The sequence below is a fragment of the Janthinobacterium lividum genome (genome assembly GCF_011601275.1).
Taxonomy (GTDB): Bacteria; Pseudomonadota; Gammaproteobacteria; order Burkholderiales; family Burkholderiaceae_D; genus Janthinobacterium; species Janthinobacterium lividum_E.
This window is the reverse complement of record NZ_JAAOLY010000002.1, coordinates 1-56,448: the sequence shown is the minus strand read 5'-3', so window position 1 is coordinate 56,448 and position 56,448 is coordinate 1. Positions and strand designations below refer to the sequence as shown.

Here is a 56,448-nt window from a genome sequence, read left to right as displayed (position 1 = left end):
GCCACTTTGGCGGGCCGCATGTGTCGGACTTGTTTACGGGCCGGGTAGATTATAATGCCGATCCTTCTTTCGCCGACCTGCGTGGCTTGCAGGTGTCGGCGCACTTTTTTGTGCGGCGCGATGGTGCGTTGTTGCAATATGTTTCTACTGATCAACGTGCCTGGCATGCGGGTGCGTCCATGTTCGAAGGACGCCCGCAGTGCAATGGCTACTCCATCGGTATCGAAATGGAAGGCGCGGACGACGTGCCCTTCCAGCAGCGGCAATACCATGTGCTGGCGGCAGTGACGGCGGCGCTGGTTGCGCGCTACGGGCTGTCCCAGGTGCGCGGGCACGAGCATATCGCGCCGGGGAGGAAGACGGATCCGGGGCCATTTTTCGACTGGCATTTTTACCAAGTATGCTGGCTGGAAACCCTGCGCCGGCAGCCTGCGTTAGCGCTTACTTCGCGGGGATTGGGCTTTCCATCCATGCCCTGAAAAGTCAACCGAAATCGTATATGAAAATACAAAAAATTACGCCAACGGATGCCGGAAAACTATTGCATCACCCTCCGATGGGTACTACAATTAGTGCAGAAGTTGGACGTAAAGACTATATGTAGTGCCATCACAGACGTTTTCAGAATTATTGTCAAAGCTACCCGGATTGCTGATAAAGCACTGGAACTGGCGGTTTATCACCCTTGATCGTGTTTCGCGCCAGCCGGGCAGTGCGGTGTGGCGAGATGGATTCTGACACTGTTTTATGCATTATTAATTTACTATTTAGCAACAAATATCTGAAGAAACCCTGACCATCGGGCGTTCTATTCAACAACACACGCGGCAGCAAAACTGCAGGCTGACTTTAGCTGACAACGGGAGCTTCAATGCAATCACCACAAGATATTTCCATCCATCCAACGCCAGTATCGCCAGCGCCAGGCGCGGCCAACAGCGTGGCGAGCACGGGCGCGGCATTGGGCGACTATCGCATCATCCGCCGCAACGGCGCGGTGGTGGCATTTGAGCCTTCGAAGATCGCCATCGCCATGACCAAGGCGTTTTTGGCCGTTAACGGCGGCCAGGGCGCAGCCTCGGCACGCATCCGCGAACTGGTGGAGCAACTGACGGACGGCGTCGTCGCCGCGCTGGTGCGCCGCCATCCGGGCGGCGGCACCTTCCATATCGAAGATGTGCAAGACCAGGTGGAACTGTCGCTGATGCGTTCGGGCGAGCACGACGTGGCGCGTGCCTACGTGCTGTACCGCGCCAAGCATATGGAAGAGCGCCGCTTGCAGAAGGAAGCGCAAGGCGCGTCCGCGCAAGTTTCCGCACCGCAACTGAACGTGCTGGACAACGGCGTGCGCCGCCTGCTGGACATGCAGGAAGTGCGCGACCTGATCAACGCCGCCTGCGCCGGCCTGGAAAAGCACGTCGATGCCGACGCCATCCTGGCTGAAACGGTGAAAAACCTGTACGACGGCGTGCCTGTCGAAGAGCTGCACAAGTCGGCCATCCTGGCGGCGCGCGCGCTGATGGAAAAAGACCCGGCCTACAGCCAGGTCACGGCCCGCATCCTGCTGCACACGGTGCGCAAGGAAGTGTTCGGCAAGGAAGTGCCGCAAGCGGCCGCTGCCGCCGAATACCTGACGTATTTCCCGCAATACATTGCCAAGGGTATCGCCGCCGAGCTGCTGAACCCGGTACTTGCCAGCTTCGACCTGGAGCGCCTGGCGAAAGCCATCGTCGCTGACCGCGACTTGCAGTTCGGCTACATCGGCCTGCAAACCCTGTACGACCGTTACTTCCTGCACATCCAGGACGTGCGCATCGAAATGCCGCAAGCCTTCTATATGCGCGTGGCCATGGGCCTGGCGCTGAACGAAGCGGACCGCGAAGCGCGCGCCATCGAGTTCTACAGCCTGCTGTCCTCGTTCGACTTCATGAGCTCGACGCCGACCCTGTTCAATTCGGGCACCCTGCGCTCGCAGCTGTCGTCGTGCTACCTGAGCACCGTCTCCGATGACCTGGAAGGCATCTACGACGCCATCAAGGACAATGCGCTGCTGGCCAAGTTCGCCGGCGGCCTGGGCAACGACTGGACGCCAGTGCGCGCCCTGGGCGCCCACATCAAGGGCACCAACGGCAAGTCGCAAGGCGTGGTGCCGTTCCTGAAAGTGGTCAACGACACGGCCGTGGCAGTCAACCAGGGCGGCAAGCGCAAGGGCGCCGTCTGCGCCTACCTGGAAACCTGGCACATGGACATCGAGGAATTCCTCGACCTGCGCAAGAACACGGGCGACGACCGCCGCCGCACGCACGACATGAACACGGCGAACTGGATTCCCGACATGTTCATGAAGCGCGTCATGGAAAAAGGCGATTGGACCCTGTTCTCGCCATCGGACACACCAGACCTGCACGACAAGGTCGGCAAGGCTTTTGAACAGGCTTACCTGGGCTACGAAGCCAAGGCCGCCGCCGGCGAAATCCGCGTCTTCAAGAAGATCGCCGCGCTGGACCTGTGGCGCAAGATGCTGTCGATGCTGTTTGAAACGGGCCACCCATGGATCACGTTCAAGGATCCTTGCAACATCCGCAGCCCGCAGTCGCACGTCGGCGTCGTCCACAGCTCGAACCTGTGCACGGAAATCACGCTGAACACGGGCCCTGACGAAATCGCCGTTTGCAACCTCGGTTCCGTCAACATGCCGGCGCACATGAAGGAAGGCAAGCTCGATCACGTCAAGCTGGCCAAGACCATCCGCACCGCCATGCGCATGCTCGACAACGTCATCGACATCAATTACTACGCCGTCGAGAAGGCGCGCAATTCGAACATGCGCCACCGTCCGGTCGGCATGGGTGTGATGGGCTTCCAGGATTGCCTGCACATGATGCGCGTGCCGTTCGCTTCGGACGCCGCTGTGTCGTTTGCCGACACCTCGATGGAAGCCGTCTGCTACTACGCCTACCTGGCGTCGACGGAACTGGCCGAAGAGCGCGGCCGCTATGAATCGTATGCCGGTTCGCTGTGGGACCGCGGCATCCTGCCGCAAGACTCGGTCAAACTGCTGGCCGAAGAGCGCGGCGGCTACCTGGAAGTCGATTCCTCGTCGGCCATGGACTGGACGCCGGTGCGTGAACGCATCGCCAAGTTCGGCATGCGCAACTCGAACTGCGTGGCGATCGCCCCAACGGCGACGATTTCGAACATCATCGGCGTATCGGCCTGTATCGAGCCGACGTTCCAGAACCTGTACGTGAAATCGAACCTGTCGGGCGAATTCACCGAGATCAATGGCTACCTGGTGCGCGACCTGAAGGCGCGCGACCTGTGGGATGAAGTCATGATCTCGGACCTGAAGTACTTCGACGGCTCGCTGGTGAAGATCGACCGCATCCCGCAAGACCTGCGCGACATCTACGCCACGGCCTTTGAAGTGTCGCCAAGCTGGCTGGTGGAAGCGGCTTCGCGTCGCCAGAAGTGGATCGACCAGGCTCAGTCGCTGAACATCTACATGGCTGGCGCATCGGGCAAGAAACTGGACGAGACCTACAAGCTGGCATGGCTGCGTGGCCTGAAAACCACCTACTACCTGCGTACCATCGCCGCTACCCATATGGAGAAATCGACCTCCAAGACGGGCGCCCTGAACGCCGTGGCAGTCGATGGCGGCATGTCGGCCAGTGCGCAAAGCGCCCAGGCAGCGGTCGTGGCGGCAGCAGCGGTGGCCGTGGCGCCAGTGGTGGCAGCGGCAGCGGACGACGCCGATGGCGAAGCATGCTACCTGCGTCCGGGTGATGACGGCTTTGAAGAGTGCGAAGCCTGCCAGTAAGATTTTAGTTGTCAGCCCAGAGCTTCTGGGCTGATTCAATGTTGTCAATGTCCGCATTGTCCGATTCAACGGGCCTGTTGCGGATCGCCGGCTCGCCGGCATGGAAAGGAAGAAGAATATGTCGTTGTCCTGGGATGATGAAACCACGTCGGCAGCTGTGCCGCGTCCGGCGCAGCAAGCGCCATTGGGAAATACCGAATTGAACCTGCCGGCAGGTGCCGAGCCGTCCGAAGCGAACGCCGAGCAAGTGGCGCGCCGCGTGAATGCCGACGACAAGCGCATCATCAATGGCAAGACGGACGTCAACCAGCTGGTGCCGTTCAAGTACAAATGGGCATGGGACAAATACCTGGCCGGCTGCGCCAACCACTGGATGCCGCAGGAAGTGAACATGCAGCGCGATATCGAGCTGTGGAAAAACCCGAACGGCCTGACGGACGACGAGCGCCGCCTGGTCAAGCGCAACCTGGGCTTCTTCGTGACGGCCGACTCGCTGGCCGCCAACAACATCGTGCTGGGCACCTACCGCCACATCACGGCGCCCGAGTGCCGCCAGTACCTGCTGCGCCAGGCGTTCGAGGAAGCGATCCACACGCATGCCTACCAGTACATCGTCGAATCGCTGGGCCTGGACGAAGGCGAGATCTTCAACGCCTATAACGAAGTCAAGTCGATCCGCGACAAGGATGAATTCCTGATCCCGTTCATCAACACCCTGACCGACCCTGCCTTCGTCACCGGCACGGTGGAAAACGATCAGAAGCTGCTCAAATCCCTGATCGTGTTTGCCTGCCTGATGGAAGGCCTGTTCTTCTACGTCGGCTTCACGCAGATCCTGGCGCTGGGCCGCCAGAACAAGATGATGGGTGCGGCCGAGCAGTACCAGTACATCCTGCGCGACGAATCGATGCACTGCAACTTCGGCATCGACTTGATCAACACGATCAAGATGGAAAATCCGCAGCTGTGGACGGCCGCCTTCCGCGAAGAGATCAAGGATCTGTTCATGAAAGCCGTGGAACTGGAATACGCGTACGCGGAAGACACCATGCCGCGCGGCGTGCTGGGTCTGAACGCGCCGATGTTCAAGGGCTACCTGCGCTTCATCGCCAACCGCCGCGCGCAGCAGATCGGCATCGAGCCGCTGTTCGCCCAGGAAGAAAATCCATTCCCGTGGATGAGCGAAATGATCGACATGAAGAAGGAACGCAACTTCTTCGAGACGCGCGTGACGGAATACCAGACCGGTGGCGCGCTGAACTGGGAATAAGCCAGCCGATAGCGTCACAAGTCATATGACAAAGGCCTCGCGGATGCGGGGCCTTTTGCTATCTGGAGAACTTATTGCATCGGGCTCACGCGGTCGGAATGGTACCGCCGTCGATCACATACTCGGCACCGTGGATCGACGCAGCGCGGTCCGAGGCCAGAAATGCAACCAGTTCGGCCACTTCTTCCGGCGTGCCCGGGCGGCCGATGGGAATGCCGCCCAGCGTCTGCATCAGCTTCTGGCGGGCCGCCTCTTCGTCGATGCCCGCGTGGTCGGCCCAGCGCCGTATCATCGCGTGGGCCGCCGTGGTTTCAATAAAGCCCGGCGAGACGGTATTGATGCGGATGCCCTGCGGACCGTATTCCTTCGACAGCCCCTTGCTGTAGTTGCTCAGCGCAGCCTTGGCGGCCGCATACGCCAGCGTCGAGTCATACAGCGGCAGGCTGCGCTGGATAGACGAGATGTGGATGATCACGCCGTATTGGCGTGCCACCATCGCCGGCAGCAGGGCGCGGTCGAGGCGCACGGCGGCAAGCAGGTTGCCATTGAGCGCGTCTTCCCAGGCATCGTCGTCCAGGGCTAGCGCACCGCCGCCCGCGGCCGTCGAGCCGCCCACGTTATTGATCAGGATATCGACCCCGCCCAGGCTGGCCAGCACTTCCTTGATCACCGTGTCGGTTCCCGCGCGGGTACGCAGGTCGGCCGCGATGAAATGCATGCCGGCCGGCAAGCTGCTGCTGGCGGAGCGCGCCGTGGTCGCCACTTGCGCGCCCCGCTCGAGCATCAGTTTCAGCGTTGCCGCGCCCATCATGCCCTTCGTGCCGCCCGTGATCAGCACGCGCTTGTCCTTGAAATCGGTATTCATGCGCCGATCTCCAGGGTCTGGATGCGGTTGCTGGCGAGCGTGAAGGCAAAGCGCAGCGCCAGCGGGCTGCCGGGGAAACTGCCGCTGACGCTGCCGGTGACCACGCAGCGCGCGCCCTGGGTGTCGGCCGAGATGGGGCTGACGGTGGCGCCGTACTGCTTGCTGCCAGCTTCTTTCCAGGCCTGGATGGCGGCATGGCCTGCGTGGGTCCGGCCTTCGTCGTGAACGACGCCATCGGCGGCGAAGCATTGCGCCACGGCGTTGCTATCGTGATGGTTGTCGGCGCTAAAGTAATCGCCGACGATGGCCGGCATGAGGAGAGACATGGTGCTTCCTTTCGGTGGAGAGGTAGGGAGCGACCATCATATGGCGTTCAATTGCAGAGAAAAAGTAGCGTAGGGGTGATAGGTTTTACACTTCAGGTTCATTATTGGCGGCGTGATCGCGCATGAAAAATAACTCTCTCGATGGCATTCGTACCTTTCTTGCGGTCGCCGAGCGCAAAAGTTTCAGCGCCGCGGCACTGCAGCTTGGCGTGACGGTGACGGCCGTCAGCAAGGCGGTCAAGGTGATGGAGCGCCAGCATGGCGTGCTGCTTTTCAAGCGCAATACGCGCAATGTCGCCTTCACCGAAGCCGGCGCGGGCCTGTACGCCAGCCTGGCCGGCGCCACCCGGCAGATCGATGACGCCTTCGCCGCGCTGACCATGTTTCGCGACCGGCCCGCCGGCCATTTGCGGCTGACGGTGCCGCGCGCGCTGGGCGCGCTGGTGATGCGCGCATTGATACCGCGTTTTCGCAGCAGCTATCCTGACGTGACCATCGACCTGTCGCTCGACGATGGCGCCGTCGATTTGCTGGCGCACGGTTACGATGCGGGCATCCGCCTGGGACAGTCGGTGGAGCAGGAGATGGTGGCCGTGCGCCTGACGGGGGACTTGCGCTGGTCCGTGGTTGGCGCGCCCGGCTACTTCGAGCGGAAAGGGCGGCCGCTGATTCCGGAAGACCTGATGCGCCACGACACGCTGGCCTACCGCTTCCACACTTCCGGCGCCTTGCACCGCTGGCGCTTTGTGCGCGATGGCGAGGAATTTCTGGTGGAAACCGGCGCGCCCCTGGTCGTCAACGACACCACGCTGATCGCCGATTTCGCGCGCTCGGGTCTGGGCCTGGCGTATATGCCGGACGTGGAAATCGAAGCTGGCCTGGCCAGCGGCAGCTTGCTGCGGGTGCTGGAAAACTACGTTCCGACGACGAGCGGATTGTTCCTGTATTTTCCTGCCCGTACCCAGAGCCAGCCCAAACTGCGCGCCTTTATCGATACGGCGCTGGCGCTCTCCCGGCCCGCGTCTTCCGGCGACACGCGCTAGCCTGGCCTGCTTTTTCCAGCCTGGCGCCATCATCCTGAGGACCGGCTGCGGCATCGCACGCCGCGTTTTTTCGCGCTGCTTTTTCATGAGGTGCAGTGGCGCGGTGGCGCAGAAAAGTGCGGCCATTTTTTCGCCGCATCGCGCGCGCCGCGATGCATTTTTTTGATGGCGCCAATGCGCGCGGGACGGGGTGTAAATATCGTTTCCGGATACGCTGGCGGCGGCATTTGCCGCGCGATTGTGCGATAGCACGCGTATCGTGCAAAAAAGCGGGCGAAAACGTGTCGTGCCGGTTGCGCATTGACAAGGTTTTCGTGTACTTTATGAGATTGCAAATGCGAGCGTTAGAATGCGGGGTTTTTTAACCAGCGCGGTAGCGAAAAAACCTCGCAAAACAGGGATACAGATTTACACGGATATGCACAAAACCACACCGTTTTCGTCTGCCGCCGTGCCCGAATTTTTTCAGGCATGGCGGTTTTTTATTTGACGCATCGGTGTTGTGGCGAGCGCGATGCGAGGAGCGAAAAAACGCACGGCATCGAAAACGAATGACCGAATTCAGACTTTGCCACCAGCTGCGAGATAAAGCAGGGTGGCACCGACGATGGCTGAAGTGCTGCAAACGTGAGGAGTTGCAGCAGTTCAGCTGGTGCCGAATTCATTAGCGCAAACGACCGTTTGCGCCGATGAATAATTCGCCTGGCCTATCCCTGTGGTGGGTCGGACGGGTTTAAATCTTGTAGCTTAAATTTCTCATCTCAGATGAAGGAGAGACAAATGGCAACAGCCGCTAAGAAATCAGAAGTAAAGAAACCAGCCGCCAAGGCTGCTCCTGCCGCGAAGAAGCCGGCAGCCGCAGCGAAGACGGTTGCCGCTAAACCAGCTGCCAAAGCCGCAGCCAAACCAGCCGCCAAAGCCGCAGCCAAGCCTGCAGCAAAAGTGGCTGCCAAGCCAGTAGCGAAAGCCGCAGCAAAACCAGCGGCCAAGGCAGCAGCGAAACCGGCCGCCAAGCCAGCAGCGAAAGCCGCAGCGAAACCGGCCGCCAAGGCAGCAGCCAAGCCTGTCGCGAAAAAAGCCGCAGCCAAACCGGCCGCCAAGCCAGCAGCAAAAGCCGCAGCAAAACCAGCGGCCAAAGCAGCAGCCAAGCCAGCTGTGAAAAAAGCCGCAGCGAAACCTGCAGCCAAGGCAGCAGCGAAACCGGCCGCCAAAGCGGCAGCCAAGCCAGCAGCGAAAAAAGTCGTCGCCAAGGCAGCAGCCAAGCCGGCAGCAAAAGCTGCAGCGAAGCCAGCCGCCAAGGCAGCAGCGAAGCCAGCCGCAAAAGCGGCAGCCAAGCCAGCAGCCAAGGTAGCAGCCAAGGTAGCAGCCAAGGTAGCAGCCAAGCCAGCAGCCAAAGCGGCAGCCAAGCCAGCAGCAAAAGCTGCAGCGAAGCCAGCGGCCAAGGCAGCAGCGAAGCCAGCAGCAAAAGCAGCAGCGAAGCCAGCAGCAAAAGCGGCAGCCAAGCCAGCAGCGAAACCTGCCGCCAAGGTCGCAGCAAAACCTGCAGCCAAGCCTGCAGCCAAGGTAGCAGCGAAGCCAGCAGCAAAAGCTGCAGCCAAGCCAGCAGCGAAGCCGGCAGCAAAAGCAGCAGCGAAACCTGCCGCCAAGCCAGCCGCCAAGCCAGCCGCAGCGCCAGTCGTGGCAGCCGCACCAGCAGCAGCGCCGGCAGCAGCTCCAGCGGCACCAGCCGCCGTGGCCGCCAAGCCAGCCGCCAAGAAGGCCGCGCCTAAAAAGGCCGCGCCGAAGAAGGCAGCTCCTGTCGCCAAGCCATCGGCACCTATCGCACCTGTAGCAAAAACCGTGTTGGCACCGGCTGCAGCCTGGCCATTCCCAACCAGCACCCGCCCATCGTAATTTCAACGATACGGGTGCCTGGATGAGGCAACACGCCGCTGTGTGACTCAATCACACAGCGGTTTTTTTTTGGAGAATTAGTCGTGCTGATCGTTATCCTTACATTGATCGTTGATACCATCGCTACCTTGCTGGGCGGCGTGTTGCTGCTGCGCTTCTGGATGCAGGCGGTGCGCGTGCGGCCGCCCTCGTCGGTGGCGCAATTCACGTTTCAATTGTCCGACTGGCTGGTGCGCCCCCTGCGCCGCGTGGTGCCGGGCGTGGGCGGGTATGACTGGGCCAGTCTGATCGGCGCCTTCCTGATCGTGCTGCTGGCCAGCTCGGTATTGTTTATTTCCGGCTATCCCGTCGAAGTGGTGCTGCTCAAGTCGCTACAACGTTTCCTGCAATGGATACTCTACGGTTTCATGGCCTTGCTGATCATCGAAGCCATCTTCAGTTGGGTCAACCCGCATGCGCCGCTGGCGCCGTTCGTACGGGCCCTGAACGAGCCGCTGCTGCGTCCGATCCGCAAGGTCGTGCCGCTGGTCGGCAGCCTGGATTTGTCGCTGCTGGTCGCGCTGATCCTGCTGCAGATCGCGCAAGTGCTGGTGGGGATGATTATTGTGGTGCGATGATGGTGGCGTAGGTCGGGTTAGCGTAGCGTAACCCGACATCACCACTTGCCATGCCAATGATGTTGTCGGATTACGCACGGCCTCGCCGTGCACATCCGACCTGCATATTAATAGCGGTAACCGAACGCCGCTTCGAACTGGTCGGCGATGCTCTCAGGCGTAAACACGTGGTTTTGCGCGCCCTGGGTGGCGATCTTGATGGCGCCCAGCAGGCTGGCCAGGCGGCCGCTGGTTTCCCAGCCCAGGTCGTTGGTGATGCCGAACAGCAAGCCGGCACGGTAGGCGTCGCCGCAGCCGGTCGGGTCCAGCACTTCCTTGGCGGTCACGACAGGAATGTCGATGCGCTTGCCGTCCGTATAGATTTCCGACCCCTTTTCGCCACGCGTGACGATCAGCGCTTCCAGGCGGCTGGCGATGTCCGGCAGGGTCAAGCCCGTGCGTTCCATTAACATTTCCATTTCATAATCGTTGGCCGACACATACGTGGCTTTGTTGATGAAGTCGATCAACTGTTCGCCATTGAAACGTGGCAACTGCTGGCCCGGGTCGAACATGAAGGGGATGCCCAGCTCGGCCAGGTCGGCGGCGTGCTTGAGCATGCCTTGGTCGCCGTCCGGCGAAATGATGGCGACCTTGGCCGGGCCTGCATTGGCGATCGGGTTTTCATGCGCAAACGACATGGCGCCCGGGTGGAAGGCGTTGATCTGGTTATTGTCCGCGTCGGCCGTGACGAAGCACTGCGCGTTGTAGCTGTCGGCCTTGATCAGGATGTTGGCGGTGGAAATGCCCAGCTTTTGCAGGCGCTCCAGGTAGGCGGCGCTGTCTTGCCCCATGACGCCGACGATGCGCGGGTCGCCGCCCAGCATTTTCAGAGTGTAGGCGATGTTGCCCGAGCAGCCGCCGAATTCCGTGCGCATGGTGGGCACGAGGAAGGACACGTTTACCTTGTGCAACTGGTCGGCCAGCAGGGATTCGCCGAAGCGGCCGGGGAATTGCATGATGGTGTCGGTGGCAAGCGAGCCGCAGATCAGCGATGTTTTGGTCATGATAGTGTCGGTTAGGGGTAGAAGATGGCGATATGGTAGCCAGACGCCGTAAGCTGGTCTAATGCAAAATACAGTTTGATGGTTTGTTCCGAGCGCGGCGCAAAGCCCTTGCTCACGTCGATATTGGCTGGCAGGTAGTCGCGCGGCGCGATCACGCGGCGCAAGACGGGCTTGTCGTTGGCGTCGTTGAGGACCAGTTCGATGCTGGGCCAGGCCTGCACGCTGCGGCTCTGGTTGCGCAGCAGCGAGACGTAGGAAAAGGTGTGCTCCTTCAAGGTTTGCAACTCGCCTTGCTCGATGGCCAGCGCCTCGATCTGCGCCGGCAAGTCGACCTGGCATCCGCTGAGCTTGCACAGCGCCACCAGGGTCGGCTTCCACTGCGGAAATTGCGCCGCCAGCGGGTTGCGGAAGGTGGTCATTACTTGCAAGAATAATAGCAGCAGCAGTACTGCCGAGCCGGCGGCCATGGCCATGCGCAAGGCCTTGCCGCTCTGTTCGCGGCGCCGTCCCAAGGTCACAAAGGCCGGCTCGTCGTCGGCTGGCGGCAGGACAGGTTCTTCCTGCTCTTCGGCTGGGTCCGGCGCGACGGGCGCGGCGGGCAGCGCTTCGAACGGGTGGTCCGTCAGCGTCGGTTCACGGCGCGCGGGCGCGGATTTGTCCAGGCTGACTTTTTCGGTCGCGGGCAGCGCCGGTGCGGCGCCAGTTTCCAGATTCGGTTCGCGGCGGCTGTCGCGCAGATACGTGACAAAGGCGGGCGCATCATCGACCTGGCGGCGCTTGAAAGGCGCCATCGGCTGGGGCAGGGGCTGTTCGGGCAGTTCCGCCGGTGTTTCTTCAGCTTCAGGTATATCGAGCGGTATGTCGAGCGGTGCGGCGGCCGGTACCTCTTCGGGCAGTGCTACGTCGAGGTCCAGCTCGATGTGCTCGCCATCGTCTTCATCGTCCTTGAGCTGCGCCGTTTCCGGCAAGATGCCGAACGGGTCGAACGAGGTGTCGAAGTCGAGGGAATAGATGGGTTCGTCGTCCGTGGCGGCTGGCAGGCTGTTGTCGGCAGGATAACTGGCCGGCAGCGGGGCTGCAGTGCCGGGGCCGGATGTTAAAAACGGCGATGCCGCAGCTGGATCGACCAGCGCGGCATTGCCGTCAAACACTTCTCTGCACGTGCCACAGCGCACGATGCCCCCACGTAACTTCAATTGGTCAGCAGCGACCCGAAATATCGTGTTGCAATGGGGGCATTTGGTGGCGAGGGCCATTGCTGTGCTTATGCACCTTCCGCGCGGGGCGCAGGCGCTTGCGTGCTGCCCAGGCGGCCATGCAGCGCCACCCAGCCGTCTTGCTCGGCCCACACACCCAGCTCGATGAACGGCGCGTAGGCAGCGGCCACTTCTTCCGCCTGGCGTGCCAGCACGCCGGACAGGATCAGGGCGCCGCCATCGGCGACGCGGCCGGACAGCATCGGCGCCATCAGTTTCAATGGGCTCGACAGGATGTTGGCGACGACGATGTCAAACTTGGCCGTGGCGTGTGCCGAGATGGCAAACGTGTCTGGCAAGAAATATTCGATGTCGCATTGGTTGCGTTCGGCATTGTCACGCGCCGATTCGATCGCCTGCGGGTCGATGTCGACGCCGGCCACCGTTTGCGCGCCCAGCTTCTTGGCCACCATGGCCAGGATGCCGGAACCGCAACCGTAGTCGAGCACGGTCTTGCCTGGAGCAGGGTTCGCTTCCAGCCACTCCATGCACAGACGCGTGGTCGGATGGCTGCCCGTGCCGAAGGCGAGGCCAGGGTCCAGTTCCAGAATCAGGCCGTCAGGATCCGGTGCCTCGTGCCAGCTGGGCACGACCCAGATATTCTTGCCGATGTGAATCGGTGCGAATTGCGACTGCGTCAGACGCACCCAGTCCTGCTCTTCCACGGGACGCATGGTAAAGGCGGGCACTTCCTTCATGCCGACAGCCTGGGCCGCGGCGGCCACGATGGCGGCCTGGTCGGCGTCGACGTCCGTCAGCGCCACCACGCGGCTGCGTTCCCACGCCGCTTCCTTCGGTTCCATGCCGGGTTCCCCAAACAGGGGCTGCTCGGCATCCGTGCCTTCATCGGCGTCTTCCACCGACACCGACAGGGCGCCCGCTTCCATCAACGCGTCGGACATGGCCTCGGCGTTGTCACGGGCGATTTCGATGACGATTTCCGTCCAGCTCATGCGCCCGCCTTGATTTCGGACTTCTTGGCGATGCTGGGGCTGCCGCCATTCAGGTTCTTGCCCAGGTCCGGCATGTCGGCCAGTTTCTGTTCCAGATAGTGAATGTTGGTGCCGCCTTCGATGAAGCGCGCGTCGATCATCAGTTCGCGGTGCAGGGCGATATTCGTGTTGATGCCTTCGACCACCATTTCGGACAGGGCGATCTGCATGCGGCGGATCGCTTGCTCGCGCGTGGCGCCGTAAGCGATCACTTTGCCGATCATCGAGTCGTAGTGCGGCGGCACGTAGTAGCCGGCGTAGGCGTGCGAGTCGACGCGGATGCCAGGGCCGCCCGGTGCATGCCACGACACGATCTTGCCTGGCGATGGCGTGAACTTGAACGGATCTTCGGCGTTGATGCGGCACTCGATGGCGTGGCCGGACAGCAAGACGTCGCGCTGGCGGAAACGCAGTTTTTCGCCAGCGGCGATGCGGATCTGCTCTTGCACGATGTCGATGCCGGTGATCATCTCGGTCACCGGATGTTCCACTTGCACGCGGGTATTCATTTCAATGAAATAGAACTCGCCGTTTTCGTACAGGAACTCAAACGTGCCGGCGCCGCGGTAGCCGATCTTGCGGCAAGCTTCGGCGCAACGGTCGCCAATTTTCTCGATCAGTTTGCGCGGGATGCCCGGCGCTGGTGCTTCTTCGATCACTTTCTGGTGGCGGCGCTGCATGGAGCAGTCGCGCTCGCCCAGCCAGACGGCGTTCTTGTGTTCGTCGGCGAGGATCTGGATTTCCACGTGGCGCGGATTTTCCAGGTACTTCTCCATATACACTTCAGGGTTGCCGAAAGCCGTGCCGGCTTCCGTCTTGGTCATCGCCACGGCGTTGATCAGGGCCGCTTCCGTGTGCACCACGCGCATGCCGCGTCCGCCACCGCCGCCGGCGGCCTTGATGATGACCGGGTAGCCGATCTTGCGGGCAATTTGCACGATCGCTTTCGGATCGTCCGGCAACGCGCCTTCCGAGCCCGGTACGCACGGTACGCCAGCCTTGATCATGGTTTGCTTGGCCGATACTTTATCGCCCATCAAACGGATCGATTCGGAGCGGGGGCCGATGAAGACGAAGCCCGATTTCTCGACGCGTTCGGCAAAGTCGGCATTTTCCGACAGGAAGCCATAGCCTGGGTGAATCGCTTGCGCATCCGTCACTTCAGCGGCGCTGATGATGGCGGGCATGTTCAGGTAGCTCAGGGACGACTGTGCCGGGCCGATACAAACGGATTCGTCGGCCAGCTTGACGTATTTCGCGTCCTTGTCGGCTTCGGAGTGGACTACAACCGTTTTAATGCCCATTTCGCGGCAGGCGCGCTGAATACGGAGGGCAATTTCACCACGGTTGGCAATCAGGATTTTTTCAAACATGGTAGGTTCGCGTATGTCTGTGAGAGCCGGCGAGCCGGCGAAACAACAAGTGTGAGGGGCTAAAACTGCAAACGGCCGTTGCCGGCCGTGTGGACTGGGTTTTAGCCGATCACAAACAAGGGTTGACCGAATTCGACCGGTTGGCCGTTTTCGACCAGGATCTGGGTCACGACACCGGCTTTGTCGGAGTCGATTTCATTGAGCAGCTTCATCGCTTCGATGATGCACAGGGTATCACCTTCCTTGACGGTAGCGCCCACTTCAACATAGGCGGCGCTGCCAGGAGCGGACGAGCGGTAGAAGGTACCGACCATCGGCGATTTGACCACATAGCCCGTTGGCTCGGCGGCGACCACGACGGCGGCTGCCGCAGCGGGAGCGGCGGCTGGCGCGGCTGGCTGGTATTGGGCTTGCATGCCTTGCGGCTGCATCATGACCATCTGGTTTTGCGGCATGGCCGACGATTTGACGATGCGAACCTTGCTTTCGCCTTCGGTAACTTCCAGCTCTGCGATATCCGATTCGGCGACCAGGTCGATCAAGGTCTTGAGTTTTCGTAGATCCATGTAAAACCCCTAGGAATGTAGTTTGTTTTATGAGTGATGCGGTGATGTCCAAGAACCTATCGCCGCGCTAAATGCGTGCAGATCGCGTAGATTAACGTTTTTTAAGCGCAAAGTCGATGGCAAACCGATATCCATCGATACCCAGCCCGCAGATCGTCCCCTGCGCGATCGCGCTGAGAAATGAGTGATGTCGAAACGTCTCGCGTTGATAAATATTCGAGATATGGACTTCCACGAACGGGATGGCGACCCCGGCCAGCGCATCGCGCAAGGCAACGCTGGTATGGGTCAGGCCGCCCGGATTGATGACGATGGCATCGATCCCTTCCGCTCGCGCGGCATGGATGCGGTCGATCAGCGCGCCTTCGTGGTTGCTTTGAAAGCAGACCAAGTCGGCGCCGGCCGCCATGGCTTGCGCCATTGCTGCCTGCTCGATATCGGCCAAGGTGCTGGCGCCGTAGACCTCAGGCTCGCGCGTTCCCAGCAAATTCAGGTTGGGACCGTTGAGCAGAAGGAGGTTTTTTGCCATGTATGGAAGACCGTTTTAGCGAAAGTTCCGCATTTTGCCGCCAAAGATACGCATTGGCAAGAGAAAAAAGCACGCTCCGAATTTACAATTTATCCAGATCGGCGCGCAACTGATCAAATTTCAAGCGGCCCAGATAGGTCTTTTTGACTTCGCCATCGGCGCCGATCAGCACCGTAAAGGGCAAACCGCCCGTGGCATTGCCAAAATGGCGCGACAGGTCGGTACCGCTCATGCCGGAGACATACACGGGATAGGCGATCTTGAACTTGCTGGCAAAGGTGGCAATATTGCTGGCCGAATCGATGCCGATGCCGATCACCTGCAGGTTTTTCGCCGCATAGTGGCCTTGCACTTCGGATAACTCCGGCATTTCTTCCACGCAAGGCGGGCACCACGGCGCCCAGAAATTGACCAGCACATTCTTGCCTTTCCATTGCGACAGGGCTTGCGTGGCGCCGGCCGCGTCCGGCAGCGACAGCGCATACAGCTCGTTGACGGGACCCGTCGCGCCCGGCGCGATGGTGCTCGTCAGCGGACCCGCTGCTTTGGCTTTTTCCTTGCTCAAACCGACGTAAGCGCCCATGCCGCCAAACATCAGCGCCACGATGGCGCAGGCGATCCAATTCTTTTTTGTCATAACTTTATCTATATCAATGTTAGTCGGCAGCCGGCACGCCATCGGCGAGGCTGGCGGCCAGCAGGCTGCGCAGCCCGGCGATGTCGGTGCGCAGCACCTTGCCGTCCGCCTTGGCTTTCAGCGCGCCGCGCATATCGTCGAGCTCATACATGGCCGCGTGCACGCCTTCATTTTTCCACAGGAAACTGGCTGTCTCGACCGCATCATAACGCGCTCCCTTGAAATGCGGGCTTTCCGACATGTCGAGCACGACATTTTTATTCAGCAGGAAGATGTGGATTTCCTTGGCGCTCTCGGCAAACAGCTGCAAATAGATCTCGTCGTGGGGGCCGGCCGTTCCATTGAGCACGGGGCCGCTGAGCAGGGGATGAAATTGTTGCAACGCTTCCATGACCTGCAGCGCGATCGTGCGCAGCTGGAACAGCCGTGCCGGCTGGCTGTCGGCCAGGAACAGGGCATTATATTGCCGCACCTGCTCCTCGATCATGTCGTTGTCGGGAAGTATATTGGGCCGGTTCGGCGCGTCGCCGAGGACTTGCCGCGCCGCCTTGCGCTTGGCGCTGCCATAGTCGGCGCCGTCCTGCGCCACAAGGCGCGCGGCAGCGGCGGCGATTTCCAGGCGCAACTGCGCGCTATCGTCAAATGCATCGTTCGTCATGAGCGAGATGATACTCCGAAGCGGAAAAAGTCATGGCGTCAGGTAAAATCCTGCACTTGCTGTTTTTTATCTCACCGTCTTACTTACTTAAGCGTGCGCCTTTCGCACTGATCACATGCATATTCATATTCTCGGCATTTGCGGTACCTTCATGGGCGGCCTGGCTGTCCTGGCCAAGGAAGCCGGTCATAAAGTCACCGGTTGCGATGCCAACGTGTATCCGCCGATGAGCACCCAGCTGGAATCGCAGGGAATCGAACTGATCCAGGGCTTCGATCCGGAACAAACCAAGTTGAACCCGGATTTGTATGTGATTGGCAATGTGGTCTCGCGCGGCAACCCGTTGGTGGAAGAAATCCTCAACCGCAGCCTGCCGTACGTGTCCGGTCCGCAATGGATCGGCGAACACATCTTGCGCAACAAGTGGGTACTGGCCGTGGCCGGCACGCATGGCAAGACGACCACGTCGGCCATGCTGGCCTGGATACTCGAAGACGCGGGCTACGCGCCGGGCTTCCTGATCGGCGGCGTGCCGATGAACTTTGGCATTTCCGCCCGCCTCAGCGGCACAATCGACGGCAAGAGCGCCGAGTCGGACTTCTTTGTCATCGAAGCTGATGAATACGACACGGCCTTCTTCGACAAGCGCAGCAAGTTCGTGCATTACCACGCGAAGACGGCCATCATGAATAACCTGGAATATGATCACGCCGACATCTTCCCCGATCTGCACGCGATCGAGACGCAATTTCACCATCTGGTGCGCACCGTGCCCGGCATCGGCCGCCTCGTGTTCAATGGCGACGAGGCATCGCTGCAGCGCGTGCTGGCGCGCGGTTGCTGGAGTGAAAAGGAAAGTTTTGGTCAAGATGCTAACTGGCAACTGCAAGAGCAGGCCGATGGCAGCTTCGACGTGTTCTTCAATGGCAAGCAGGAAGGCCACGTGGCTTGGGCGCTCACGGGCAAGCACAACCGCAGCAATGCGCTGGCGGCCATCGCCGCCGCGCGCCACGTGGGCGTACCGATAGCCCAGGCGTGCGCCTCGCTGACCACGTTCGAGAGCGTCAAGCGCCGTATGGAAGTGCGCGGCGTCGTCAACGACATCACCGTGTACGACGATTTCGCGCACCACCCGACAGCCATAGCCACCACCGTGGGCGGCCTGCGCCAGAAGGTAGGCAGCGGCACCCGCATCTTGGCAGTGCTGGAACCGCGTTCGAACACGATGAAGCTGGGCGCCATGAAAGATGCGCTGCCGGGCAGCCTCAAGGATGCGGACCTGGTTTTCGGTTTCGGCAGCCAGCAAGCGCTGGGCTGGAGCCTGGGCGACGCGCTGGCGCCGCTAGGCAAGATTGCCAGCGCCTACGAAGACATCGATATCCTGGTGGCGGCCGTGGCGGCCAGCGCCCGTCCCGGCGACCAGATCGTGGTCATGAGCAACGGCGGCTTTGGCGGCGTGCACCAGAAATTGCTGGAGGCCCTGGGCCGATGATTCTGTACCTGCATGGATTTCGCTCGTCGCCCCTGTCGATGAAGTCGCGCCTGCTGGCCGCGCAGATGCAGGCGCTGGGCCGCGAAGCACAGTGGCTGTGCCCGCAATTGCCCGCTTCGCCCAAGCTGGCGATCGAGCTGGCTTTGTCGCTGGTCAAGGATGTGGCGCCGGCTGACCTGACGATTATCGGCTCCTCGCTGGGCGGCTATTACGCCACCTGGCTGGCGGAGCAGCTTGGTTGCCGCGCCGTATTGCTGAACCCTGCCATCGTGCCCCTGATCGACTTGGAACAGCATGTGGGCGTGACGACGGAATTCCATTCGGACAAGCCATTCGAGTTCAAGCGCGAGTACATCGACGAGCTGCGCATGTTTGCCGTAGAGAAAATTACTCAGCCGCAACGCTATTTCCTGATCGCCGCCACGGGCGATGAAGTGCTCGACTACCGCGACATGGTGGCGCATTATCAGGGGGCGCGGCAACTGGTCATCGACGGCAGCGACCATGGCATCAGCGAATTTGCCGACTACCTGGCGCCCGTGCTGGCCTTTTGCGGCATCGATGCGGACGCTGCCCAGTGAGGCCGGGTTCGCTGCGACAGGCGCAATGGCATGCGCACGTGAACGCCGTCAATGCGCCGCCGGCCTTGCGCCACTGGCTGACGGGCGGCGGTTCGCTGACGGCCAAGCTGAAAGCCCATAGCCAGGCGTTTCGCGTGCAATGTTTGCATCAGGAAACGGCACGTTGCCTGAGCGACGAAGCCGCCATCATCGGTTTGCACCGTGCGGGCCGGGTGTGGGAACGCGAAGTGCTGTTGCGTTGTGATGACAGGCCGGCCGTGTTTGGCCATACCGTCGTGCCCATGCAGGCAACGGCCACGGACTGGCCCTTGTTTTCCGCGCTGGGCGAGCGTTCGCTGGGCACGACCCTGTTTGGCGACCGCATGGTGCGCCGCGGCGAACTGGAATTTGCCCGCTTGCGCGCCGGGCACCCGCTGGTGCAGCGGGCGCAGGCGGCGCTGGCGCGGGAAGGGCGGCGCGCCGACGGGCAGGCGCTGTTTTTTGCCCGCCGCTGCCTGTATCAGCGTCACCAGGGATTGCTGCTGGTAACTGAAGTATTTTTGCCGGCGGTGCTGGAGTTGACGCCCGTCACTCGCACCGTTGCAACCGACACATTAATAAACAAAGCATAACAATGAATCTATTTTTTGAAGAATCCGGCGATTTCAAGGTCGGCACGGTCCTGTCGCAAGCGGGTGAAGCGTACCAGGTCGAAATGGCCAGCGGCAAGCGCACCAAGGTCAAGGTCAAGGACGTGCTGTTGCAGTATGAAAAGCCGGCCCCGGCCGAGCTGCTGGAACAGGCCAAGTCCGTTGCCGCCGAGATCGATCTCGACTTTCTGTGGGAAGTGGCGGGCGAAGACGAGTTCGGCTTTGCCGAGCTGGGCGCCGAGTATTTCGGCCATGCACCGTTGCCGCCGGAAGCGGCCGGCCTGATCCTGGCCCTGCATTCGGCGCCCGTGTATTTCTACAAGAAGGGCCGTGGCCGCTACAAGGCGGCGCCGGAAGCGTCCTTGAAGGCGGCCCTGGCCGGCATCGAAAAGAAAAAACAGCAGGCGCTGGTGCAGGCAGGCTATGTGGAAGAGCTGAAACAGAACCGCTTGCCCGCCTCGATGCAGCCCATGGTGCTGCAACTGCTGTTCAAGCCGGACAAGAACACCATCGAATACAAGGCGCTGGAAGCGGCGTGCACGGAGTTGCACACGACGCCGCCGCGGCTGATGCTGGCCGTCGGTGGTATTGCTTCGCCGAAAGACTTGCACCTGTCGAAGTTCCTGTTTGAAAATTTCCCGAAAGGCGCCGGTTTCCCGAGCGTGCCCGTGCCGTCCGTGACGGCCAAGCTGCCGCTGGCCGACGTGGCCGCCTTCTCGATCGACGACGTGACCACGACCGAGATCGACGATGCCTTCTCCGTGCAGCCCTTGCCCGATGGCACCGTGAAAGTGGGTATCCACATCGCCGCGCCGGGCCTGGGCATCCGTCCGGAAGACGTGATCGACAAGATGGCGCGCCAGCGCATGTCGACCGTCTACATGCCGGGCGACAAGATCACCATGCTGCCGGACGAAATCGTCAACGCGTTTACCTTGGCGGAAGGCACGACGTGCCCGGCCCTGTCGCTGTACGCGACCCTGGACCCGAAAGCCGACTGGGCCGTGGTCAGCACGCAGACGCGCGCCGAACTGGTGCCGATTGCCAGCAACTTGCGCCATAACCAGCTCGACGACCTGGTCAACGAGGAAACCCTGGCCAGCGGCGAAGGCGAGTATCCGCACAAGGCCGATTTTGCCGTGTTGTGGCAATGGGCGCAGCAGCTGGAACAGGGTCGCATGAAGAAGCGCGAAGCGTTTGGCCTGAAGCCGGAACAGAATAACCGCGTCGATTTCAACTTCTATGTGGAAAATGACATCGTCACTGTGGCGCGCCGCAAGCGTGGCGCGCCGCTCGACAAGATCGTCGCCGAACTGATGATTTTTGCCAACAGCACCTGGGGCAAGATGCTGCACGACCATGGCGTGCCGGGCATTTACCGCAGCCAGGGCGGCGGCAGCGGCAATAGCTGGGCGGCAAAGATGCAGGTGCGCATGGTGACCCATGCGGCGCCGCACCAGGGCTTGGGCGTGGACCAATATGCGTGGAGCACTTCGCCCCTGCGCCGCTATACGGACCTGGTGAACCAGTGGCAAATCATCGCCTGCGCCGAGCATGGCGTGACGGCGCCGCTGGTGGCCCCGTTCAAGCCGCGCGATGCGAATCTGTTCGCCATCGTTTCGGCGTTTGACGCCGCGTATGCCGCGTATGGCGATTTCCAGTCGAACATGGAACGCTACTGGTGCTTGCGCTGGCTGCACCAGGAAAACGCGCGCCAGGTCGACGCCGTCGTGCTGAAAGACGAGATCTTGCGCCTGGTCGACATTCCGCTGGTCATCAAGCTGCCGGGCATGCCATCGGTGGCGCGCGGCGCCCAGGTGAAACTGGACTTGCTGCGCTGGGATGAAGTTGACCTGAGCATCGAAGCACGCTTGCTGGAAATCGCCGCCGTGCCCGATGCGGCGGCCGATGCCGAGCTGGACTACGAGGAAGAGGCGGGCGACGCAGGCGCGGAAGAAGGCGACGTGGCGGCCGAGCCATCGCCGGAAGCGGCGAACCAGGTCAGCGACGCCGATGCGGAAGTGGCGGAACTGGCCAGCGAAGACGTGGTCAGCGAACCCGAGGTCAAATAAGGCCGTCGTCACGCCACAAAGGCGGTGCTGAAAACTGTTGCCGGCGCCGCCCTTTGACGTAGAATTCAGCCATCTTGTATCTTGTGCTTGTAAGGAACTAGGTTGCGCGTGAAGTCTTTCCGAGAGAATCGTTTCCTCATGATCGCCGTGGCGGTATCGCTGCTGGCGCACGGCGCCTTGCTGGCGATGCATTTTGTCGCCCCGGCGCCGCAGCGGGCCGTGGCCACCGATCCCGGCCTGGAAGTGATACTGGTCAACGCCAAGCATGCGAACAAGCCGCTGAAGGCCGATGCTCTGGCGCAAGCCAACCTCGATGGCGGTGGGCAAGCCGACAAGGGCCGCGCCAAGTCGCCCTTGCCTGACATGCGCAAGGTGGAAGAGGGCGAGAGCGTTAAGGCCAGCGCCCGCCGCATCGCCGAACTGGAGCAAAAGCAGCAGGAACTGCTGACGCAGGCGGCCAGGCCGACGCCTTACAGCGCCGCGCCCGTCACGGAAAAGGACAAGCCCAATCCCCTGGCCACCGGCTCGGACTTGATGGAAAGCAGCAAGGCCATCGCCCGCATGGCGGCCGAGATCAGCCAGACCGTGGAAGACCAGAACAAGCGTCCGCGCAAGACGTTCATTACGCCCAGCACGCAAGAGGTTGGCTATGCCATGTATTACAAGACCCTGCAAAAGCGCATCGAGGAAATCGGCACCCTGAATTTCCCGCAAAAAAATGGCCGCAAGATGTATGGCGAACTGGTCGTCTATATCCCTATCTTCCAGGACGGCACGATTTACCAGAAGGAAGGTGGCGCCCGCGTGGAAAAAAGCTCGGGTAACCCGGCACTGGATGCGGCGGCCCTGGCCATCGTGCGCCGCGCGGCGCCGTTTGGCCGTTTCCCACCGAATATGTTGTCGAGCGACAAGGATGACTTGTGGGTCGTCATCACCCGCTTCAAATTTACGCGCGAAGAAAAAATGGAAGCTAACCTGACTGGCGGCAGCAATTGAACAAACAAGTAATGAATCCTGATCAATATTGCGTCTTCGGCAATCCCATCGCCCACAGCAAGTCCCCATTGATCCATGCCGCGTTTGCCTTGCAGACGGGCGAGCCCATCGTCTACGATCGCCGGCTGGCGCCGCTCGACGGCTTTGCGCTGGCGGCCCGCACGTTTGCTGCCGAGGGCGGCAAGGGCGCAAACGTGACGGTGCCTTTCAAACTGGACGCATGCGCGCTGGCGACCGAGCTGACGCCGCGGGCTAGGGCCGCCGGCGCCGTCAATACCCTGCGTTTCGATGGCGACACCATTCTTGGCGACAATACCGATGGCGCGGGCCTGGTGGCCGACATCGTGCGCAACGCGGGCATGAGTGTCGCCGGCAAGCGCGTCCTGCTGCTGGGCGCGGGCGGCGCCGCGCGCGGCGTCGTGCTGCCCTTGCTGGAACAGGGACCGCAGGAAATCTTCATTGCCAACCGCACCGTGGCCACGGCCGAGGCGCTGGTGGCGCAATTTGCCGATGCGCTGGCGCACCCCGCTCAGCTGCGTGCCGGCGGTTTCACGCAGCCCGATGGCGTCTTCGATATCGTCATCAATGCCACCTCGGCCAGCCTGGCGGGCGACTTGCCGCCCGTGCCGCCCGGTATCTTCGGTAGCCATACCCTGGCGCTGGACATGATGTATGGCGCTCAGCCCACCGTCTTCATGGACTTTGCTGCGCAGCATGGCGCGCAGGTGCGCGACGGCCTGGGCATGCTGGTGGAGCAGGCGGCCGAAGCGTTCTACGTGTGGCGCGGCGTGCGGCCGCAGACGCAGGACTTGCTGGCGCAGCTGCGCAGTGCCCTGTGAGCGCCGGCAAGAAGGGCCAGCGCAAGACCGGCCGTGGCAGCCGCTACGGCTGGATCAAGTGGCTGTTCATCGTCCCCGTGCTGACCTTTATCGTCGTGCAACTGTACTTCTTCCTGCAAATCTGGTGGTGGGTCGACCATAACCCGTCCAGCACGGCCTTCATGCGGGAACAGTTGTCTGTCTTGCAGGACAAGAATCCTAATGCCACGATCAAGCAGACGTGGGTGCCGTACAACCGCATCTCGAACAATCTCAAACGGGCCATCATCGCCTCGGAAGACGCGAATTTTTCCGAGCACGAAGGCGTGGACTGGGAAGCCTTGCAAAAGGCGTATGAAAAAAACAGCAAGAAGCAAAAGGTCGTGGCCGGTGGCTCCACCATCACGCAGCAGCTGGCGAAGAATCTGTTCCTGTCCGGTTCGCGCAGCTATGTGCGCAAGGGCCAGGAACTGATCATCACGTATATGCTGGAAAACCTGATGGAAAAGGAGCGCATTTTCGAAATTTATCTGAACGTGGTGGAGTTTGGCACGGGCACCTTTGGCGCCGAAGCGGCAGCGCGCCACTATTACCGGGTCAGCGCGGCGGGCCTGAGCGCGGGACAGGCGGCGAAACTGGCCGTGATGCTGCCGAATCCCCGCTTTTACGACCGTCACCGCGATACGGGCTACCTGAACCGGCGCACGGGCGTCATCCTGCGCCGCATGGGGGCGGCGGAATTGCCTTGATGGCAGCGGGCTTTCTTTGCATAAAATCAAAGCTGCCTGATTGGCACTATTGCGACGCAGCATCTTAATCGACCCCGGTTGGTGCAACGCCGCACTTTTTCCGTGAAAAAGCGGTGCCGGGGGTGGTCGTGAAAAGGCCTTTGCGGGTACACTTGCGCTGTTTTCATTTTTGGCGCCAGCGCCAGCACATCACGATAACCCCACATCCGGCTGAGAGCGCGCATGATCAATGTCTTTGTATTACAGAATGGCCGGCTCAACCAGGTGCCGATCGACAGCCGCGCAGACCTCGAAAACGCCGAACCGGTATGGGTCGACCTGACCGACCCTACCGATGATGAACGGGCCTGGGTCAAGGCCATCTACAACGTCACCCTGCCGGGCGAAGACGAAGTCAAGGATATTGAAGCGTCGGCCCGCTATTACGAAGCGGAAAACGGCGACTTGCACCTGCGCACGGATTTCTTGCGCGAAGAGGACGACGGTCCGTCGCGCGTCATCACCGTGGCCTTCATCCTGGCCCGCAAGATTTTGTTTTCCATGCATACGGACGACTTGCCCGTGTTCCGCCTGGTGCGCATGCGCGCCCGTTCGCGGCCCGGCTCGATTGCCGACTACATGGACGTGCTGCTCGACCTGTACGCCACCGATGCCGAATATTCGGCCGACGTGCTTGAAGGCATCTACCAGAATCTGGAAGAAGTCAGCACGCGCGTGCTGCAAAAGGAATTTACCGACGCGCACGCGGCCGAAGCGCTGAACGCGATTGCCCACGAGGAAGATTTGAACGGCCGTATCCGCCGCAACATGATGGATACGCGCCGCGCCGTGAGCTTTCTGATGCGTGGCCGCTTGCTCAATTCCGAGCAGTTCGAGGAAGCGCGGCAGATTTTGCGCGACATCGAATCGCTGGACGGCCATACGTCCTTCCTGTTCGACAAGATCAACTTCCTGATGGATGCCACCGTCGGTTTCATCAACATCAACCAGAACAAGATCATCAAGATCTTCTCGGTGGCCAGCGTGGCCTTCCTGCCGCCGACCCTGATCGCCAGCGTGTACGGCATGAACTTCAAACTGATGCCGGAACTGGAATGGTCGTTCGGCTATCCTTGGGCCTGGGGCCTGATGATCACCAGCGCCATCGCGCCTTTCCTGTACTTCCGCCATCGCGGCTGGCTGAAATAAGCGCTTGTCGCCAGGGCGCTCGCGCGCTCCGGTTTCAGGACGAGCGCAGCAATTTCAAAAATCGGCGATAATCACTGGTATTGCGTGGTATTGAATTGGTATTGTTTAATTGCTGATTCATGCATGCCGCCTGCTGTGCAGAAAAGTATCGTCATCGAGACGTTTTCTGCGTAGTAGCGTCCGCCTGTTCCACCTATGATCGTTACGATGCCGGCCTTGGCCGGCTGGCCGCTGCATTTCCCGTCACCGTTGTCTTCTGGAGAGTCCATGCCTGATACCGCCACCACCCCACCGCGCTTTACCCATCTGATCAGCGACTGCGATGGCGTGCTGATCGACAGCGAAGCCGTGGCCCTGCAAGCGCTGCTGGAATTGCTGGGGCCGCGCCTGCAGAACCTGCCCGAGGGCGTCACCCTGCAAGGCTTGATCGAGCCGCGCCTGGGCCAGCGCCTGGTGCCGCTGATGCAGGATATCTACAAGGAACTGGGCTTGCCGCAATTGCCGGCCGACGAGATCATGGCCATCGGCAACGCCGTCGATGCAGCCTGCGATGCGCAATTGCGCGCCGTGCCCGGCGTGGCGCAGGCGCTGGCCGCCATTCCGCTGCCCAAGGCCGTGGCCTCGAACAGCGTCAGCGCGCGCGTGCTGTCGGCGCTCGAGCGGACCAGCATGGCGCCGCTGTTCGACAAGCGCGTGTTCACGCCGGACCTGGTGGGCCATGCCAAGCCGCATCCGGGCGTCTACCTGGCGGCGGCTGCCGCCTTTGGCGTGCCGCCAAGTCAGTGCCTGGTGCTGGAAGACAGCGTCACGGGCGTGACGGCCGCCGTGGCGGCGGGCATGACGGTGTTGGGATTCATCGGCGGCGGACATATCGCCGCCGGCCAGGAAGCGCGCCTGAAGGCGGCCGGCGCGCATGTCGTGTTCAACGACATGGCCAGCCTGCCGGCGCTGGTGGCCGCGGTGATGGACACCGCGACCGTATAAAACGTTTAGGCGAGGCTTGCAAACACCTTGCGCGCAGCAGCGATGGTGGCGTCGATGACGGCGTCATCGTGCTGCGCCGAGACGAAGCCCGCTTCGAAGGCGGCGGGCGCGAAGTACACGCCTTCGTCCAGCATGGCGTGGAAGAAGGCGTTGAACTTGCTGCGGTCGCCAGCCATCATTTCCGCGTAGCTGGTCGGTGGCGTTTCGCTGAAATAAATGCCGAACATGCCGCCGATGTAGTCGGCGCAGAAGACCACGCCCGCTTCCTTTGCCGCGCTTGTCAAACCTTCGGCCAGGCGCTTGGCCGTGGCGCCCAGCTGCTCGTAGAAGCCGGGCTGCTGGATCAGTTTCAAGGTGGCCATGCCGGCCGCCACGGCGACCGGGTTGCCCGACAAGGTGCCGGCCTGGTAGACGGCGCCCAGCGGCGCCATGTTGTGCATCAGCGCCGCGCTGCCGCCAAAGGCCGCCACCGGCATGCCGCCGCCGATCACCTTGCCCAGCGCCGTGAGGTCGGGCTTGATGCCGTACAGCGCCTGCGCGCCGCCCAGGGCCACGCGCAAGCCGCACATGACTTCATCGAAAATGAGCAGGGCGCCGTGCTGCGTGCACAATTCGCGCATCGCCTGCAGGAATTCCGGCGTCGCTTTCACCAGGTTCATATTGCCGGCCACAGGTTCGACGATGACGCAGGCGATGTCCGCGCCGAAGCTGTCGAAGGCGTCCTTCAGCTGCTCCACGTTGTTATAGTCGAGCACCAGGGTGTGTTTCACGAAGTCTTCCGGCACGCCGGCCGACGTCGGGTTGCCGAAGGTGAGCAGGCCGCTGCCCGCTTTCACCAGCAGCGAATCGGCGTGGCCGTGATAGCAGCCTTCGAACTTGACGATCTTGTCGCGGCCCGTGGCGCCGCGCGCCAGGCGCAGGGCGCTCATGGTCGCTTCCGTGCCCGACGAGACCAGGCGTACCTGCTCGATCGACGGCACCAGGCGCGTGATTTCCTCGGCCATCAGCACTTCGCCTTCCGTCGGCGCGCCGAACGACAGGCCCAGCGCAGCCGCATCCTGCACGGCTTTCACCACTTCCGGATGGGCGTGGCCGACGATGGCCGGGCCCCAGGAACCGATGTAGTCGATATAGCGCTTGCCGTCCGCGTCCCAGAAATACGGGCCTTCGGCGCGCGTGATGAAGCGCGGCGTGCCGCCCACGGAGCGGAAGGCGCGCACGGGCGAATTGACGCCGCCTGGCGTGGTTTTTTGTGCGCGGGCAAACAGGATGTCGTTCTGTGAAGTCGTCGTCATGATAATCGTGCCTTGAAAGTGGATCGTTGTCTGTGTCGTCTGGTCTTATTGGGCGCCGCGCTGGCGCTGTTGCCGGAACAGCCGGTTCGGCACCAGCTTGCCCATGCCGTGGCGCCGCGCGTGCGCCAGCGCGCCGGCCGTGAATTCCTGCGCCGCCACGACCACCTGCGGCACATCGTCTTCGTTTTCCGCCAGGGCCAGCAGAGCGGTGGCGGCGGCCGACAGGGTGCTGCCGGCGCCGTTGAAGATGCCGGGCAGGTGCTGCCATACGTCGTGGCGCACCACGCCGTCTTCTCCGAACAGGGTATTGGCGCGCAACTTGCCTTCGGCCGTGCCGGACTTGCTGGCATCGGCCGGCATGCCGGTGACGAGCACGTATTCGCAGCCCAGCGCCACCAGATAGTCGACGTCGTTTTGCAGGGTGTCGTCCGGGTCGGCGTCGCGCCAGGTTTCGGCCAGGCGCTCCAGTTCCACCGGCGAGAGTACCAGCAGGGTCGTTTGCGGAATCAGGAGCTGGCGCACGGCCGTGAGGATGTCTTCGTCGTCCATGCCCTGTTCCGGCAGCGCCGAAATGAAAGGATCGAGGATCAGCGGCACGTCCGGATAGTCGGAGACGATTTCGGCGATGGCCGTGACGTTTTCCACGCTGCCCAGCGCGCCGATCTTGATGGCGGCCACGGACATGTCTTCCAGCAGCACGCGCGCCTGGTCGGAAACCCAGTCCGGGTCGACCGCCTGCACGCCTTCCACGCGGGCCGTATCGCTGATCAAGAGGCCCGTGGTGACGGACAGGCCATGGCAGCCGAAGGCTGAAAAAGTGGCCAGGTCGGCCTGGATGCCGATCGCGCCGACCGGATCGGACACGCCGAAGCTTAATATGAGGGGAGAAGTTTGGTTTTGCACGGCGGGTAGATTAAGATACCTAATTCAGCATTTTACTTGATTGAAGGGTGGCAGAACGTGAGTAGCAACGAAACAACGCAGCAATTCCAAACGTGGATGTGTCTTATTTGCGGCTGGGTTTATGATGAAGCGGCCGGCCTGCCCGACGAAGACATCGCTCCCGGCACGCGTTGGGCCGATGTGCCGATGAACTGGACTTGCCCTGAATGCGGCGCGCGCAAGGATGATTTCGAGATGGTGGCCATTTAATCAAGCATGATGCGCAAGCACGCCGCTGCCGCCCATGAAATGGCGGCACGCCTGTGCTATGGTATGAAAGATTATCGAATAATCACATGACGCGTCCTTTCCTGCCCGCGGTATCGTCCGATGGCGCCTGCGAGGGCGTGACGATACTCGTCATCGACGACAGTGCGACGATACGCAGCGCGGCCGAGAAGGTCTTGCGCGAAGCCGGCTATCGCGTGGTGGTGGCGGAAAACGGCTTCGAGGCCCTGGCCAAGATCGCCGACTGCCAGCCGGCGCTGATCGTGTGCGACATCGTGATGCCGCGCCTGGATGGTTATCGCACGTGTGCGCTGATCAAGGCCAGCGCCGCGTATCACGCCACGCCGGTGCTGATGCTGTCGTCGAAGGAAGGCTTGTTCGACCGTGCGCGCGGCGCGATGGCTGGCGCCAGCGCCTGCCTGGTCAAGCCGCTAGGGCGCGAGGCGCTGCTGGAGGCCGTGCGGCTGCACCTGGCCGGGCATTTTGAGTAAGTGGTTTATTGATTGACAACGCAGCAAGGAAGCAGATGGCCATACACACAATTCTGATCGTCGATGACTCGCCGACAGAACGCTACTACCTGAGCGAGATGCTGGTGCGTGCCGGTTACGCCGTTCTCACGGCGCAGGACGGCGCCGACGCATTGGCGCAGCTGAAGCAGGCCAGGCCCGACCTGATCCTGATGGACGTGGTGATGCCCGGTGCGAATGGCTTCCAGATCACGCGCGCCATCGCCCGCGATCCCGAACTGCAGGACGTGCCGGTGATTATCTGCTCGAGCAAGAGCCAGGAAACGGACCGCATCTGGGGCTTGCGCCAGGGCGCGCGCGATTACCTGGTCAAGCCGGTGGTCGAAGCCGAGCTGCTGGCCAAGATCGCCGCGATTTCCTGAGAATGCACACGATGCCAGGTCACGGCGTGTCCACAGCGGCCTTTGCGCCAGCCGCTGCCGCCATGCCATCTTTCGAGACGGGCGCGCGGCAGGGGCGCTTGCGCCAGTATCAGCTGCAATTGATCGAGCGGATACAGGCTGCGCGCAGCGGCGCGCTGGCCGCGCGCAAGGAACTGGGCGTGATGCTCGGCGGCCGGCCGTGCCTGCTCGACCTGACGCAGCTCGGTGAAATCGTCATTGCCTCCGGTGTGCAGATACAGGGCGTGCCGCTGGCGCAGGACTGGTACCTGGGCCTGGCGGCCATGCGCGGACGCCTGACGGGAGTCGTCGACCTGGCCCGCTACATGGGCGGACCGGCCTGCGCGCCCGGCAATCACTGCCGCATCATCACCTTTTCTCCCCGCCTGGGCCTCAATTGCGCCCTGCTGGTCGAGCGCGTGCTGGGCTTGCGCCAGCTGCGCGCGATGCAATCCGTGCCCGTTCAGGATGCGGCGCCGTGGGCGGCGCAAACGCTGCGCGACAGCGAAGGGCAGCAGTGGCTGCGCCTGGACCTGGCCCAGCTGGCGCAATCGGAACGCTTCCTCGATGCCGGCTTTGGCGGCCTTGCCGTCCACAAGGATATGTGCTGATGGGCGCCAATTCCCCCATCCTGGCGGCCGGCATGCCCGAAGCGGAGCACGCGCCCGGGGAGCCGGCATCGGCGGCCGACCTGCCGCTGCGCCTGCGCGACGCGCTGGGACGGCGCAAGTCGCTGGCCAGCGCGCCTGTCCGCGACTTGAAGCTGCCGCTGATCGGCCACTTGCCGCTGCAAAAACAATTGAGCATCCTGTCGACGGTGATGGCCCTGAGCCTGGCCGCCAGCCTGCTGTTCGTGGGGCTGAACACGCGCAGCGGCAATATCGCCTCGGCGCAGACGCAGCTGGCCAGCGATGCGCTGATGCATTCGCAGCGCATCGGCAAGGCCGCGCCGAACGCCGTGCAAGGCAATCCGGAAGCGTTCCGCCAGCTCGAGGAAAGCCGCAATGAACTGAACCAGGATTTCCGCCTGATGCTGCGCGGCGGGACGTATCACGGCCGCGATATCGGCGAGTCGCGTTCCGCCCTGCTGGCGGCGGTGGCGGACGCGCGTAAAAAATGGGCCAGCAGCGACCGCGCGGCCAGCACCATTCTGCGCCTGAAGCCGGAGCTGGGCGAATTCGACAAGACCTTGCAGCAATTGAACGCGCTGTCGCCGGCGCTGCTGGCGCAGACCGAGGAAATCGCGGCCCTGAAGGTGCAGCGCGGCGGCAATGCGCGCGACCTGGCCGTCATCGGCCGCCTGATGATGCTGAGCCAGCGCATGAGCCGCAGCGCCAGCGAGTTCCTGTCGTCGGGCAGCATCAGCTCGGAAACGGCGTTTTCGCTGGGGCGCGACACGACGTATTTCCGCACCGCCGTCGAAGGCCTGCTCAATGGCAGCGTGTCGCTGCAGCTGGCGCCCACGCGCGACGCCGAACTGCGCGACCGGATGGTGGCGCTGAAAGCCAGTTTCGACACGTACCAGAAGCTGGTCTCCTCGATACTCGACCGCCTCGATAAATTCAGTTCGGCGAAAAGCGCCGAACAGCTGATCTTCAATGAAAACGAAGACCTGCGCCAGCGCTTGACCCTGCTGCAGCAGATGTACCACGCGAACCAGGAAACCCTGGGCGTCGCCTTCTGGATGATGGTCGGCGGCGTGTTGCTGACCCTGATCGCGGCGGCCGGCATCGGCAGGGTGCTGCTGCAGGACTCCGTCAACCGCACGCGCGACGCCGAGCGGCGGCGCCAGGAAGCGGAAATCCGGCGCTTGCAGTCGCAGGAAAAAGAGGAGGTGGCGAAGGCCAGGAATGAGCAGAACCAGGCGGCCATCCTGCGCCTGATGAATGAATTGCAGAAGGTCGCCGACGGCGACCTGACGGTGCAGGCCACCGTGTCGGAAGACATCACGGGCGCCATCGCCGATTCCGTCAACTACACGGTGGAGGAATTGCGCGGCCTGGTGGGGCGGGTGACGGCGACGGCTGAGCAGGTCAACCGTGCTTCGACGCAGGCGCAAAGCATCTCGAGCAAGCTGCTGATCGCGTCGCAGCAGCAGTCGCGCGAAATCCAGGGCGTCAGCGCCACCGTCGTCAAGATGGCCAATGCGATTACCGATGTGTCGAAGTCGGCCAGCGTCTCTGCCGACGTGGCGCGCCAGTCGGTGGCGGCCGCGCAGCAGGGTTCGACGGCGGTGGAAAACGCCATCAAGGGCATGCATGAAATCCGCGAGCAGATCCAGGATACGTCCAAGCGCATCAAGCGCCTGGGCGAATCGTCGCAGGAAATCGGCGAAATCACCGAGCTCATTTCCGACATCACCGAGCAGACCAACGTGCTGGCGCTGAACGCCGCCATCCAGGCCGCATCGGCGGGCGAGGCGGGGCGCGGCTTTTCCGTCGTGGCCGAGGAAGTGCAGCGCCTGGCCGAACGCTCGGCCGCCGCCGCCAAGCAGATCGGCGCGCTGGTGCGTACCATCCAGGCCGATACCCAGGATGCGACGCGGGCGATGGAAACGTCCACGCAGGGCGTGGTCGAGGGCGCGCGCCTGTCCGACGCGGCCGGCGCGGCCTTGAACGACATCAGCCAGGTGTCGAAACATCTGGCGGAACTGATCCAGGGCATCTCGTTCGCCACCGGCACGCAGGCCGGTTCGGCCAGCGGCGTGGCCTTGAATATCCAGCATATCCTGAGCGTGACGGAACAGACCCAGGATGGCACGCAGCAAACGGCGCAGTCGATCCACAAGTTGTCGATGCTGGCGCAGGAACTTAAAAATTCGGTGTCGCGCTTCCGCGTCGCCGCCTGAACGCCGCGCCAGTCCAGGCGATTTCTTTACCGAGGCATGCATGAGCACACCAGATAGTCCACAGCAGTCCAAGCCGTTCGACAGCGAGCCTTTGTCGTGGGTGATGGTGGAAATCCGCGAAGCGCTGGGCCGCTCGAAAACAGCCCTGTTCGAAGCGGGTGGCCGCGAGCGCGAAGAACGCGCCACGGCCCTGCAGCATGCGCGCTCGCACCTGCACCAGGCGCATGGCGCGCTGGTGATGGTGGACGTGGCCGGCGCCAGCCTGCTGACGGACGCCGCGGAACAGGCGCTGGCGCGCTTTCGCGACGGCAGCCTCGAATACACGCTGGATCATGCGCAAGTCGTCGCCGAACTGTATCAGGCCTTGAGTGAATACCTGGAAGACCTGGTGGCCGGCACGCCGCCGCAGCCGGCGCGTTTGTTCCCCTATTACCGCGACCTGCAAACCATGCTGGGCGCCGAGCGCATCCACCCGGCCGACCTGTTTTTTCCGCCAGCGTCGACGCTGGAAGGGCATGCCATCGCGCTGGCGGAATCGCCACCAAGCGCCGATTATCCGGCCTGGCGCGGGCGCTTTGAAAAATCCCTGCTGCCCTTCCTGAAGGCGCAGGATGACGCGGCGCGGCGCCAGCACGCCAGCGACCTGCACGCCACCTTGACCCTCGTGGCCGACGCGCAGCAGGAAGCGCCTGCGCGCACCTTCTGGTTCGCCATGCAGGCGTTTGCCGGGTTGGCGGCCAGCGGCGAGGGCATGGGCACGCTCAACGTCAAGCAGTTGTTCGGCCTGATCAACCTGCAGTTGCGCCGCCTGGCGCAGGGGACGGCCAGCCTGCCTGAAGCGATGCTGCGCGACGCCCTGTTCTTCATCGCCGCGGCACGCGAGCCGACGCCGGAGGCACGCCAGTTGCGCGCTGCTTTCGTCCTGGAAGGCATGCTGCCCGCCGACGTGGAAGCGCGGCGCTACGGCCAGGTCGATCAGGATGCCTTGCAAGGCGCCCGCACGGCCCTGGCGCAGGCGCGCGCCAGCTGGAGCCGCCTGGCGCAAGCCGACCTCGATCCAGTCCTGGGCACGGATTTCGACACGTCGCTGCAACAGGTGGCCGTACATGTGGAGACCTTGAAGCAGCCGGCCCTGGCCAGCCTGCTGCGCGAATGCGCGGCCGTGGCGCGGCAAGCCGTGACCAGCGGGCGCAGCGCGGCCCTGGAAAATGAAATCGGCATGGCGCTGCTGTTTGCCGACACGGGCCTGGAGCAGCTGCGCCGCCTGCCCGACGATTTCGCCGGCAATGCGGAAACCATCGCCGCGCGCCTGCAGGCGCTGCTGGCCGGCGAAGCGCCGCCGTCCGTCACGGCGGGCGAGCTGTCGCGCCAGATCGAACAGGGCCAGACGGTGGCCGCGCTGGCCGAGGAAATGAAGACGGGCTTGCGCCAGGTGGAAAAGGTGCTCAATGCCTATTACGCGGATGCAGCGGGTGCGGGTGCGGGGACGGCGAGGGCGCTCGACGGCGTCGCGCCCGTGCTGGAGCAGTTGCAGCAGCAGCTGGCTGGACTGGGACAGGAAGATGCGCGCGGCGCCGTGCTGCAGGTCGATGCGGCCGTGCGGCAACTGGCCGGTGCCGACGCCAATGCGGATGGGTGCGCCGAGGCGCTCGACGAGATCGCGCAAAATGTCAGCGCGCTGGGCTTTTTTGTCGATATGCTGGGCCGCAACGCGCAGGCGGCCAGCGGGCGTTTCCATTTTGATGCGGCCGCCGGTACCTTCCGCGCGCTGCCATTTGAAAAAGTCGCCGCCACCGGCGCCGTACCCGTGCCCTTGCTCGACCAGGCCCTGGCGCCCGCAGCGCCTGCCGGCATGGATGCCGCGCCAGCGGTGACCGATGTCGACGCGGAGATGCTCGACATTTTCATCGCCGAAGCGCGCGAAGTGCTGACCTTCATCGACACCACCCTGGCCCTGCCGCGCGAGCAGGCCGCCAGCGGCGACCACCTGGCAATGCTGCGTCGCTCGTTCCACACCTTGAAGGGCAGCAGCCGCATGATCGGCCTGGCGCAGTTTGCCGAAGCGGCCGGCGCCATCGAGCGCGTCATGAATACCTGGCTGGCCGAATCGCGCCCCGTCAGCGACGATCTGTTTACCTTGCTCAATTACGGCTGGTACCAGCTCAGCGAATGGGTGGCTGAACTGGAAGGCGGCGCGGGGCGCGAGCGCGAGCCCGGCATGCTGCTGGCGGCGGCCGAGCGCGTGCGCGAAGGCGGACCGTTCGAACTGCGCAAGCCGCGCCCGGTCGCGCCCTTGGCCGGCAATGGCAATGTGATCGGACTTCCCTTGGCCACGGCGCCCACGCTGCACGAAGCGCCGGACGACCACCTCAAGCACGTGGGCGAACTGCGCATCAGCCTTCCCTTGTACAACATCTACCTGGCCGAGACGGATGAACTGTTGCGCGTGCTCACGCGCGATTTCGGCGAGTGGCGCCATGAACCGCGCGCCGTCAGCGCGGAGGCGCTGCAAGCCGTGCATACCCTGGCCGGGACGTCCGGCACGGTCGGCTTTCAGTCCCTGCGCGATTTGGCGCACGCGCTGGAAACGGTGATTGAAACGGTGGTGCCGCCGCTGGCCGGCCTGCGCGCGGAGCAGCACGACGTGCTGGAGCAGGCCACGCAGCGCATCGGACAAATGCTGCAGGCGTTCGCGCTGGGCGACCTGGCGCCAACGCAGCCGGACATGATCGAAGCACTCAACACCCTGTGGCGCGCCTTGACGGCGCCGCCCGGCGAGAGCAAGGAAGACCGCCTTGACGCCCTGTTCGCGGATGCTTACGCCAGCATCGTCGGCGCGCCGGCGCAGCCTGCCGAGTCGCTGGCCGAAGTCCCGTTGCCGCAGCTTGAGACCCTGTTCGAATCGACGTATGCAAGCATCGTTGCTGACGCGCTGCAGCCGGAGGCTGCCGACGTGCCGGCGCCGGTGCAGGACAGCGGCGCCAGCGACGACCTGTTCGACGCCGGCTTCGAGCACGCGCCGCCGCTGGAACACGCGGCGCCGGAAGCGCCAGCGCCCGCCATCATGCCGGCCGATGCGGCCGCGCTGCTGGCGGCCAGCGCCGGCATCAGCGATGAACTCGACCTCGATCTCTTGTCCGTCTTCCTGGAAGAGGGCGCCGACCTGCTGCCGCAGATCGGCGAGGCGCTGCGCAGCTGGCAGCAGCAGCCGCACGACAGCGGCCAGGCGCAGATGCTGTTGCGTACCCTGCATACGGTCAAGGGCAGCGCGCGCATGGCCGGCGCCATGCGCCTGGGCCAGCATGCGCATGAAATCGAGACGCATATCGAAAACATGCTGCATGCGGGTACCGCCACGCCGCAAGCGTTCGAGGAATTGCTGGCCCATTACGACCATGCGCTGCACCTGTTCGAGCAATTGCAGCAGCCCTTGCTGCCCTTGCCGGGCATGGAAGACACGCCGGCCGCCGAACCGAAAGCGGCGCTGGTGCGCGTGCGGGCCGATATCCTCGACCGCCTGGTGAACCAGGCCGGCGAAGTGTCGATCACACGTTCTAAAATGGAAAATGAAGTGGGTGTGCTCGGTGCTTCGCTATCCGAGTTTTCCGACAACCTGGCGCGCTTGCGGCGCCAGCTGCGCGAAGTGGAAATGCAGGCCGAATCGCAGATCGCCTCGCGCATGGCCGTCGGCAGCGAGCGCGAATTCGACCCGCTCGAATTCGACCGTTTTACGCGCCTGCAGGAATTGACGCGCATGATGGCCGAAAGCGTCAACGACGTGGCCTCGTTCCATGAAAACCTCAGCCACAGCGTCGATGCGGTGACGGACGACCTGGTGCTGCAGGCACGCTTGACGCGCGAGCTGCAGCGCGACCTGATGCAGATCCGCATGGTGCCGTTTGCCAGCACCGCCGAACGGCTGTTCCGCGTGGCGCGGCAAAGCGCCAAGGAAGTCGACAAGCGCGTTAACCTCGACATCCGTGGCGGCGGCGTGGAAATCGACCGCAGCGTGCTCGAACGCATGGCGGCACCCTTCGAGCACCTGCTGCGCAACGCCATCGTGCACGGCATCGAGCCGCGCGACGCGCGCCTGGCAGTGGGCAAGAGCGAGACGGGCGAGCTGCTGGTGCAGGTCAGCCAGCAGGGCAATGAAGTGGCGATCGCCTTTTCCGACGATGGCGCGGGGCTGGACCTGGCACGCATCCGCGCCAAGGCGCACGGCGCCGGCCTGGTGGCGACGGATGCGCCATTGACGGACGCGCAGGCGGCCGAACTGATTTTCACGCCCGGTTTTTCCACCGCCGACAGCCTGACGGAACTGGCCGGGCGCGGTTTTGGCATGGACATCGTGCGCTCCGAAGCGCTGGCCCTGGGCGGAAGAGTGGAAACGCTGACGCAGGCAGGCCTGGGCATGCGCTTTACCATCCACCTGCCGCTGACCCTGGCCGTCACGCAAGTGGTGCTGCTGGCGGCGAACGGCAAGACGTATGCCTTGCCATCGGTGCTGGTGGAGCAGGTGCTGCACCTGAAAGGCGAACAATTGGAGCAGGTGCGGGCGGCCGGGCGCATCGAGTCGCACGGGCAGTCGCTGGCGCTGCACCACCTGTCGTCGATGCTGGGCGAGACGCCGGCGGCGCAGGCTACGCAGCGTCATGCGCCCGTGCTGTTGCTGAGGAATGGCAATGACAGGCTGGCCTTGCAGGTTGATGACGTGGTGGGCAACCGCGAAGTCGTGGTCAAGCACGTGGGCCCGCAACTGGCGCGCATGCCGGGCATCGCCGGCGCCACGGTGCTGGGCACGGGCGACATCGTGCTGATCCTCAATCCGGTCGCCTTGGCGCAGCACTTGGAACATCACCCGGAATTGCTGTCGCAATATGCGCTGGCCAGCAGCGAGCAGCATGCCGCCTCCAGCGCGCTGGCCGCTCCTGCCGTGCGCGTGATGGTGGTCGACGATTCGCTGACGGTGCGCCGCGTGATGCAGCGCCTGTTCGAGCGCGAAGGCTACCAGGTGCTGCTGGCCAAGGATGGTCTTGATGCGCTGGAGCAGCTGCATGCGCTGGAACCGGCCGCCATGCCGGCCCTGCTGCTGGTCGACGTGGAAATGCCGCGCATGGACGGTTTTGACTTGACGCGCAATGTGCGCAGCGACGACAAGACGCGCGCCATCCCCGTCATCATGATCACCTCGCGCAGCGCCGACAAGCACCGCGCGCACGCGTTCGAGCTGGGCGTGAATGCGTATTTCGGCAAGCCGTTCCAGGAGGAGGAATTGCTGGCGGAAGTGGGGCGGTTGTTGAGCGACGGCGTGGCGTAGGTCGGGATAGATCGGGTAGGTCGGGTAGGTCGGGTAGGTCGGGTTAGCGCAAAGCGCGTAACCCGACGCCACCACGGGCCCGATTACCCCGCCACCTTCACCACGGCATAACGCTCCAGGGTTTCCTTGCGCGCCTCGTCGTGCTGCACCAGCGGTTCCGGATAATCGCGTCCCAGCTCGATGTTTTTTTGTTCGAGCAGCATGCGCGGCACCAGCCAGGGCGCGTGGATTTCCTTGTCGCCCAGCGCCTTCAGCTGCGGCAGGTAGCGGCGGATGAAGCGCCCGCTGGCATCGAATTTTTCCGACTGCGTGACGGGATTGAAGATGCGGAAGTAGGGCTGCGCGTCGCAGCCGGATGACGAAGCCCATTGCCAGCCGCCGTTGTTCGACGCCAGGTCGAAATCGTTCAGGTGTAGTGCAAAGTATGCTTCGCCGCGGCGCCAGTCGATGCCCAGATCCTTGATCAGAAAGCAGGCCGTGACCATGCGCAGGCGGTTGTGCATATAGCCCGTCTGGTTCAGCTGCGCCATGGCCGCGTCCACCAGCGGATAGCCGGTGCGCCCTTCGCACCAGGCGGCAAACGCGGCATCGGCGTCAAGCCCCGTTTCCCAGGCGATGGCGTCGTAGGCCGGTTTGAAGGCGCCGCCTTCCACGTGCGGGTTCTGGTACAAGATCATGGCGTAGAAATCGCGCCAGATCAGTTCGGCCAGCCACACGGGCGCGCCATCGCCGCCGCCGCCCCGGTCCATCAGGTCGACCACGGTGCGCACCAGGTAGCGCAGCGACACGGTGCCGAAGCGCAGGTGCATGGACAGATACGACGGCCCTTTCAGGGCTGGGAAGTCGCGCGCCACGTCATAGCGGCTAACGCGTGGCAAAAAATCCTCGAACAGTTTGCTGGCACCCGACATGCCGGTGGGAATGGCCAGTTCGGCCAGGTTGCTCGCCTCGAAACCCAGTTCGCCCAAGGTGGGCAAGGCGGCCGGGGTGCCGGCGCGCGGCGGCGCCAGGCTGGCCGCGTGCGGCTCGACGTCGAACGGGGCCAGGCAGCCGGGGTCGGCGCGCATTTTCTTCAGCCAGGTGTTCTTGTACGGCGTGTAGACGGTGTATGGCTTGGCCGAAAGCGTCAATACCTCGTCCTTTTCAAAGATCACCTGGTCCTTGAAGCTGAACCACAGGCGCGCGTCGCGCGTGAGTGCGGCAGCCACCGCGGCGTCGCGCGCGATCGCTTGCGGTTCGTAGTCGTGGTTGGCAAAGACGGCGTCGGCGTTCAACTCGGCGGCCAGGCGCGGGATGGCCTCGGCCGCGTCGGCGTGCAGCACGATGAGGTCGCCGCCGAGCTGGCGCAGTTCGCTGGCGAGCTCGGCCACGCTGGCGTGGATGAAGTCGACCCGCCGGTCGCGGCGCGGCAGCGCAGCCAGGATGGCGGTGTCGTACACGAAGACGCAATGCACGGCCTGGCTCTGGCGCAGGGCGTGATGCAGTGCAGCATGGTCAAACGCGCGCAGATCGCGCCGGAACCACACCAGGGAAGTCTTGATTGTCATTATTTCGCGTGTTCAGTGTCAAAGATAGGCTATTTTTTGCCGCCAACAGGGCTTTATGGCCGCTCGCGTCATGCCTTTGGCGTCGCTGCGGCGGCAATTCAGTGTAAACTACCGGGTATGTTCGTGGCGCTTTATGTGCGACAGCGATTTTGCAATCGATTTTACAATTGGCATCGAAATGCGCCCGCAAGCATAGCGAATTGATCATTAATTTATAACATAACAAGAATAACGCCTGGCATCACGGTGCGCGCCGCCCAAGATTCGCGGCAGCTTGTGCCAGGCGTACGATAGCGGGGTAAGCGAGACTTGCCAGCAAGCCCACAGAGAGAGCATCGCGTATGAAAAAGAGTAAAATCGACCAGACTCTACCAGGACATCGTTTGATGCAGGGTGTGGGAGAACCGGCCGCGACCGGTTCCTCCACCCTGAATCTGGCCAACCATTTCCTCATTGCGATGCCGGCCATGCAAGATCCGATCTTCGGCGGCACGGTCGTCTACGTGTGTGAACACAATGAAAACGGCGTCCTGGGCGTCGTCATCAACAAACCCACCGACATGACCATGGAAGTGTTGTTCGACCGCATCGACCTGAAACTGGCGGCCGGCAGCGATACGCCCATCATCAACGAACCGATCATGTTCGGCGGCCCCGTGCAGGACGACCGCGGCTTCGTGCTGCACACGCCGGGCGCGCGCTATTCCTCGTCGCTGACGGTGACCGATGAAGTGGCGTTTACCACCTCGATCGACGTGCTCGAAGCCGTCGCCAAGGGCGATGGTCCCGAGCGCATGCTCGTCTCGATCGGCTACTCGGGCTGGAGCCCGGGCCAGCTGGAAGACGAGATCGGCCGCAACGGCTGGCTGACGGTGGGCGCCTCGGCCGACATCCTGTTCGATTTCCCCATCGAGCAGCGCTACGTGGCGGCCATCAAGCTGCTCGGTATCGATCCCCTCATGCTGGCAAGCGAGGCTGGCCACGCATGAGCGGAGACGCCATCGACACCATCCTTGCCTTCGATTTCGGCTTGAAACGCATCGGCGTGGCCATCGGCAATACCATGATTTGCCAGGCCACGCCGCTCAGCGTGATCACGGCCACGGCGAACGAGCCGAAGTTTGCCGCCATCGATAGCCTGATCAAGGAGTGGGGAGCGAGCCGCATTGTGGTGGGCTTGCCCAGCCATCCCGATGGCACGGAACACGAGATGAGCGCGCGCTGCCGCCGTTTCGCCAACCAGGTGCATGGCCGCTTCAACCTGCCCGTGGAACTGGTCGATGAGCGCTATTCATCGGCCGTCATCGCCGCCAAGCGCGGCGAAGTCATCGACGACCGCGCCGCCGCCATCATCCTGCAACAGTATTTCGACGCGAATTATTAATCTGACCCTAGACTCCCTCCCTGAATGATTAAGAACTCTATGCCGCATCCTACGAATCCATCCCAACTCGACGCCGAGGCCCTGTACGCGGTCTTGCTGCAGCAAGTGCAGAGCGGCCTGGCGGGCATCCCCAACGTGGCCATCGTCGGCATCCATTCGGGCGGCGCCTGGCTGGCCGAACGCCTGGCGCGCGACCTGAACCTGCTCGACCGCCTGGGCGTGCTCGACGTCTCGTTCTACCGCGACGACTTCGCCCAGAAAGGCTTGCATGCGGACGTCAAGCCAACGCAGATCAGCTTTGACGTGGCCGGCGCCACCATCCTGCTGGTCGACGACGTGCTGTACACGGGCCGCACGACGCGCGCGGCCATCAATGAATTGTTCGACTATGGCCGCCCGGCCAAGATCATGCTGGCCGCCCTGGTCGACCGCGGCGAACGCCAGCTGCCGGTGGCCGCCGATTTCGTGGCCGCCTTCACTGCCGTGCCGCCGGGCCAGGCCCTGGTCCTGAAGCAAGCCGACGATGGAAAATTCACGCTCACCATAGATACCCACCATGCTTAATCCGCAACTGAATAAACACGGCGAACTGCAACATCTGCTGACGATTGAAGGCTTGCCGAAGTCTATCGTCAACCATATTCTCGATACCGCTTCCTCGTTCGTCGGCATTTCCGACCGCGACGTGAAAAAGGTGCCGCTGATGCGCGGCAAGAGCGTTTTCAACCTGTTTTTTGAAAACTCCACGCGCACCCGCACCACCTTTGAAATCGCCTCGAAGCGCCTGTCGGCCGACGTCATCAACCTGAACATCCAGGCCTCGTCGGCCAGCAAGGGCGAGTCCCTGCTCGACACCATCGACAACCTGTCGGCCATGCATGCCGACATGTTCGTCGTGCGCCACGCGCAGTCGGGCGCGCCCTACCTGATCGCCAAGCACCTGATCGACACCAAGCAGCCGCACGTCCACGTCGTCAACGCGGGCGACGGACGCCATGCGCATCCGACCCAGGGTTTGCTCGACATGTACACGATCCGCCACTACAAGAAGGATTTCACCAATTTGACGGTGGCCATCGTGGGCGACATTTTGCACAGCCGGGTGGCCCGTTCCGACATTCACGCGCTGACCACCCTGGGCGTGCCGGAAGTGCGCGCCATCGGCCCGCACACCCTGCTGCCGGGCGGCCTGGAACAGATGGGCGTGCGCACCTTCACCAACATGGATGAAGGCTTAAAAGGCGTCGACGTGATCATCATGCTGCGTTTGCAAAATGAACGCATGAGCGGCGCGCTGCTGCCGTCGGCGCAGGAATACTTCAAGAGCTACGGCCTCACGCCCGAGCGCCTGGCGCTGGCGAAACCGGACGCCATCGTCATGCATCCGGGCCCGATGAACCGCGGCGTGGAAATCGATTCGGCCGTGGCCGACGGTCCGCAGGCGGTGATCCTGCCGCAGGTGACGTTCGGTATCGCCGTGCGCATGGCGGTGATGAGTATTTTGGCTGGTAATCAGGGCTGATAGCCCAAGGACGAGTAAGCGAGCATGACGACACTACATATCAAGAACGGCCACCTGATCGACCCTGCCAACGGCATCGATGGCTTGCAAGACCTGTTTATCGCCGACGGCAAGGTATTGGCCGTGGGCAGCGCCCCGGCCGGCTTCACTGCCGACACGACCTTTGACGCGGCCGGCCTGGTGGTTTCCCCCGGCCTGGTCGACCTGTCCGCGCGCCTGCGCGAGCCGGGCTACGAATACAAGGCGACCCTGGAATCGGAACTGCAGGCGGCGCTGCAAGGCGGCGTCACGAGCCTGGTCTGCCCGCCCGACACCGATCCCGTGCTGGACGAGCCGGGCCTGGTCGAGATGCTGAAATACCGCGCCAAGACGCAGAACAAGGCCCACGTGCACCCGCTGGGCGCACTGACCATGGGCTTGAAAGGCAAGTCACTGACGGAAATGGCGGAACTGACGGAAGCAGGCTGCATCGGCTTCGCGCAGGCGGAAGAGCCGATCGAAGACACGACCGTTCTGCTGCGCGCCATGCAGTACGCGAACACCTTCGGCTACACCGTCTGGCTGCGCCCGCAAGACCCGCATATCGGCCGTGGCGGCATCGCCCACAGCGGCCCGCTGGCGTCGCGCCTGGGCTTGTCCGGCGTGCCCGTGATGTCCGAAACCATCGCCCTGCACACGATTTTCGAATTGATGCGCGCCAGCCGCGCGCGCGTGCACCTGTGCCGCATCTCCTCAAGCGCCGGCCTGGAACTGATCCGCGCTGCCAAAGCCGAAGGTCTCCCCGTCACCTGCGACGTGGGCGTGCACCATGTGCACCTGACGGACGCCGATATCGGCTTCTTCGACCCGAACGCCAGGGTCACGCCGCCGTTCCGCAGCCAGCGCGACCGCGATGCGATCCGCGCCGGCCTGCTTGACGGCACGGTCGACGCCATGTGCTCGGACCACACGCCTGTCGACGACGATGAAAAACTGCTGCCGTTCGGCGAAGCGTCGCCTGGCGCCACGGGCCTGGAATTGCTGCTGTCGCTGGCCCTGAAATGGGCCGATGACTACGCGCTGGCGCAGCCGCAAGCGGGCGCCCGTCCCCTGGCGCGCGCCGTGGCCAAGGTCACGTCCGATGCGGCTCGGGTCGCCGGCATCCCGGCCGGCAGCCTGGCCGTGGGCGAAGCGGCCGACATCTGCGTCTTCGATCCCGCCGCGCGCTGGACCGTGTCGTCGGCCTCGCTGGCCAGCCAGGGCAAGCACACGCCTTTCCTCGGCTATGAGCTGAGCGGCATCGTCAAGGCGACCATCGTTGCCGGACAGGTGGCGTTTCAGCGTTAATTATTTGTATCGGAGCCGTAGGTCGGATTAGCGGTACGCGTCATCCGACAAGTCCATGGCGGCTCCTGTCGGCTTACGCAGCACCTCACCGGCGCAGCTAAGCCGACCTACGCGGCTGTATGGATTTGCTTCCAACCTTGGTGTCATTTGAAACTTCTGCTTACCTGGCGCCTCGTGCGCATCGCCATTCACCTGAGCTGCGGCATGGCCAAGAGCGCCGTGCTCTTTCCCTGGCTGGACCTGGAGGGACGCAACCGGCGCATCCGCCGCTGGTCGACGCAGCTGCTCGACATCTGCGGCGTGCACGTGGCGCAGCCGGCAGACAGCGTGCCGGCACTCGATCATGCGATGGTGGTGGCGAACCACGTTTCGTGGCTCGACATCTTCGTCATCAACGCCGTCCACCCTTGCCGTTTCGTCGCCAAGGCGGAAATCCGCGCCTGGCCGATCTTGGGCTGGCTGGCGGGGCGCGCCGGCACCATCTTCATTTCGCGCGGCAGCAAGCGCGATCTGCGTCTGATCTTCCAAGGCCTGGTGGATAAATTGACGGCGGGCGAACGCATTGCGTTCTTCCCCGAAGGCACGACCGCCGCGCAAGGTCAGATCCTGCCGTTCCACGCCAACCTGTTCGAGGCGGCCATCGACGCGCAAGTGCCGGTACAGCCGTTCGCGCTCGTGTATGTGGATGACAAGGGGGCCTTGCATCACGCCGTCGACTTTATCGGCGACATGAGCTTTGCGCAAAGCATGGTGGCGATTCTGAGCGGCCCGCCGATCACGGCGCTTTTGACCTGTCTGGCTCCCGTGGCGATGACAGGCGCGCACCGGCGCGAACTGGCGGCGGCAACGCAGGCGGCCGTGGCCGCCGCGCTGCCGCTGGAGAAGGCCGCTTAATTTTTGACGTGCAGCCAGCGCGCATGCGCGGCGCGGGCCAGGTAGTCGAGAATGAAGCCGAGTATGCCGATCAGCACGATGGCGGCCATCAGTTCCGAATACGCGAGGCGGTCGCGCGTGTCGAGGATGAAGTAGCCGAGGCCCGCCGACACGCCCAGCATTTCCGCCGGCACCAGTACGATCCAGATGATGCCGATGGCCAGGCGCACGCCCGTCAGGATATCGGCCGTGATGCCCGGCAAAATCACCTTGAAGACGATTTCGCTGCGCGTGGCCGACAGGCTGCGCGCCAGCAGCAGCCAGTTCGGATCGAGCCGCGCCACGCCGGCCGCCGTATTGAGCAAAATCGGCCAGACGGCCGCAAACGCCAGCAGGAAGTACACGGGCGCGTCGCCGACGCCGAGCACCATCACGGCAATCGGCATCCACGACAGCGGTGAAATCATGCGCAGCAGCTGGAACAGCGGCATGGCCGCGCCGGAAAAGCTCTTCGACATGGCCACCAACACGCCGAGCGGCACGCCGATGACGATGGCCAGTCCCAGGCCCACGGCCACCCGTTGCAGGCTCAAGACTACGTGCAGCCAGATATCCGCGCCGCCCAGCATCTCCTTGAACGCCAGCGCCGTGGGCAAGGGCGCAAAAGCGGTGGCGATGGGCGTGGATTTCTCCAGCGCCGTCACGCCCATGGACCACAGCAGCAAGGCACAGGCCAGCCCCACCAGGGGCAGGCCGAACTTCGTAAACAACTTGCTTGCCATTGTCAGACCGCCACGGTTTCGCTGCGCAGCAGATTGGCCGGCAAGCCGAAAGCGGCCGGACCGCCGACTGCCGTGATGGCCTTGCGCACGAAGCGGTCATCGACCAGGTCGCGCGCGGCGAACTTCGGATCGAGGTTGGCCAGGAAGCGTGTATCGCCCTCGACCTTGGTGCGGCCGATGGCGCGCACCAGTTCTTCCGTGTACGAGGCGAACGGATACGGCTGGAAGTCGATGCGGCGCTGCTGCCAGTTCTTGTGCACGACCAGGCCCTGCTTTTCGTAGCCGGCGTAATCGGTGGTGGCCAGCACCTTGGTCAGCACTTGCAGCGGATGCGGCGTGTAGCGGTGCTCGCCCACGTTCGACAGCAGCTTGGCCGTGTCGACCTGGTTCGAGCGCGTCCACAGCTGCGCCTTGACGATGGCGTTGGTGACCTTTTGCGCCCATTCTGGACGCGTGTTGATGTCGCGCTCCGAGAGGAAGGTGACGCAGCACGCATGGTTCTTCCACACGTCGCCCGAGAAGCGCAGGATCTTGCCGATGCCGGCGTTTTCCGCCGCCGCATTGAAGGGTTCCGCCACGATGTAGCCGGCAATCGATTTGCTGGCCAGGGCCGAGACCATTTCGGCCGGCGCCAGCACGATCAGGTTGACTTCATTCGGCTTGATGGCCGCGTTGCGCGCGCGCGTGACCGGCGTCAAGCCATTCGAGGACAGGATCTGCTGCAGCAGGATGTTGTGGATCGAGTACCAGAACGGGATGGCGACCGTGTGTCCGCCCAGGTCGGAAACCTTGTTGATCTCGTTGGCCACCGTCAGCGCGGAACCGTTGACGTGGTTCCAGGCGACGACCTTGGCGGGGAACTTGGCGCCGTAGCGCACCCACAGGGTGGCCGGCGACAGCAAGTGAATGACGTTGACCTGGCCGGCGACGAAGGCTTCGATGATCTGCGCCCAGCTGCGGAACAGCCGTGGCGTTTCCGCCTGCAAGCCTTCCGCTTCGAACAGCTTGCGGGCGTGGGCGACGAGCAGCGGGGTGGCGTCGGTGATGGGCAGGTAGCCGATTTTGACGGGCTGGTCGTCGCCTTTCGGGCCTTGCTGAGCCATGGCGTCGCCCGCGAACAGCAGGGGTGAGGCGACGCTGGCCGTGGCCAGGGCCGACATGCGCAGGAAGTCGCGCCGCGTCAGGCCGCAGTCGCAATCGGACGAGGCGCAGATGTGCAGGGGTTTGTTGTGGTCTTCGAATGTCATGGGAATGTTCCGGTCGATTAAATGTGAGCGAAGGCGGGTGCTTGATCCTGCTTTTGCAGCGCCTGCAGGGCGTCGAGGATGTCCATCTTCAGGGCGATGACGTCGGCGCTGTGGCCGATCCGTGGCTGGTCGATGGCGACGGGCCATTCGCGCACGATGTTGCCCGGCTTGCCGCCCATGAGCAAGATGCGGTCGGCTACGAGGATCGCTTCGTCGATATCGTGCGTGACGAGCAGCACGGCCGTGTGCCAGCGGTGCACCACGTCGACCAGCAACGACTGCATCTCGGCGCGCGTGATGGCATCAAGGGCGGAAAACGGTTCGTCGGCGAACAGCAGTTCCGGTTCGCGCGCCAGCGCACGGGCCAGGGCCACGCGCTGCGCCATGCCGCCCGACAGGGCGGACGGATACAGCTTTTCGCGCCCTTTCAAACCGACCGCTTCGATGGCTTGCGCCACGCGCGCCTGGTGCGCCTCGCGCGTGAGCTTGGGCTGGTGCTTGAAGTCCAGGCCGAAGCCGGCGTTGCCCGTGACGTTCAGCCAGGGCAAGAGGCTGGCCTGCTGGAAGACAAGGGCGCTGCGCGGGTCCGGTTCGCGCATGGGAGCGTCGAGGAACTGGATCTCGCCCGTCGATGGCGGCTGCAAGCCGGCCAGCACGCGCAGCAGGCTCGATTTGCCGCAACCGCTGCCACCCAGCAGGCAGACGATTTCGCGCTTGCGCACGCCCAGCGAGACGTGCTGGAACACGGGTGCCGTGCCCGGATAGGCGTAACTGAGATCCTGCGCCTGCAAGGCCCAATCGGCAACGCTCATGCTTGCGCTCCCGCCGCCTTGGCCGCCTGCTGGCTGTCGAACAGCTGCAAGGCCGATTGCAACTGCGTCAGGCTGGGGGTGACGATGGGGATGAACGACGATTCGCGCCAGCGGCGGGCAAAGCCCTGCTGTTCGGCGTTCAGGTAGGCGCGTCCGCCCATGGCTTGCAGTTCCAGCATCAGTGCCTGCTGCAGCACGTCGGCCAGCTGTATGCGCAAACGGAACATGGCCGGTGCTTCTTTTTTGAAGCGGCCGTCGTGCACGCCGGCCAGCAGGGTAGCGACGGCGCTTTCCAGTGTCGCTTGCAGCGCTTCGATGCGTGGCGTGAGCTGGTTGCGCGAGCCGGCGGAAATTTGCGCCGCCTTTGCCAGGCTGGCGCGCGCCAGGCCGATCGACAAGCCGCACTGCATGCCCAGGAAAGCCGGGCGTACTTGCGGCAGCCAGGCTGGCGCGTTGTCGCTGATGATGTCGGCGGCGGGGATGTGCACCTGCGCCAGCTTGACGGAGGCCGTATTGCTGCCGCGCAGGGCGATCAGGTCCAGGTCGTCGCTGCGCTTGACGCCTTCCGTGCCGCTGTCGAAGGCGATGATGACGGGCGGTGCGCCGTTGTCCGGCGCCACGGCCGCCGCCGCGACAAAGCCCGCCTTGCGCAAGTTCGTCACCCAGGCCAGGCCACCATCGACGAGCAAGCCGTCGCCGTGGCGCACGCCCGTGATTTGTAGCTGCTCGATGCCGGACAAGAATTTCATGGCGTTCGACAAACCGCTGGCGCCTGCCTGCGTGCCGGCCAGCAGGCCGGGCAAGCGGCGCTCGGCCAGCGTGCGGTTCTCGCTTTGCAGCAGGAATTCGATGAAGCAGCGCTGGCCCCAGAAGACAAAGGCGGCCGTCACGGATTCTTCGGCCACCCTGGCGATGGCCTCAATGGCGTCGCGCACGTCGCCGCCTGCGCCGCCATGTTCCTGCGGCACGCCGATGGCCAGCAGCTTGTCGCCGGCCAGCGCCGGTAATACGGTTTCAGCCAGTTCCGGCGATTGGTCGAGCTGGTCGGCATGCATGTGCAGCCAGTGATTGAGGCGGCCCATGTCAGACGGCGCCAGGCAAGTAGGGCGTCAATTGCGGATTGACGGGCGTGCCGGCCAGGCTGTTGGAGAAATTGCACAGGGTGGCCAGGCTGATGCCCAGCACGACTTCCAGCGCTTGCTGCTCGTTGTAGCCGGCGGCCAGGAAGGTTTGATATTCGCTGTCGCTGACGGCGCCGCGCGTGGCGATGACGGCCGTGGCGAAGGCGGCGACGGCGTCGAGTTTGGCGTCGCCCGTCGGCTGGCCGTGCTGCAGGGCGCGCACCGTGTCCGGCGTCTGGCCCGCTTTTTTCAGCGAGATGGCGCTATGGCCGGCGATGCAGAAATCGCAGCCGTGGATACGCGCGGCCGTGATCTGCACCACTTCGCGTTCCATTAACGTCAGGCTGGCGCGCGCATTGATGCCGGAGACGGTCAGATAGGTTTCCAGGGCCAGCGGGGCATTGGCCAGAACGCCGATCAGGTTGGGCAGGAAGCCATTGTTGGCGATGGCTTTTTCCACGAAGGGGCGGCTATCGGCCGGGGCGGTATCGAGAGTGTGCAGCGTCAGACGGGACATGGGGGTACCTTGCTAAGTTGGTAAGTCACCCGGCCATTATATCGGCCATGCCGTGCACGCAACAGACGTCAGCGTCGTCCTTTTGTGCTCGTTCGTCTTTGATTTCGCAAACCTTGATCTCAGTTTGCCAACTGGCGCAATCGCTGGTCGCGGCGGTAGGCGCCCGGCTGCTCACCCGTGACCCGCTTGAAGGCGCGCGTAAAGGCGGCGTGCGAGCGGTAGCCCACCAGTTCGGCCGCGCGTTCGACGGAAACGCCGTCGTGCAGGCGCCGCGCTGCGATCTTCATGCGCAGCAGGAGCAGGAACTGGGCTGGCGAGTGGCCGCTGGCGCTGGCGAAATGCTTGCAGAAGCTGGCGCGCGACATGCAGGCCGCCTTGGCCATGTTCTCGATCGACCAGTCGTCGGCGGGTGCATCGAGCATGCGTTCGAGCAGCGGTGAAAACGCGGGTTGGTGCAGCAGCGACAGCAAGCCGGCCGCCACGTGCTCGCCCTGTGCCACATGGCGGATCAGGTAAAAGAACAGCAGTTCGACCAGGCGCGCGATCAGCGGCGATGGCTGCTCCGGATCGCCGCCCGCTTCCGCCAGGATCAGATCGAACAGCGCGGCGGCGGCGCTGAAGGCAGGCGCATCGCCGCGTATCAGCAGATATGGCGGGAACGAGTCGACGATCAGGGCGGAGAGGGCGCCGCGAAATTGAAAGAAGCCGCAGGCCAGCGCCGTCGCCGGCTGCTCCGTGGGCGTTTGCAGCGGCAGCATCGCCTGCGCACTGACCGCTTGCAGCGGGTCGCTGTGGGGACTGAGGAAGTGCGGCAGGTCGCGCAGCAGGAAGACGCCATCGCGCGGGCCGAGTGCAATGGGCGCCGCGCCATCGAGGTGCAGGTAGCAGTGGCCATCGAGCACCAGGTGGAAGCTGCCCAATTCCCGGCCCGCCGTGGAAGCGCGCCAGCGGCCGCAGTATTGGCCCACATGCAGGACGGCGGTGTCGAGTTCCAGGCTGCCGAGCAGCCAGCGCGCCAGTCTGTCGGTATCAGGATGCATGGGGTCGCAAAGGCAAAAGCTCCATCATACGGCCCAGGCGCGGCAAGACCAACGACCGATTTCGACTAAGCATATACGCATGATGGCTGCCATTTACCGCTTGCCGCTGTGCTGCTGGAACGTGGGACAGTCGACTTGCAGCAGCGAGCGGTCTTCCAGGCACACGGCCGACAGTTTCCCGCCCCACACGCAGCCGCTATCGAGGCCGATCAGGTGAGGCCGCAACTGCAGGCCCAGCGCCGACCAGTGGCCGAAGACGATGGTGTCGCCGGCGCTGCGCCGTCCCGGCACGTCGAACCAGGGCAGCAGGCCGGAGCCGGGCGGCGGGCTGCCGCTCTCCTTCATCTTGAAGTCCATCACGCCATCCGGCGTACAAAAGCGCAGCCGCGTCATGGCGTTGACGATGCAGCGCAGCCGGTCGGCACCCTGCAGATCGTCGCGCCAGGCGGCCGGCTCGTTGCCGTACATGGTGCGCAGAAAGGCGACCCAATCATCGCTGCGCAGCATGCCGGACACCTCCCCGCTCAGGGACAGGGCCTGGGCCGTGCTCCATTGCGGCAGCAAGCCCGCATGCACGAGCACATGGCCGTCGTGTTCCAGTGCCAGTGGCCGCTGGCGCAGCCAGTTGATCAACTCCTCGCGGTCGGGGGCATCGAGGATTTCGGCGAGGGTGTCGGATGCATGCTCGGGCCGGATGCCGTTGGCCACGGCCAGCAAGTGCAAGTCATGGTTGCCCAGGACGCTGTCGGCCAGGCCTTGCCGCGCTAGAGAATAAATGTGGCGCAGGGTGGCCAGCGAGGCCGGGCCGCGATTAATCAAGTCGCCCGCGAACAGCAGGCGGTACGGGCCATCCGCTGCCGCCCTGATCCGTTCGATCAGTTCGACGGTTTGTGCATGGCAGCCTTGCAGATCGCCGATAAAATAAGTTTTCATATATGCCGGGGTGAAGTGGACTACGCGCCTGCATTATAAGCATGCCTGCCCTTTGGCGTTGGATGCATTGTTGGCAGGTGCCCGATTGCGCACATGGCGGGCTGGAAGAAAAAATCGGTGCCGATTATGTTGTATGGGGATTTAATTGATCTGCATTTCCGTTGTCATATATCGGTCATAATCCGCCTGTACGGCTGACGGAATGAATAAGCGCACTGGGCCAGCCTTGCTGGAATGCAATTTCATCCATGTTTATTCAATTTTCACGCGCTTCCGGCATATTCTTCATTTAATCTTAATGCGGGGACGCTAAATAAGCCGGAGGCGTGATTCAATTGGCGATAGATTATGCAATGGTGCACAGATATTTATACAATGTAGTATATTCCACGTGATTTTATTATTTAAATTAATATAAAGGATGTACCAATGGATCTGTCAACAATGACGATGCTGGAATTGCGCAAACTGGACGATAATGTCAAACACGAATTGGAAAGCCGCGAGCGCGAGGACTTGAACAAGGCGCGCGAACAGATCATGGCCATCGCGCAGCAGGCGGGCATTCCACTGAAACAGCTGATACTCGATGGTTTGCACCCGCGCACGGGCAAAGTCGCGGTACGTTACCGCCATCCTGAGAATACCGCTGAACAATGGACAGGCCGTGGCCGCCAGCCGCTGTGGGTCAGGCAGTGGGTGGAATCGGGCAAGTCGATCGATCTGCTGCGCGTATAATTCGGTATACTCTTGGCGCAGTAGCAAGCTGTCAGCCGCGCGCGGCACCTTGCCAGGCACCCTGTTTATTCCCTTATTGGCCCCCTTACTTATACCTTATATCGCCCACACCATGCTTCCATTATCCAGAACGATCTTCAAGGCCTACGATATTCGCGGCATCATCGCTAAAACCCTCGATGCCAGCGTGGCATACAAGATCGGCCAGGCATTTGGCCAGGCGGCCCTGGCCAAGGGCGAGCAGCGGGTCGTGATCGGCCGCGATGGCCGCCTGTCGGGACCGGAATTGACGGCGGCGCTGGCGCAGGGCCTGCAGGCGGCAGGCGTCGACGTGATCGACCTGGGCGTGGTGGCCACGCCGATGGTCTACTTCGGCACGAATGTGCTCGACACGCGCTCGGGCATCATGGTCACGGGCAGCCACAATCCGCCCGACTACAACGGCTTCAAGATGGTGCTGGCCGGCGAAGCGATCCACGGCGAAGCGATCCAGGCGCTGTACCACAGCATCGTCGCGCACGACGGCAGCGCCAGCAGCACGCCGGGCAGCTATGCCACGCACGATATCCGCGCCGCCTACCTCGAACGCATCCTGGGCGACGTCAAGTTGGTGCGCCCGATCAAGATCGCCGTCGATTGCGGCAATGGCGTGGCCGGCGCATTTGCGGGCGACCTGTTCCGCGGCATGGGCTGCGAGGTCATCGAACTGTTCTGCGAAGTCGATGGCAATTTCCCGAACCACCATCCGGATCCGGCGCATCCGGAAAACCTGCAAGACCTGATCCGCTGCCTGGCCGAGACGGATGCGGAAATCGGCATCGCCTTCGACGGCGACGGCGACCGCCTGGGCGTGGTCACCAAGGATGGCCAGATCATTTACCCTGACCGCCAGATGATGTTGTTCGCTGCCGACGTGCTGACCCGTCACCCTGGCGCGCAGATTTTGTACGACGTCAAGTGCACGCGCCACCTGGCGCCGTGGATCAGCAAGCATGGCGGCGTGCCGCTGATGTACAAAACGGGCCACTCGCTGGTGAAAGCCAAGCTGCGCGAAACGGGTGCACCGCTGGGCGGCGAAATGAGCGGCCATATCTTCTTCAAGGACCGCTGGTACGGTTTCGACGACGGCATGTATTCGGCCGCGCGCCTGCTGGAAATCCTCACGCGCGAAGCGAATCCGTCAAGCCTGCTGAACTCCCTGCCGCAGTCCGACAGCACGCCGGAACTGCACCTGGAACTGAAGGAAGGCGAGAACGTCGCGCTGATGGACATGCTGCGCCGCGACGCCGTCTTCCCTGGCAATGAACAGATCATCACCATCGACGGCTTGCGCGTGGAATACGCGGACGGCTTCGGCCTGGCCCGTTCGTCGAACACCACGCCGGTGATCGTCATGCGCTTCGAAGCGGAAACGCCGGCAGCGCTGGCGCGCATCCAAGGCCAGTTCAAGAGCGTTATCCTGGCCGCCAAGCCTGACGCCGTCTTGCCGTTCTGACAGCATGGCCGGTCAACCTGGTGCACAGGCGCCCTTGAAAATCCTGCTGGTACGGGTGTCTTCGCTGGGCGACGTACTGCATAACCTGCCGATGGTGGCGGACATCGCCCGCCATTTCCCGAACGCGAGCATCGATTGGGTGGTCGAAGAGGGCTACACGAGCCTGGTGCGCCTGAACCCGCGCGTGAATACGATCTTCCCGTTCGCGCTGCGGCGCTGGCGCAAGAGCCTGGGCAAGAAGGAGACGCGCGCGGAAATCGCCGCCTTCTTCCGCAGCCTGCGCCAGACGCACTACGATTACGTGTTCGATACCCAGGGCTTGCTCAAGACGGGCATCATCATGGGCGCCGCGCGCCTGGCGCCGGGCGGACAGAAGGTTGGCCTGGCCAATGGCAGCGAGGGCTCCGGCTACGAAGGCATTTCGCGCATTTTTCACACGAAAAGCATTCCCCTCGATCCGCGCACGCATGCGGTAGCGCGCGGCCGTCTGGTGGCTGGTGCGGCACTCGGTTACACGGTCGACACGCCTGCCGATTTCGGCTTGCCGGAAGTATCAAGCAGCGAGCCGCGCCCGGACTGGATGGGCGATGCGCCCTATTGTGTGTATTTCCACGGCACGGCGCGCGACGCCAAGAAGTGGGCACCGGAAAACTGGATCGCGCTGGGCCAGGCGCTCGCTCCCATGCCGATTCTGCTGCCCTGGGGGTCGCCCAAGGAAAAGGCGGAAGCCGAACAACTGGCGGCCGGCCTGCCCAACGCGCGCGTGCTGCCAAAGCTGTCGATGGGCGACGCGACCCTGCTGGCGCGCCACGCGGCGCTGGTGGTCGGCGTCGACACGGGCCTGACGCACATCGCCGCCGCCTTTGTGCGCCCGACGGTGGAAATCTATGCCGATTCGCCGCTGTGGAAAACGGAAGGCAACTGGTCGCCGAAAATCATCAACCTGGGCGACAAGGGCGCGCCGCCCGGCGTGCCGGAAGTGCTGGCCGCGGCACGGCGCCTGCTGGCAGACTATCCTCCCGCCTGACTTTAACATTCAACAATCATGCGACTTCTTTATACCCTCGCCTGGTGGCTGGCCTTGCCCCTGGTGCTGGCGCGGCTGTGGCTGCGCGGACGCCAGGAACCCGGTTACCGCCAGCACTGGGGCGAGCGCCTGGGCTTTTACGGCCGCCAGCCGGCATCTGCCACGGACACCATCTGGCTGCACGCCGTCTCCGTCGGCGAGACGCGCGCGGCCGAGCCGCTGGTCGATGCGCTGCTGGCCGCCTGGCCTGCGTGCCGCATCGTCCTCACGCACATGACGCCGACGGGGCGCGCGACAGGTAAATCCCTGTTCGCCAAACATGGCGCGCGCCTCGTGCAAAGCTATCTGCCGTACGACACGGGCGCCATGCCGGCCCGTTTCATCCGTCATTTCGCGCCGCGCATCTGCGTCCTGATGGAGACGGAAGTGTGGCCGAACCTGATCCACCAATGCAATCGCTACAAAGTGCCCGTGGTGCTGGCCAATGCGCGCCTGTCGCAGCGTTCGCTAGGTAAGGCACAGCGCCTCGGTAAACTGATTGCCGACGCGGCGCGCGGCATCACCCTGGTGGCGGCGCAGACGCAGGACGACGCAGATCGCGTGCGCCAGCTGGGCGTGCAGGACGTAGTGGTCACGGGCAGCATCAAATTCGATGTCGTCGTGCCCGAGGCGGCACTGGCGACGGGGGCGGCGCTGCGCGCAGCCATCGGCCAACGTCCCGTGCTGCTGTGCGCGAGCACGCGCGAAGGGGAAGAGCCGCTGATCCTCGATGCCTATATCCGCGCCAGCTTGCCGGCGAATGCGCTGCTGCTGATCGTGCCGCGCCATCCGCAGCGTTTCGACGAGGTGGAAAAACTGATCGCGGCGCGGGGCCTGGCCGTGCAGCGCAGATCAGGTCTGGCGCAGGACGGTGCCGTTGCGGCGGGCACGCAAGTGCTGCTGGGCGATTCGATGGGCGAGATGTTTGCGTATTATGCGGCCTGCGATTGCGCGTTCGTGGGCGGCAGCCTGCTGCCGCTGGGCGGACAGAACCTGATCGAACCGGCGGCCCTGGGCAAGCCCGTGCTGATCGGGCCCCACACCTTCAACTTTGCGCTCGTGACCGAGCAGGCGATTGCGGCCGGCGGCGCCGCGCTGGTGGCGGACGCCGATGCGCTGATGGCGCAGGCGTCGGCCTTGCTGCAGGATCCGGCGCAGCTGGCGTCGATGGGACAAAAGGCGCTGGCGTTTGCGGCGCAGCACCGTGGGGCCACGCCGCGCACCGTCGCTGCGATCAAACCGCTGTTGGCGTGATGTATGCGCGGCCAACAATGTTGTCGGATTACGGCCTGCGGCCCCGCCTAATCCGACAAGCGCCTACGTAAACAGCACCGGAAGCTCCTGCGAGCGTTTTCTCAGCGCCTGCTTGGCGCCATCGTAATCGGGATAAATCGACTCCACGGTGGCCCAGAAGCGGGGGCTGTGGTTCATTTCCAGCAGGTGCGACAGTTCGTGCGCCACCACGTAGTCGATCAGCGGCAGGGCGAAGTGGATCAAACGCCAGTTCAGGCGGATCTTGCGCTCGATGGTGCAACTGCCCCAGCGCGTGCCGGCTGACGACAGCGACAGCGAGTCGTACTGCACGCCCAGCTTGTCCGCATATACGTCCAGGCGCGCTTCGAACAGCTGGCGCGCTTCGTGCTGGAACCAGCCCTTCACTTTTTCTTTCAATTGCTGCTCGCTGCCCGTGGGCGTGACCCACACGTGTAGTTCATTCGTCTCGCGCTGGAAGCTGGCGCGGTGGCGCGGCGCCTGGTGCAATCGCAAGGTGATCTCGCCACCGAGGTAGGGCAGCACGGCGCCATCGACCCAGGCCACGGGCGGGCGCTGCTGGCGCTGCACCTTGCGCTCGCCTCGTTCCAGCAGCTTCGAGACGATCCAGCTTTGCTTGGCACGGATGGCGTTGTCGATTTCGGCCAGGGTGACGCGTTTGGGCGCCGTCACGCGCAAGCCGTTATCGTCGATCATGAAGCCGATGGAACGGCGCGTGGAGCGGCGCAGCGCGAATTCGACGAGGTGGCTGCCCAGCTGCAACTGGCGCAGTGGCGGGCCATCGGCGGTGCGTGGCGGGGAAGGCAGGGGAGGCGGGGCGGAACGAACGA

The 56,448-nt window shown here is 63.3% G+C and carries 53 protein-coding genes (1 of these 53 only partly in view); 30 read left to right on the top strand and 23 right to left on the bottom strand.

Annotation, left to right across the window (positions count from 1 at the left end):
* The 3 genes from ampD to GYK42_RS03030 all read left to right on the top strand — a co-directional run.
* Positions 1–479 carry the 3' portion of a 1,6-anhydro-N-acetylmuramyl-L-alanine amidase AmpD gene (gene ampD, locus GYK42_RS03040; protein ID WP_166446293.1) on the top strand. It extends 133 nt beyond the left edge of the window, so 479 of the gene's 612 nt are visible here — the last part of the coding sequence; its start codon lies beyond the left edge, outside the window; the stop codon is at positions 477–479.
* Between the two features lie 392 nt (positions 480–871).
* Positions 872–3,823, top strand: a complete 2,952-nt coding sequence (locus tag GYK42_RS03035; protein ID WP_166446292.1) for a ribonucleoside-diphosphate reductase subunit alpha — start codon at positions 872–874, stop codon at positions 3,821–3,823.
* 118 nt (positions 3,824–3,941) lie between these two features.
* Positions 3,942–5,093 carry a ribonucleotide-diphosphate reductase subunit beta gene (locus tag GYK42_RS03030; RefSeq protein WP_034780261.1) on the top strand — a complete coding sequence of 384 codons (1,152 nt, stop codon included), beginning with the start codon at positions 3,942–3,944 and terminating at the stop codon, positions 5,091–5,093.
* A gap of 85 nt (positions 5,094–5,178) precedes the next feature.
* Here the strand turns inward: GYK42_RS03030 and GYK42_RS03025 are convergent, their stop codons facing one another.
* Positions 5,179–5,958 (bottom strand): SDR family oxidoreductase, encoded by a 780-nt coding sequence (locus GYK42_RS03025; protein WP_166446291.1) that lies wholly within the window; start codon positions 5,956–5,958, stop codon positions 5,179–5,181.
* Positions 5,955–6,284: a nuclear transport factor 2 family protein gene (locus GYK42_RS03020; protein WP_166446290.1), complete on the bottom strand. Its 330-nt coding sequence runs from the start codon at positions 6,282–6,284 to the stop codon at positions 5,955–5,957. Before GYK42_RS03020 ends, GYK42_RS03025 begins: the two co-directional genes overlap by 4 nt.
* Before the next feature lie 122 nt (positions 6,285–6,406).
* Between GYK42_RS03020 and GYK42_RS03015 the strand changes: the two genes are divergently transcribed.
* Complete coding sequence (locus GYK42_RS03015; protein ID WP_166446289.1) at positions 6,407–7,327, top strand: LysR family transcriptional regulator; 921 nt, start codon at positions 6,407–6,409, stop codon at positions 7,325–7,327.
* An 877-nt stretch (positions 7,328–8,204) separates the two neighbouring features.
* Here the strand turns inward: GYK42_RS03015 and GYK42_RS29040 are convergent.
* Complete coding sequence (locus GYK42_RS29040) at positions 8,205–9,050, bottom strand: hypothetical protein (RefSeq protein WP_205711259.1); 846 nt, start codon at positions 9,048–9,050, stop codon at positions 8,205–8,207.
* 253 nt (positions 9,051–9,303) lie between these two features.
* Between GYK42_RS29040 and GYK42_RS03005 the strand changes: the two genes are divergently transcribed.
* On the top strand, positions 9,304–9,837 hold the full coding sequence (locus GYK42_RS03005; protein WP_034780256.1) for a YggT family protein: 534 nt from the start codon (positions 9,304–9,306) through the stop codon (positions 9,835–9,837).
* A gap of 107 nt (positions 9,838–9,944) precedes the next feature.
* On the opposite strand, the gene GYK42_RS03000 is transcribed toward GYK42_RS03005, so the two are convergent.
* From GYK42_RS03000 to GYK42_RS02965, 8 genes are all read right to left on the bottom strand, one after another.
* Positions 9,945–10,883 carry a carbohydrate kinase family protein gene (locus GYK42_RS03000; protein WP_166446287.1) on the bottom strand — a complete coding sequence of 313 codons (939 nt, stop codon included), beginning with the start codon at positions 10,881–10,883 and terminating at the stop codon, positions 9,945–9,947.
* A gap of 11 nt (positions 10,884–10,894) precedes the next feature.
* On the bottom strand, positions 10,895–12,139 hold the full coding sequence (locus GYK42_RS02995; protein WP_166446286.1) for a DUF3426 domain-containing protein: 1,245 nt from the start codon (positions 12,137–12,139) through the stop codon (positions 10,895–10,897).
* Between the two features lie 8 nt (positions 12,140–12,147).
* Complete coding sequence (gene prmA / locus GYK42_RS02990) at positions 12,148–13,092, bottom strand: 50S ribosomal protein L11 methyltransferase (RefSeq protein WP_166446285.1); 945 nt, start codon at positions 13,090–13,092, stop codon at positions 12,148–12,150.
* Positions 13,089–14,504: an acetyl-CoA carboxylase biotin carboxylase subunit gene (gene accC / locus GYK42_RS02985; RefSeq protein WP_034746622.1), complete on the bottom strand. Its 1,416-nt coding sequence runs from the start codon at positions 14,502–14,504 to the stop codon at positions 13,089–13,091. Before accC ends, prmA begins: the two co-directional genes overlap by 4 nt.
* Before the next feature lie 101 nt (positions 14,505–14,605).
* Positions 14,606–15,070 carry an acetyl-CoA carboxylase biotin carboxyl carrier protein gene (accB, locus tag GYK42_RS02980; protein ID WP_034746625.1) on the bottom strand — a complete coding sequence of 155 codons (465 nt, stop codon included), beginning with the start codon at positions 15,068–15,070 and terminating at the stop codon, positions 14,606–14,608.
* A gap of 91 nt (positions 15,071–15,161) precedes the next feature.
* On the bottom strand, positions 15,162–15,599 hold the full coding sequence (aroQ, locus tag GYK42_RS02975) for a type II 3-dehydroquinate dehydratase (RefSeq protein WP_034746628.1): 438 nt from the start codon (positions 15,597–15,599) through the stop codon (positions 15,162–15,164).
* 82 nt (positions 15,600–15,681) lie between these two features.
* Positions 15,682–16,236 carry a TlpA family protein disulfide reductase gene (locus tag GYK42_RS02970; RefSeq protein WP_046684230.1) on the bottom strand — a complete coding sequence of 185 codons (555 nt, stop codon included), beginning with the start codon at positions 16,234–16,236 and terminating at the stop codon, positions 15,682–15,684.
* Between the two features lie 19 nt (positions 16,237–16,255).
* Positions 16,256–16,894 (bottom strand): hypothetical protein, encoded by a 639-nt coding sequence (locus tag GYK42_RS02965; protein ID WP_128141924.1) that lies wholly within the window; start codon positions 16,892–16,894, stop codon positions 16,256–16,258.
* Between the two features lie 115 nt (positions 16,895–17,009).
* Between GYK42_RS02965 and mpl the strand changes: the two genes are divergently transcribed.
* The 8 genes from mpl to corA all read left to right on the top strand — a co-directional run bounded on the left by mpl (position 17,010) and on the right by corA (position 25,419).
* Entirely contained in the window at positions 17,010–18,386 is a 1,377-nt protein-coding gene (mpl, locus tag GYK42_RS02960; protein WP_166446284.1) for a UDP-N-acetylmuramate:L-alanyl-gamma-D-glutamyl-meso-diaminopimelate ligase, read from the top strand.
* Positions 18,383–18,967, top strand: coding sequence for a YqiA/YcfP family alpha/beta fold hydrolase (locus GYK42_RS02955; RefSeq protein ID WP_166446283.1), 585 nt, complete (start codon positions 18,383–18,385; stop codon positions 18,965–18,967). Before mpl ends, GYK42_RS02955 begins: the two co-directional genes overlap by 4 nt.
* Complete coding sequence (locus tag GYK42_RS02950; RefSeq protein WP_166446282.1) at positions 18,964–19,578, top strand: chorismate lyase; 615 nt, start codon at positions 18,964–18,966, stop codon at positions 19,576–19,578. Before GYK42_RS02955 ends, GYK42_RS02950 begins: the two co-directional genes overlap by 4 nt.
* A gap of 2 nt (positions 19,579–19,580) precedes the next feature.
* Positions 19,581–21,668: a ribonuclease catalytic domain-containing protein gene (locus GYK42_RS02945; protein WP_166446281.1), complete on the top strand. Its 2,088-nt coding sequence runs from the start codon at positions 19,581–19,583 to the stop codon at positions 21,666–21,668.
* 138 nt (positions 21,669–21,806) lie between these two features.
* A complete protein-coding gene (locus GYK42_RS02940) occupies positions 21,807–22,664 on the top strand; it encodes an energy transducer TonB family protein (RefSeq protein ID WP_166446602.1) in 858 nt (285 codons plus the stop codon).
* An 11-nt stretch (positions 22,665–22,675) separates the two neighbouring features.
* On the top strand, positions 22,676–23,503 hold the full coding sequence (aroE, locus tag GYK42_RS02935) for a shikimate dehydrogenase (protein ID WP_166446280.1): 828 nt from the start codon (positions 22,676–22,678) through the stop codon (positions 23,501–23,503).
* Positions 23,500–24,231: a monofunctional biosynthetic peptidoglycan transglycosylase gene (gene mtgA, locus GYK42_RS02930; RefSeq protein WP_166446279.1), complete on the top strand. Its 732-nt coding sequence runs from the start codon at positions 23,500–23,502 to the stop codon at positions 24,229–24,231. The genes aroE and mtgA overlap by 4 nt, the downstream gene beginning before the upstream one ends.
* A gap of 222 nt (positions 24,232–24,453) precedes the next feature.
* Positions 24,454–25,419, top strand: a complete 966-nt coding sequence (gene corA / locus GYK42_RS02925; protein WP_034746658.1) for a magnesium/cobalt transporter CorA — start codon at positions 24,454–24,456, stop codon at positions 25,417–25,419.
* Positions 25,420–25,490: 71 nt separating this feature from the next.
* Here the strand turns inward: corA and GYK42_RS02920 are convergent, their stop codons facing one another.
* Entirely contained in the window at positions 25,491–25,688 is a 198-nt protein-coding gene (locus tag GYK42_RS02920; protein ID WP_166446278.1) for a hypothetical protein, read from the bottom strand.
* Here GYK42_RS02920 and GYK42_RS02915 point away from each other — a divergent pair.
* Positions 25,687–26,403 (top strand): HAD family hydrolase, encoded by a 717-nt coding sequence (locus GYK42_RS02915; protein WP_166446277.1) that lies wholly within the window; start codon positions 25,687–25,689, stop codon positions 26,401–26,403. The genes GYK42_RS02920 and GYK42_RS02915 overlap by 2 nt on opposite strands.
* A 5-nt stretch (positions 26,404–26,408) precedes the next feature.
* Here GYK42_RS02915 and hemL read toward each other — a convergent pair whose 3' ends face one another.
* Both hemL and thiD read right to left on the bottom strand, forming a co-directional pair.
* Complete coding sequence (hemL, locus tag GYK42_RS02910) at positions 26,409–27,698, bottom strand: glutamate-1-semialdehyde 2,1-aminomutase (protein WP_166446276.1); 1,290 nt, start codon at positions 27,696–27,698, stop codon at positions 26,409–26,411.
* Between the two features lie 45 nt (positions 27,699–27,743).
* On the bottom strand, positions 27,744–28,601 hold the full coding sequence (gene thiD, locus GYK42_RS02905) for a hydroxymethylpyrimidine/phosphomethylpyrimidine kinase (RefSeq protein WP_166446275.1): 858 nt from the start codon (positions 28,599–28,601) through the stop codon (positions 27,744–27,746).
* 96 nt (positions 28,602–28,697) lie between these two features.
* Here thiD and GYK42_RS02900 point away from each other — a divergent pair, with 96 nt between their 5' ends.
* The 6 genes from GYK42_RS02900 to GYK42_RS02875 all read left to right on the top strand — a co-directional run bounded on the left by GYK42_RS02900 (position 28,698) and on the right by GYK42_RS02875 (position 37,943).
* Complete coding sequence (locus tag GYK42_RS02900) at positions 28,698–28,850, top strand: rubredoxin (RefSeq protein WP_038488910.1); 153 nt, start codon at positions 28,698–28,700, stop codon at positions 28,848–28,850.
* A gap of 86 nt (positions 28,851–28,936) precedes the next feature.
* Entirely contained in the window at positions 28,937–29,359 is a 423-nt protein-coding gene (locus GYK42_RS02895; protein ID WP_166446274.1) for a response regulator, read from the top strand.
* Positions 29,360–29,394: 35 nt separating this feature from the next.
* On the top strand, positions 29,395–29,760 hold the full coding sequence (locus tag GYK42_RS02890; protein WP_034780235.1) for a response regulator: 366 nt from the start codon (positions 29,395–29,397) through the stop codon (positions 29,758–29,760).
* 26 nt (positions 29,761–29,786) lie between these two features.
* The gene (locus GYK42_RS02885; protein ID WP_346768049.1) at positions 29,787–30,389 is read left to right on the top strand and encodes a chemotaxis protein CheW; all 603 of its coding nucleotides are present in this window, start codon (positions 29,787–29,789) and stop codon (positions 30,387–30,389) included.
* Positions 30,389–32,626, top strand: coding sequence for a methyl-accepting chemotaxis protein (locus tag GYK42_RS02880; RefSeq protein ID WP_166446272.1), 2,238 nt, complete (start codon positions 30,389–30,391; stop codon positions 32,624–32,626). The genes GYK42_RS02885 and GYK42_RS02880 overlap by 1 nt, the downstream gene beginning before the upstream one ends.
* A gap of 40 nt (positions 32,627–32,666) precedes the next feature.
* Positions 32,667–37,943 (top strand): hybrid sensor histidine kinase/response regulator, encoded by a 5,277-nt coding sequence (locus tag GYK42_RS02875; protein ID WP_166446271.1) that lies wholly within the window; start codon positions 32,667–32,669, stop codon positions 37,941–37,943.
* An 83-nt stretch (positions 37,944–38,026) separates the two neighbouring features.
* Here the strand turns inward: GYK42_RS02875 and GYK42_RS02870 are convergent, their stop codons facing one another.
* Positions 38,027–39,490: a cryptochrome/photolyase family protein gene (locus tag GYK42_RS02870; protein WP_166446270.1), complete on the bottom strand. Its 1,464-nt coding sequence runs from the start codon at positions 39,488–39,490 to the stop codon at positions 38,027–38,029.
* Between the two features lie 386 nt (positions 39,491–39,876).
* Between GYK42_RS02870 and GYK42_RS02865 the strand changes: the two genes are divergently transcribed.
* The 6 genes from GYK42_RS02865 to GYK42_RS02840 all read left to right on the top strand — a co-directional run bounded on the left by GYK42_RS02865 (position 39,877) and on the right by GYK42_RS02840 (position 44,616).
* Positions 39,877–40,479: a YqgE/AlgH family protein gene (locus tag GYK42_RS02865; protein WP_034746689.1), complete on the top strand. Its 603-nt coding sequence runs from the start codon at positions 39,877–39,879 to the stop codon at positions 40,477–40,479.
* Positions 40,476–40,874, top strand: coding sequence for a Holliday junction resolvase RuvX (gene ruvX, locus GYK42_RS02860; RefSeq protein WP_205711258.1), 399 nt, complete (start codon positions 40,476–40,478; stop codon positions 40,872–40,874). The genes GYK42_RS02865 and ruvX overlap by 4 nt, the downstream gene beginning before the upstream one ends.
* A 39-nt stretch (positions 40,875–40,913) precedes the next feature.
* Positions 40,914–41,438, top strand: coding sequence for a bifunctional pyr operon transcriptional regulator/uracil phosphoribosyltransferase PyrR (pyrR, locus tag GYK42_RS02855; protein ID WP_034780225.1), 525 nt, complete (start codon positions 40,914–40,916; stop codon positions 41,436–41,438).
* A complete protein-coding gene (locus GYK42_RS02850; RefSeq protein ID WP_034746695.1) occupies positions 41,431–42,396 on the top strand; it encodes an aspartate carbamoyltransferase catalytic subunit in 966 nt (321 codons plus the stop codon). Before pyrR ends, GYK42_RS02850 begins: the two co-directional genes overlap by 8 nt.
* A 24-nt stretch (positions 42,397–42,420) precedes the next feature.
* Positions 42,421–43,722, top strand: a complete 1,302-nt coding sequence (locus GYK42_RS02845) for a dihydroorotase (RefSeq protein WP_166446269.1) — start codon at positions 42,421–42,423, stop codon at positions 43,720–43,722.
* Between the two features lie 147 nt (positions 43,723–43,869).
* Positions 43,870–44,616 (top strand): lysophospholipid acyltransferase family protein, encoded by a 747-nt coding sequence (locus GYK42_RS02840; RefSeq protein ID WP_166446268.1) that lies wholly within the window; start codon positions 43,870–43,872, stop codon positions 44,614–44,616.
* Here GYK42_RS02840 and GYK42_RS02835 read toward each other — a convergent pair.
* The 7 genes from GYK42_RS02835 to GYK42_RS02805 form a co-directional block, all read right to left on the bottom strand.
* Positions 44,613–45,377, bottom strand: a complete 765-nt coding sequence (locus GYK42_RS02835; RefSeq protein ID WP_166446267.1) for an ABC transporter permease — start codon at positions 45,375–45,377, stop codon at positions 44,613–44,615. The two genes, GYK42_RS02840 and GYK42_RS02835, sit on opposite strands and share 4 nt — an antisense overlap.
* A 2-nt stretch (positions 45,378–45,379) precedes the next feature.
* The gene (locus tag GYK42_RS02830; RefSeq protein WP_166446266.1) at positions 45,380–46,624 is read right to left on the bottom strand and encodes an ABC transporter substrate-binding protein; all 1,245 of its coding nucleotides are present in this window, start codon (positions 46,622–46,624) and stop codon (positions 45,380–45,382) included.
* Positions 46,625–46,641: 17 nt separating this feature from the next.
* On the bottom strand, positions 46,642–47,436 hold the full coding sequence (locus GYK42_RS02825; RefSeq protein ID WP_166446265.1) for an ABC transporter ATP-binding protein: 795 nt from the start codon (positions 47,434–47,436) through the stop codon (positions 46,642–46,644).
* A complete protein-coding gene (locus GYK42_RS02820; RefSeq protein WP_166446264.1) occupies positions 47,433–48,518 on the bottom strand; it encodes an acyl-CoA/acyl-ACP dehydrogenase in 1,086 nt (361 codons plus the stop codon). Before GYK42_RS02820 ends, GYK42_RS02825 begins: the two co-directional genes overlap by 4 nt.
* A 1-nt stretch (position 48,519) precedes the next feature.
* Positions 48,520–49,074: a carboxymuconolactone decarboxylase family protein gene (locus GYK42_RS02815; RefSeq protein ID WP_166446263.1), complete on the bottom strand. Its 555-nt coding sequence runs from the start codon at positions 49,072–49,074 to the stop codon at positions 48,520–48,522.
* A 119-nt stretch (positions 49,075–49,193) separates the two neighbouring features.
* On the bottom strand, positions 49,194–50,114 hold the full coding sequence (locus GYK42_RS02810; RefSeq protein ID WP_166446262.1) for an AraC family transcriptional regulator: 921 nt from the start codon (positions 50,112–50,114) through the stop codon (positions 49,194–49,196).
* 93 nt (positions 50,115–50,207) lie between these two features.
* Entirely contained in the window at positions 50,208–51,047 is an 840-nt protein-coding gene (locus GYK42_RS02805; RefSeq protein WP_166446261.1) for a symmetrical bis(5'-nucleosyl)-tetraphosphatase, read from the bottom strand.
* 429 nt (positions 51,048–51,476) lie between these two features.
* Between GYK42_RS02805 and GYK42_RS02800 the strand changes: the two genes are divergently transcribed.
* The 4 genes from GYK42_RS02800 to waaA all read left to right on the top strand — a co-directional run bounded on the left by GYK42_RS02800 (position 51,477) and on the right by waaA (position 55,600).
* Positions 51,477–51,785: an H-NS family nucleoid-associated regulatory protein gene (locus tag GYK42_RS02800; RefSeq protein ID WP_166446260.1), complete on the top strand. Its 309-nt coding sequence runs from the start codon at positions 51,477–51,479 to the stop codon at positions 51,783–51,785.
* 112 nt (positions 51,786–51,897) lie between these two features.
* On the top strand, positions 51,898–53,280 hold the full coding sequence (locus tag GYK42_RS02795) for a phosphomannomutase/phosphoglucomutase (protein ID WP_166446259.1): 1,383 nt from the start codon (positions 51,898–51,900) through the stop codon (positions 53,278–53,280).
* 4 nt (positions 53,281–53,284) lie between these two features.
* Positions 53,285–54,307, top strand: a complete 1,023-nt coding sequence (waaC, locus tag GYK42_RS02790) for a lipopolysaccharide heptosyltransferase I (protein WP_166446258.1) — start codon at positions 53,285–53,287, stop codon at positions 54,305–54,307.
* An 18-nt stretch (positions 54,308–54,325) separates the two neighbouring features.
* Positions 54,326–55,600, top strand: coding sequence for a lipid IV(A) 3-deoxy-D-manno-octulosonic acid transferase (waaA, locus tag GYK42_RS02785; RefSeq protein WP_166446257.1), 1,275 nt, complete (start codon positions 54,326–54,328; stop codon positions 55,598–55,600).
* A gap of 63 nt (positions 55,601–55,663) precedes the next feature.
* On the opposite strand, the gene GYK42_RS02780 is transcribed toward waaA, so the two are convergent.
* The coding region (locus tag GYK42_RS02780; protein WP_166446256.1) for a M48 family metallopeptidase at positions 55,664–56,448 on the bottom strand (785 nt) is incomplete at its 5' end.

What these genes read in the sequence shown, in the direction of transcription:
- GYK42_RS02850 (WP_034746695.1), top strand. Translation starts at nt 41,431, where the DNA reads ATGCTTAATCCGCAACTGAATAAACACGGCGAACTGCAACATCTGCTG.
- waaA (WP_166446257.1), top strand. Translation starts at nt 54,326, where the DNA reads ATGCGACTTCTTTATACCCTCGCCTGGTGGCTGGCCTTGCCCCTGGTG.
- hemL (WP_166446276.1), bottom strand. Translation starts at nt 27,698, where the DNA reads ATGACGACGACTTCACAGAACGACATCCTGTTTGCCCGCGCACAAAAA.
- GYK42_RS03020 (WP_166446290.1), bottom strand. Translation starts at nt 6,284, where the DNA reads ATGTCTCTCCTCATGCCGGCCATCGTCGGCGATTACTTTAGCGCCGAC.
- GYK42_RS02995 (WP_166446286.1), bottom strand. Translation starts at nt 12,139, where the DNA reads ATGGCCCTCGCCACCAAATGCCCCCATTGCAACACGATATTTCGGGTC.
- GYK42_RS02865 (WP_034746689.1), top strand. Translation starts at nt 39,877, where the DNA reads ATGCAGGGTGTGGGAGAACCGGCCGCGACCGGTTCCTCCACCCTGAAT.
- aroE (WP_166446280.1), top strand. Translation starts at nt 22,676, where the DNA reads ATGAATCCTGATCAATATTGCGTCTTCGGCAATCCCATCGCCCACAGC.
- GYK42_RS02835 (WP_166446267.1), bottom strand. Translation starts at nt 45,377, where the DNA reads ATGGCAAGCAAGTTGTTTACGAAGTTCGGCCTGCCCCTGGTGGGGCTG.
- GYK42_RS02880 (WP_166446272.1), top strand. Translation starts at nt 30,389, where the DNA reads ATGGGCGCCAATTCCCCCATCCTGGCGGCCGGCATGCCCGAAGCGGAG.
- GYK42_RS02890 (WP_034780235.1), top strand. Translation starts at nt 29,395, where the DNA reads ATGGCCATACACACAATTCTGATCGTCGATGACTCGCCGACAGAACGC.
- GYK42_RS02875 (WP_166446271.1), top strand. Translation starts at nt 32,667, where the DNA reads ATGAGCACACCAGATAGTCCACAGCAGTCCAAGCCGTTCGACAGCGAG.
- GYK42_RS02845 (WP_166446269.1), top strand. Translation starts at nt 42,421, where the DNA reads ATGACGACACTACATATCAAGAACGGCCACCTGATCGACCCTGCCAAC.
- GYK42_RS02870 (WP_166446270.1), bottom strand. Translation starts at nt 39,490, where the DNA reads ATGACAATCAAGACTTCCCTGGTGTGGTTCCGGCGCGATCTGCGCGCG.
- accB (WP_034746625.1), bottom strand. Translation starts at nt 15,070, where the DNA reads ATGGATCTACGAAAACTCAAGACCTTGATCGACCTGGTCGCCGAATCG.
- GYK42_RS02955 (WP_166446283.1), top strand. Translation starts at nt 18,383, where the DNA reads ATGATTCTGTACCTGCATGGATTTCGCTCGTCGCCCCTGTCGATGAAG.
- GYK42_RS02805 (WP_166446261.1), bottom strand. Translation starts at nt 51,047, where the DNA reads ATGAAAACTTATTTTATCGGCGATCTGCAAGGCTGCCATGCACAAACC.
- waaC (WP_166446258.1), top strand. Translation starts at nt 53,285, where the DNA reads ATGGCCGGTCAACCTGGTGCACAGGCGCCCTTGAAAATCCTGCTGGTA.
- GYK42_RS02965 (WP_128141924.1), bottom strand. Translation starts at nt 16,894, where the DNA reads ATGACGAACGATGCATTTGACGATAGCGCGCAGTTGCGCCTGGAAATC.
- GYK42_RS02895 (WP_166446274.1), top strand. Translation starts at nt 28,937, where the DNA reads ATGACGCGTCCTTTCCTGCCCGCGGTATCGTCCGATGGCGCCTGCGAG.
- GYK42_RS02810 (WP_166446262.1), bottom strand. Translation starts at nt 50,114, where the DNA reads ATGCATCCTGATACCGACAGACTGGCGCGCTGGCTGCTCGGCAGCCTG.
- corA (WP_034746658.1), top strand. Translation starts at nt 24,454, where the DNA reads ATGATCAATGTCTTTGTATTACAGAATGGCCGGCTCAACCAGGTGCCG.
- GYK42_RS02820 (WP_166446264.1), bottom strand. Translation starts at nt 48,518, where the DNA reads ATGGGCCGCCTCAATCACTGGCTGCACATGCATGCCGACCAGCTCGAC.
- GYK42_RS02940 (WP_166446602.1), top strand. Translation starts at nt 21,807, where the DNA reads ATGATCGCCGTGGCGGTATCGCTGCTGGCGCACGGCGCCTTGCTGGCG.
- GYK42_RS02945 (WP_166446281.1), top strand. Translation starts at nt 19,581, where the DNA reads ATGAATCTATTTTTTGAAGAATCCGGCGATTTCAAGGTCGGCACGGTC.
- GYK42_RS02800 (WP_166446260.1), top strand. Translation starts at nt 51,477, where the DNA reads ATGGATCTGTCAACAATGACGATGCTGGAATTGCGCAAACTGGACGAT.
- mpl (WP_166446284.1), top strand. Translation starts at nt 17,010, where the DNA reads ATGCATATTCATATTCTCGGCATTTGCGGTACCTTCATGGGCGGCCTG.
- GYK42_RS02970 (WP_046684230.1), bottom strand. Translation starts at nt 16,236, where the DNA reads ATGACAAAAAAGAATTGGATCGCCTGCGCCATCGTGGCGCTGATGTTT.
- GYK42_RS03030 (WP_034780261.1), top strand. Translation starts at nt 3,942, where the DNA reads ATGTCGTTGTCCTGGGATGATGAAACCACGTCGGCAGCTGTGCCGCGT.
- GYK42_RS02815 (WP_166446263.1), bottom strand. Translation starts at nt 49,074, where the DNA reads ATGTCCCGTCTGACGCTGCACACTCTCGATACCGCCCCGGCCGATAGC.
- ruvX (WP_205711258.1), top strand. Translation starts at nt 40,476, where the DNA reads ATGAGCGGAGACGCCATCGACACCATCCTTGCCTTCGATTTCGGCTTG.
- GYK42_RS03000 (WP_166446287.1), bottom strand. Translation starts at nt 10,883, where the DNA reads ATGACCAAAACATCGCTGATCTGCGGCTCGCTTGCCACCGACACCATC.
- GYK42_RS03015 (WP_166446289.1), top strand. Translation starts at nt 6,407, where the DNA reads ATGAAAAATAACTCTCTCGATGGCATTCGTACCTTTCTTGCGGTCGCC.
- prmA (WP_166446285.1), bottom strand. Translation starts at nt 13,092, where the DNA reads ATGAGCTGGACGGAAATCGTCATCGAAATCGCCCGTGACAACGCCGAG.
- GYK42_RS02830 (WP_166446266.1), bottom strand. Translation starts at nt 46,624, where the DNA reads ATGACATTCGAAGACCACAACAAACCCCTGCACATCTGCGCCTCGTCC.
- GYK42_RS02900 (WP_038488910.1), top strand. Translation starts at nt 28,698, where the DNA reads ATGTGTCTTATTTGCGGCTGGGTTTATGATGAAGCGGCCGGCCTGCCC.
- GYK42_RS03025 (WP_166446291.1), bottom strand. Translation starts at nt 5,958, where the DNA reads ATGAATACCGATTTCAAGGACAAGCGCGTGCTGATCACGGGCGGCACG.
- GYK42_RS03035 (WP_166446292.1), top strand. Translation starts at nt 872, where the DNA reads ATGCAATCACCACAAGATATTTCCATCCATCCAACGCCAGTATCGCCA.
- GYK42_RS02920 (WP_166446278.1), bottom strand. Translation starts at nt 25,688, where the DNA reads ATGGACTCTCCAGAAGACAACGGTGACGGGAAATGCAGCGGCCAGCCG.
- pyrR (WP_034780225.1), top strand. Translation starts at nt 40,914, where the DNA reads ATGCCGCATCCTACGAATCCATCCCAACTCGACGCCGAGGCCCTGTAC.
- GYK42_RS02825 (WP_166446265.1), bottom strand. Translation starts at nt 47,436, where the DNA reads ATGAGCGTTGCCGATTGGGCCTTGCAGGCGCAGGATCTCAGTTACGCC.
- aroQ (WP_034746628.1), bottom strand. Translation starts at nt 15,599, where the DNA reads ATGGCAAAAAACCTCCTTCTGCTCAACGGTCCCAACCTGAATTTGCTG.
- GYK42_RS02795 (WP_166446259.1), top strand. Translation starts at nt 51,898, where the DNA reads ATGCTTCCATTATCCAGAACGATCTTCAAGGCCTACGATATTCGCGGC.
- accC (WP_034746622.1), bottom strand. Translation starts at nt 14,504, where the DNA reads ATGTTTGAAAAAATCCTGATTGCCAACCGTGGTGAAATTGCCCTCCGT.
- GYK42_RS02915 (WP_166446277.1), top strand. Translation starts at nt 25,687, where the DNA reads ATGCCTGATACCGCCACCACCCCACCGCGCTTTACCCATCTGATCAGC.